This is a genomic window from Methanoculleus sp. DTU007 (assembly GCF_001512385.1).
GTDB lineage: Archaea > Halobacteriota > Methanomicrobia > Methanomicrobiales > Methanoculleaceae > Methanoculleus > Methanoculleus thermophilus.
This window is the reverse complement of the sequence record NZ_LFRO01000095.1, coordinates 1-48,481: the sequence shown is the minus strand read 5'-3', so window position 1 is coordinate 48,481 and position 48,481 is coordinate 1. Positions and strand designations below refer to the sequence as shown.

Genomic DNA, 48,481 nt, shown 5'->3' with positions numbered 1-48,481 from the left:
TCCTGGGTATCGTGGGAGTCGTTCTCTACCGTAGGAAGACCCGCTGGGATGAACTTGGATAATCATCGGTAAACTCTCATTTTTTAACCCATTGAAACGCCGTTGTTTCGATTCTGGTGTTCATCCCTATCTTAAAAGGTCGGAACTCTTTAAACTCCTGTCTTCGCGCTTTCTATACTCAATTTCCTGCTAATCTTTGCGCTCATAAGCATGCTATTGGCGAGTCCGGTACAGTGAACTGTGGCAACTCGCGTACTGAGGTATTCGGGGGTATATTTCAACAATAGATGGACTGCAGTCCGAAGCGCGATGGCTCGTTGGAGCGGGTGGGGTCTCGATAGGTAATAAGGTGATACTCTGACTGCAGGTTCCAGGTGCTTCCCGCCCTTCGGACAGTCGTTGAGCACGGGCCTTGTATGGGTCTGCGCAAGTCCAGCTGTTGTCATACCTAAAAATGGGGGCCTACCACCGTCAAACGGTGACGGGGCGGCGGGTCCCGGTTACTGAATCCGCAGTCCCAGACCGATGGCTCAAAAGGTATTCAGGCCGTCGTTCCGGCCGGAGCTTTCGTGAATACTTCTATAATCCGGTTACCCACGTTTCCGTTCCGCAGGAAGTAATACTCAAGCAGCCTGTCTTTGTTCTCCTCGTAGGAGAACCAGTAGTTCAACCGGTAGGCCTCTTTTGTGTAGCCCTCGAGAGCCGGGTAGGTGTCGTCGTCGCGGGTGATCACCACGTCGAAGTCTCCACTATATATCGTCGGTTCGCTCACCTTCTGGCTATAGTAACTGAGCTTCGAGGCATTCTCGCCCCGATAGTACCAGGGCAGCGGCCAATAGTTGTCGGTCGCGATCGCTACCCGGTCTGCAGCATCGATCTTGGCAAAGACCTCCCGCAGCTCTTCGGAGTTCTGCACCTGCACGATGGGTTCGTTGATGTCTGCCGGGGTGAATGCCACATGGAGCGTCATGCCGATCAGGAAGATGCTGGCGACGGCGGCGATGACTGCCTTCCTTGTGGTCATCGCATAGACCGCAACGAAGATCATGGGCAGGAGCTGGTGGAGGATCAGCCACGGCACCTTCTCGCCGATGTAGGCATAGGCCGCAAGTGAGAGGAACATCCAGAATATAGCAAAACGTGCGAACTCCCTCTGTCGGTCGACGGGCTGAATCTTCCCGGTACCTGAGAGTATCTCGCGGAGGTGATCTTTGAAGCCCAATCTTTGCTCGACAGGGAGAGGTTCTACCGTTGGGGGCACTTCCTCACGGTCCTCCGCACCATCTCCTATCTCCGGGGTTCCCGCACGGCCCATCCTTTGCTCTCTCCATCGGAAGATGATGCCGCGAATATCGATGAACTGCAGGATCCCTACTACGGCAAGGATCAGGATCGGTATCTCATAGAGTACAAAGAGCAGGATATAGAAGTACGGTGGTCCTCCGAGGCGCTGCATCTGGTGCATTGCCATCCAGTGATCGATAGCCTGGATCCACCAGGTCAGAGCCAGCTCCGGGTGGGCGCCGAACGATGAATAGAAGGCCACCATGATCCCGAACGCAACGAGGACGCCGAGCACGAGATCCCTGATCCAGTGGGTAGGGAGCTGTACCTTTCTTGTCCAGATCAGATAGAGGAGGTACACCCCAAAGATCAGGATGATGATCGGCATGTTCTCCTTTGCGGACATCCCAAAACCAATCGCCGCTCCGGCAATCAGCGCATATCGCATCTGTCGCCGCTCAAAGTAGTAGAGAAGGGCGACGAGGAGCACCATCGTGAAGAATGCGATGAAGATGTCGTTTCGGAGAAATCGTGAGAAATAGACCATATTTGGTGATACGGCAAGGAAGAGCGCCGCTACCAGGGTCTGTTTCTTATCGAGATACCCAAGTTTATAGATCGGGTAGACCAGCAGGACAAGCAACGTACCGAGCAGTGCCGGGAAGAACCGGCCCACAATGTCGGAGTCCCCGAGGAGTGAGAAGAACCCGGCCGTCACATAGTAAAGGAACGGCCCGTGATACATGGGGTCGTACATGTAGACCCCTTCGGTCAGGAGCCGATATGAGAACCACGCGTGGATAGCCTCGTCGTGGTGGAAGAGTTTTAGATCTAAAAATAAAAAGCGCAGGGCAATTGTGGCCAGAAGTATGAGGAGAAAAACCCCCTCGAATGAGAGTCGTTCACGGAACCGTGTCGTGAACACGGCGGCCTTCACGCCGCTCCCACCTCAACTCTCCAGCACAATTTCGATGCCGATATCTTTTGGAACCTGAATACGCATCAACTGACGGAGTGCGCGTTCATCTGCATCGATATCGATGAGCCTCTTGTGCACCCGCATCTGCCAGCGGTCCCAGGTTGCAGTACCTTCGCCATCAGGGCTTTTCCTGGTGGGCACCACGAGTTTCTTCGTGGGCAGCGGAATCGGACCAGCCAGATTGACGCCGGTACGCTCTGCTATCTCTTTGATCCTATCGCAGACCATCTCAATTTCTTTGAAATCAGTTCCGGAAAGACGTATTCTGGCCTTCTGCATCTTCACCACCAAAAAAATTGTAGGTACTTTCTTATCTCATCTGCTTGGGCGTGATGTTGATACACATGCCTGCTGCAATGGTTGAGCCCATATCCCGGATAGCGAACCGCCCAAGCTGCGGGATCTCCTTGACCTTCTCGATGACCATGGGCTGGGTTGGCCGAATCTTGACGATAGCCGCATCGCCGGTCTTGAGGAACGTTGGGTTCTCCTCCTTGGTCTGGCCGGTGCGCGGGTCAAGTTTCTTCTGGAGCTCGACGAAGGAGCATGCGATCTGGGCGGTGTGGCAGTGGAAGACCGGGGTGTAGCCGGCGGTTATTGCGCTGGGGTGGTGGAGCACAACAATCTGTGCGACGAATTCCTCTGCAACGGTTGGAGGCACGTCGGCAGGACCACAGACGTCACCACGGCGGATATCGCCCTTGCCGATACCCCTGACGTTGAACCCGACGTTGTCGCCTGGAAGCGCCTGCGGGATCTCCTCGTGGTGCATCTCGATGGACTTAACCTCACCCTCCTTGTTTGCGGGCATGAAGCTGACCTTCATTCCCTTCTTCATGACACCGGTCTCGACACGGCCGACGGGCACAGTCCCGATACCGGAGATCGAGTAGACGTCCTGAATGGGAAGCCGCAGGGGCAGATTAACGGGTTTCTCCGGCTCCTTGAGTGCATTCAGCGCATCGAGGACCGTCGGGCCCTTGTACCAGGGGGTGTTCCCGCTGAGTTTTGCGATGTTGTCGCCGACAAACGAGCTCATCGGGATGAAGCTGATCTCATCAGGCTTGTATCCGACTACCTTGAGCAACTGGGAGAGCTGCTCCTTGACCTCGTTGTAGCGCTTCTCGTCGTACTTGACGACATCCATCTTGTTGATACCGACGATCAGCTGGGTGATGCCGAGGGTACGAGAGAGGAAGACGTGCTCCTTGGTCTGCTCCATCACACCGTCTGGTGCGGCGACGACCAGCAGCGCGGCATCTGCCTGGGATGCACCCGTGATCATGTTCTTGACGAAGTCCCGGTGGCCGGGACAGTCCACGACGGTGAAGTAGAACTTGTCGGTATCGAACCGCTTGTGCGCGATATCGATGGTGATACCACGTTCACGCTCTTCCTTGAGGCTGTCCATAACCCAGGCGAACTCAAACGAGCCCTTACCCTTGGCTTCGGCCTCCTTCCTGTACGACTCGATGATATGGGTCGGTACGGCTCCAGTCTCAAAGAGCAACCGACCGACGGTAGTAGACTTTCCGTGGTCGATGTGTCCAATTACTGCTAAATTCATGTGGGGCTTTTCAGCTGCCATAAATTGTTTCCTCCACTCAGATAGGCCTGTCAGCACGAACAGCCTGCTTATGCGAGTAACTTATACGTAGGACGTTCTCAATATAAAGCATTTCTATGTGCTTGGTGAATATGCACTCCCCCAAAACTCCAGTTAATCGACAGAATCTTATCCTCCTGGAATCTACGTTCTTCATATCATGAAGACACTTGAATTTCACCGTGACGATGCGAAGGACCGGGTGACGGTCGCGTGCGCAGATCGTGAAGTTTCAGTTTACTCTTACTGCGGTTACTGTCGACACTGTGCAGGTGTCCGGGTCGGCAAGCGGGTGATCCCGACGCCGCAGCGCCAGGCGCTCTTTGGTGTCCGGCAGGGTGGAAGCCTGGACGAAAATCTGTTAAACGCTGCGGTCATGTTTAATACCCTCGTCCGTGACGGCAGCGCAATCGAGTGTGAGGATGACGCTGGTGAGGGGTTCCGCTCGATGTACCGCTTTTAGATTGGGGATGTGTGTCGCCGGGCCGGGTCGACTGATATCCGCCAGGATCCACCTGCCCGGTCCGGCTGAATGTTTTGGGCTATTGAGCTCCTCTTAATCCTCAGTTTTCTCTTCCTTTGGCCCGAACTCTCTCCTGATCTCCTCTGCAAACTTCTCAAACCCTATCTCATCCATCTGATCCGCGAGGAACCGGTCACTCCATGCGCTGCGGTAGACCCAGTAGACGATCTTATCAACCACCTCGACGACCTCATCCTCGGTCTCAACTGTGACGAGTTCCTGCCCAGCGCGCGGGGATGCTCCACGCCGTCCGCCGACTGTGATCTGATAGTGATCATACTCCGACTTCAGAAGGTGGTAGGGACAGGAGTGGATGCAGATGCCGCACTGAACGCATTTGTTCTCGTCAAGGACGGAGATGCCATTCTTCAGGGATATAGCGCATTCTTTGCAGTACTCTACGCAGGTTCCGCATCCTGTGCAGAGTCCGGGTATGCGCAATGGCCGGATCCGGCCGATGATCCCGATATCGTTCAGGAGCGGGCTGTTGCACATACGGGTACAGCCGGATATGGCGATGCGAAGCCGTATGGGGAGTTCTTTCCCAAAGACCCGCTGATCAATCTTCCGCGCGAGATCTATCGTCTCGCAGTTGGCGTACTTGCACCGCTCCGTCCCCGGGCACGCCATGATATTCACCACCTCGTTATACTCCGCCCCGATGGGTGTCCCATTCTTCTCGAGTGCTTTGGCGACCTTTGGAAGGTTCTCGGGGTTTATATGCGGGATCTCCACTGTCTGGCGCATGGTCAGATGGAGTGAGCCGTCCCCGAACTTCTCACTGATCTTTGCTAACTGCTTGATCTGGGTTGCAGAGAGAACGCCTGCCGGGATCCGTACCCGTACCGTCGCATAGTCTGCGTTCCGTTCAGTGATGACTCCTCCCCGGGAGTAGAGGGCCTGATCTTGCATCATCCTAAAGTAGTAACGGTCGCCAGCATAAAAAAGGTGATTACATGAGAGCAAGGAGGAGGATTGTTCCCGCCCTGACAATCTCGTTTGTAGCCCCGACAACGTCGCCGTTGACACCGCCAAAGAGCCGGCGGGAGAGGGCAAGCATGAGTGCGGCGATGATACCCGTGCCTGCGAGAGCAAGTGCGATCCCTAGCCGGGGCAATGGCAACAGGAAGAGCGGTAGCGCAAGAACGGTTGCCGGGATCAGGAACCAGGGTTTTGCATATCCATGGAGGTAGGAGTGGATCCCCTCCCGGAACGGCACGCCGAGGGTGGTCAGGTACGACATTGCGACCTTCGCGCAGACCTCAGCGACGAGGATGGCTGCCGGGAGATTCGCCACGCTCTGGAGCCCTGAGTACGCAAGAAGCGTGACGATGATCCCCGCCGCAACGGCGCCGGCCCCCGTGGTCCGGTCGGTCATGGCCGCGACCCTTTTCTCCCGGCTCCCGTGTGCCATAAGTCCGTCACCAAAGTCCAGCAGGCCGTCGAAGTGGTTGCACCCGGAGAGTATGAGTACTGCCGCGAGAGCTACGGTGGCAGCCACCGTAGGAGATGCTATCCAGTATACGATGCCGGCCGCAATCCCACCGATGACATAGCCCGCGAGCGGGTAGAGGTAAGAGCGGCGGGCGAAGTGCTCAAACTCGACTGGTCTCCCGAGGGGGAGCGATGTGCAGAACTGCAGGAGGGCTAGAACGGATTTCACATTGACTCACTGTAGAGACGCGATGTGCAGCCTGCGATCAGTCCGGCTATGGCGTCGTCGAGGAAGGGCCCGAGTTCCTTTAAGATGCCCGGTTTCTTCTGATCGTAACGGGTGAACTCGAATCGTGCGTAGGTCCCCCCGATCACCTCGGCGATGGCCATGCCGATGATCTCGTCCGAGAGCAAAAAGACCGGATCGTCGGCGATCTCTGAGTTCTTCCGCTTTACGTAGAGTTCGTCCTCAAGCAGTATGGCGCCGAGGAGGAGGGATGAAATGTTCGGGTCGTCCAGAGCCTTTCGGATCTTTTCATCGAGCCTGCGCACGGCCTCATCTGCTCCAACCCCGTGGGGAACGTAGAGTTCCATCGCCGTGGCGACGATATCATCTCTTTTGATGCCTCTCTCTTCCAGCCTGCGCTCTATTTCAAACATTGCTCAAGTATTGGCGATGTGAGGTATTTTGGCGTTTGTATTGGCGAGGCCCAAGAGATGGCCGAAGATCGTCGACGCGCGGGCGGGGCAAGCGTGTGGCACTGGCGATGCGAAGAGCAGAGTTTGGAGATCCCTTATGGTTTTTAGAGTAACTCCAGCCAAAAAGGGAGGTGTATGAGCACCGCAAGGTGCGGGTACCGGTGTTCACCAATGAATTGAAGCACCGAGTATCGAGTTCGGGATAACAGGCGAGACCTGAAGCCGAAAGATGCTGCAGCTGCCCGGGAAAGCCCTGTGACAAACCTCGTGGTCGATGCGCGCCCCGGACCTGTAACACCCGCCCCCGTATCTTCCAGTATCTTCCTGACAGCAACCTCTACTACCCCGCCCCCCTCACATTGTACTGATGTCTCGTCCATTTCTCTCAAATGATCCACAGTTCAGGCCCAAGCGCCCGATGATGGCGCTTATCCTCGGCAATACTCTGCTCTCCACCATCCCCGGCATATCCGGTGCCGGGCCGACCCCCGAAAAGACCCTGCTCACACCGAACCTGGACGCGGAACTCGTCACGACCGGCGCGATCACGAGCGTCTCGGCCAGGCCGAACACTCCTACCGGGTGCCCGACGCCGGCGAGCATCACCCGGTCAATGGTGGAGCTGACGGGCCTTGCTCCAATCTTCATCAATGCAGGGCTTGTCCATCCTCCAACCGTCCCCTGCCTGGACGTTTACGGGAGCCCGGGCGGCGACCCCCGGAAAGAGGATGCTGTGCCGCAGGCAGCGCAACTCTATGAGCGGGGTGAGATGATCGGGAGGCTCCTTTCGCAGTACAGCGACTTTTTGATGCTTGGCGAGTGTGTCCCCGGCGGCACCACCACTGCTCTCTGCGTCCTGCGGGCGCTCGGCTACAATGCCTCGGTCAGCAGCGCCTTTGCCGAGAACCCTCTCGGCCTGAAGGATTCTATCTGCAGGGAGGCGCTTGCCCGCATCGAGGCCGCCGGGGTCCACGAGCCGCTGGATATTCTCCGTGCTACGGGCGACCCCATGATGCCGGTGGCGGCGGGAATCGCAAGCACGTACACCGGAGAGATCTTCTTTGCCGGCGGGACCCAGATGCTTGCCGTCGCGGCTATCTTAAAAGGGCTCCATAAAAGGGTGCCGCGCCTTGCAACAACGGTCTATGTCAGGGACGACCCCTCCGCGGGATTTGTTCGTTCGGTCGCCGATGTCGGCGCTACCGCGTACTTCGTCGACCCGAACTTCGGCGATATTGGACATCCCGGGCTCGCTCGCTACTGCATCGGCGAGGTCAAAGAAGGTACGGGTGCTGGAGGTGCCCTGATGCTCGCCTATCTTATGGGTCACAAACCCGAGGAGATCACTCAAAAAGTCTATGATTTTGTCAGGCAGTATGCCTGAGGAAGGACTATACCTTTTTAAATCCACCTATAAACAATGCTTCCACTCTATGTGGTTAATAATTACGGACAGTTCAACCACCTGATCCTCCGAACGCTTCGTGACATGGGTATTGAGACCAAGATGATCTCGAACGAGACGCCCCCGACCGAGGTCGCCCGGGGGTGCCGGGGGGTCATCCTTGGCGGCGGTCCAACTCTTGAGCGCATCGGCGTCGCCCCTAAATACCTGGATCTCGGTATTCCGGTTCTTGGTATCTGTCTTGGGTTGCACATCATGGCGACGGCCCGGGGAGGCATGGTCCGCCGGGGTGCTAGAGGAGGGTTCGGTGCGGTCGAGGTCGATATTCTCGAGCGAAACCCTCTCCTGGAGGGTTACCCGGACAGGATGCAGGTATGGGCATCCCACGCAGATGAGGTCTCGGTCGTTCCGGAAGGGTTCGTCCGGCTTGCAGAATCGGAGATCTGCAGTGTGGAGGCGATGGCCTCTCCCAATGAGCGTCTCTATGGTGTCCAATGGCATCCGGAGGTCAGTCATACTGTCAATGGACGGCTTCTCTTTGAGAATTTCAACCGAATATGCTTGGAATAGATGATGTTGCGAACCGGATCAGGTCCGTCGGGTTTCGTTGCCTGGGGTGTGGTGCCTGCTGTCGGCGGGTCGCCGAGGACTCGAACCTCGTGCTGGTGAGCCCTGCTGAGGTTAGAAAGATCATGGCGGCAACGAAGATGTCCTGGGATGAGGTTGCCGAGCCCTATCCGGACTTTATCGAGTCTGAATCTGGCGGCCAATATACCCTTGCCTGGTGCATCCGGCGCAATGAGGATGCATGTATCTTTCTTCGGGACGGCAGATGCTCAATCTATCCTCACCGCCCCTGGATCTGCCGCACGTACCCTTTTATGCTGGTCGACGACGACCTTTTGGTCTCGGAATGCCCTGGCCTTGGCACACCACTCTCTCTCCACGATGCGCATGTTGCAGCGGCCGACCTCTGCAGGAGGCAGGCCGCTGAGACCGCAGAGGAGATCGGCCTGCGCGCTGCCTATCAGAGGGCAGTGGTACCGCCGGGAAAGCGCGCCGTGATCGATAGTGAAGGCATGAAGGTGCTCAATGGCTGAGATTCGCCTTGTCGGGACGGCGCACGTCTCACAGAAGAGCATTGATGAAGTCCGGTCGGCTATCGAGGAGTTCCAGCCCGACATCGTCGGCGTAGAACTCGACCGGGGCCGATACATAGCGCTCACTCAGGAGGTGGCCGAACCTTCGGTCACAGATATCCTAAAGGGCGGGAACTTCGGGCAGCTCCTCGTCCAGTGGGTGCTTACCTTCATCCAGCAACGGATCGGCGCCGAGACTGGTGTTAAACCCGGCTCTGAGATGCTGGCCGCTATCGAGGAGGCCCAGGCGCATCAGATATCTGTGGGACTTATAGACCGGGATATTCGGATCACGCTTGCCCGGTTCTGGGGAAAGATGGGGATCTGGGAGAAGACCAAACTCATCGGTGCTCTGCTCTACTCGCTGGTGGGGGTTGAGGGCCAGGAACTTGATGTGGATGAGCTCACGAACCAGGATGTGGTGAGTGCCGCGATGGAGGAGTTCCGGAAGTTCTCCCCAAAGGGTGCACAGGCTCTCATCGATGAGCGGGATGCCTATCTTGCTCACCAGATCTTGATGCTCGGGACCCAGTACGAGAGGGTGCTTGCAGTCGTCGGTGCCGGACACATCCAGGGGGTGCAGCGTTACCTTGACGCACCGGAGACGCTGCCGCCGCTCCAGTCCCTGACGGGTGAGGTGAAGGGTCTGCCGTGGGCGAAGATCTTTGGAGCGGGCGTCACAGTCCTCTTCCTCCTCCTGATCGCTGCGATAGCCTTCTCCGGTGTGGGGCTCGATGTTCTGCTGGCCGCTCTCGTCTACTGGGTTCTGATCAATGGTATCTTGAGCGCCGCGTTCACGCTGCTTGCCGGTGGACATCCTCTCTCGGCGGCTACGGCGTTCGCCGTCTCCTGGATGACGTCGCTCAACCCCCTGCTTGCGGCCGGGTGGTTTGCAGCCTATGTTGAGGCAAAGATGCGAAAGCCTGCCATCGGAGATTTGAAACGGATCATCGTGGCGGAGACCTTCTCCGAGATGCGGAGGATCCCGCTCTTTAGGGTGGTGCTGGTTGCAGCTCTTGCGAACGTCGGGAGCACACTCGGGACTGTTGCCTATTTCCTCTTCATCTTCCCGTTCCTAGGGGTCGATCCAACCGTGGTCGTCACCGACGGTTTTACGAACATGCTGCAGATGATACAGGACCTCTTTTAGGGTCGGGTCCCGATCTGGACTACCTCTGCTTCCCTTTCCCCAAGGTATTTAGGCCTGGAGGGCCCACCATCGTTTCATGAGTCCGATTGGTGGAACGGTTAATCTTGCTGTCACCGTGATACGGAGTCGGCACAGCGTGCGGAAGTACAAGGACACCCCTATCGAGGAGAAGATCCTCAAAGATGCGCTCGACTGTGCACGCCTTGCACCGACCGCAAGGAACGAGCAGCCCTGGCTCTTTGGGGCCATCCGGAATCGCGAGACCCTTCAGGCGATCGCGAATCTCGCCGAGAACGCAAGATTCATCGCCGATGCGCCTGTCTGCTTTGCCATCTTCGGGAAGAAGGATGCAAAATACTACCTTGAAGACTGCTGTGCGGCGACGATGCAGCTCATCCTCGCGCTCCAGTCATGGGGGGTTGGGTCCTGCTGGGTTGCGGGGGAGAAGAAAGAGTATGCTGAAGACGTCAGAACCCTTCTCAATGTCCCGGACGAATATACGCTTGTCTCTCTCGTGCCTGCAGGGTACCCCGAGGAAGTCCAGATCAAGCAGAAGAAGATCCTTGATGAGGTCACGTTCTTCGAGCGCTACGAGGAGGAAGAGTGACCGCGTATAAATCGCGGGATATTCAAAATCTCTTTTTATACCCTTAAAGATCACTCTGCTTCGCCGGACAGTACGGACAGAGGGCATTCCCGACATCGTTGGCCCTCTCTCGAACGGGACAGAGGTACTCCCCGTTCTTTACCTCTACCTTGAGTCCGCCGGGAAATGGGGTGCCCACCGGATGGGCGGGGCGGTCGAGGACGAAGAGGTTGAAGGCGGCAAGGAGGAAGTAGAGGAGTTCGAAGTGCTGCTCCTCCGTATTGCTGGCAAGGCACGTCTTCTCGACCATGTTGCAGAAGTCCTGAAACTCACTGGAGATTGGTCCGTCTGGTATGCCTCGCTTGCCCTGGCGGACTGTTGAGATGAGCCTGTGGTGCGTCGCAAAGATCTGCTCCATGATCCATGGGTAGAGGCGCTGCCGGTATCCTGCAGGGACGCCCTTAAGATCCCGCTCCACCCGTTTGCGCATCTCCTGGAGATCCAGAAGCGAGTACTGCGAGACTGCCTGGTAGAGGACTTCTGCGAGTTCCATCCGCGTCTTTGCCGACCGCAAGCTGGAACAGATTTGGCGGACGCCCGAGGGACCCTGGATTGTGCTCATCGTCAGTGTATGATCTTTGATCGCCGGGGGTATCAGTTCTCCCCTGGGGTGTCGCGTAACAGAAATATTTATAATACATGGAAGGAAACTTCCTTCTGATATGTGGCGAGAACACGTTATGGTGAGCTGGGGGTCGGGGTATGATTGACTCCGGCGATACGGCGTTTATTCTGATCTGTACGGCACTGGTCATGCTGATGACGCCAGGAGTGGGACTCTTCTATGGCGGGCTCGTGCGCCGGAAGAATTTCATCTCCATGCTCGCACTGGCATTCATCGCACTTGCCCTCGTCAGCATCCAGTGGGTCATCTGCGGCTACAGCCTCGCCTTCGGCACCGACGTTCATGGGGTGATCGGAGGCCTTGAGTACGTCTTCCTGCAGGGTGTCGGGATGGATGGCGATGGGATCCCGGACCTGCTCTTTATGGCCTTCCAGATGGTCTTTGCGGGCCTCACGCTTGCAATCGTGACATCCGGGGTTGCGGAGCGGATAAAGATGAGTTCGTTCGTCGTCTTCGGCCTGCTCTGGACGACGCTGGTCTACGACCCGCTCGCCCACTGGGCTTGGGGCGGTGGATGGGCTGCCGAGCTCGGTGCGCTCGACTTTGCTGGCGGCACGGTCGTTCATATCAGTTCGGGCTTTGCGGCGCTTGCGCTCGCCCTCGTCATCGGGAAGCGTCTCGGGTTCGGTTCGCATGGCATGGAGCCGAACAACATCCCGATGGTCCTCCTCGGCGGGGCCCTCCTCTGGTTTGGATGGTTCGGGTTCAACGCCGGAAGCGCTCTTGCTGCGGACGGCCTTGCGGCGAACGCGTTTGTCGTAACAAACATCGCTGCCTCTGCCGGAGCGCTCGCCTGGCTCTGCGCCGCCTGGGTCCGCGGGAGACCTGGATCGGTTGGGATGATCAGCGGCGCAATTGCGGGCCTCGTCGCCATCACCCCGGCGGCCGGATTCGTCAGCCCCATGGCTGCCATTCCGATCGGTGCCCTCGCCGGCCTTGTCTGTTACGGAGCCCTGCTCCTCCGGATCAGATTGGGTCTTGACGAGAGCCTGGATGCCTGGGCGATCCACGGCATGGGGGGCATCTTTGGCGCTCTCGCGACCGGGATATTTGCTGTCGCCGCGGTTGGGGGCGTGGATGGCCTGTTCTACGGAAACCCAGGTCAGTTCCTCATCCAGTTCGTGGATGTTGCTGTGGTCGTAGCTTACTCATTCGGCGTGACCTATATCATTGCAAGGGCTGTGGATGCGGTGATGGGCCTGCGCGTTAGCGAGGAAGAGGAGTACGTCGGGCTGGACATCGCCCAGCACGGCGAGTCTGTCCGTGTATGATGGAGTGGTGCAGATGAAGATGGTAACTGCGGTTATCAGGCCCGAGATGTTTGATGCCGTGAAAACGGCACTCGAAACGAGCGGGATCTATGGAATGACCGTGAGCGAGGTGATGGGGCGAGGAGCCCAGAAGGGCATCGCCCTCCGGTTCCGGGGAAAGACGGTGCCGGTCGAACTCATCCCGAAGGTGAAGATCGAGATGGTGGTCCGGGATGCCGACGTCGATACGGTCCTCGGGATCGTCCGGGCAAACGGCCGGACCGGAAAGCCCGGAGATGGTCGGGTCTTTGTCTCATCGGTCGAGAGGATCTGCAAGGTGCGGACGGATGAGGAGGAGCCGGCCGACCAGTAGTCCTTCTTTTTGAGGCCGTCCGGGAACGCCTTTGCGCAGGGACAGCCTACATCTAGCAGCGTTCACGCGTTGACATGCTCTCTTTTGCAGTTTTGGCCGGTTGCTGTTTTCCCGGTCGGTGCTCAAACTCCATTCCTGGAGGAGCGTCGATCACCGATACATGGGATCGTATAATCGTATCTCATGGCACGGTATCCACGAGAGTATCGCCACGGTCCACTACTTCGGATTTTTATCGGTTGAAGGTGCTGGTTGTCACGATGGGGCAGTTTTCTGTACTGGTTCCCTCGCTCCTCACCTTCGCTATAGCGCTCCGGTGCGTGGAAGAATGGTTGGGCGTGGGGTGAAATGAGTTGTTTCTACTCCTGGAAATGCGGCAGAACCTCGTTTCTGTAGAACTCCATGAACTCCCGCTGCTGGTGCCCGATCTGGTGGATGCAGACGTGGTCGAACCCCATCCGGATCTTCTCCTCGATCTTTTTGATGTGCGCCTCCGCATCGGGACCGCAGACCACATGCTTTGCGACATCCTCCGGTGTCGCCATCTTTGCCAGCTGCTCGTAATGGGCCGGTGTGGGGAGGAGCCTGTTGAGTTCTCCGGTGTTTGCAGGGATCGGCCACTGCTCGTAGGCTGTTGTCTGCCCTTCCTCCTCGGTCTCCGCCCAGCAGACCGAGACCTCGATATACGCCGGTTTGTCTGCGCCCCCGGAATCCCGAAAGACAATGAGGGTTTCTTCGGCATTTGTCCCTGGGTTGATGAACCCGTCCCCTACCCGGGCGGCCATGGATGCGCTGATCGGGCCTTCGGATGCGATGTAGATCGGGGGGAGTTGTTCGGGAAGGGTGAAGATTTGCGCATTCTCCAGGGTGTAGAAGGTGCCGTAGTAACTCTGCATGCCCCCTTTCCAGAGCGTCCTGATCACTTCTACCGCCTCCTCGAGCATCTCAATCCGGACCCGCGCCGGAGGCCAGTAACTGTTGAAGATGTGTTCGTTGAGGTTCTCGCCCGATCCAAGCCCGAGAATGAACCGTCCCGGCATCATGGTCCCGGCAGTAGCTGCAGCCTGCGCAATGATGCCGGGGTGTATTCGCATCGTCGGGCAGGTGACTCCCGTTATCAGCTGCAGGTCTGCCGTCACCTGGGAGATGCCGCCGAGGACTCCCCAGACGAACGGACTCTCACCCTGCCGGTTTGTCCAGGGGTGGTAGTGATCTGATATCATGGCAAATGTAAACCCGGACTCTTCCGCCATTCGGGCGTTGCAGACGAGATCCTGGGGACCATGCTCCTCGCATGCCAGTTTATAACCGATTTCAACCATCCGTCATCACATCCGCACCATCGATACAGCCATTCCGGTTCTCAACTCTTTGAGACATGAGGTGTCATTGGCGCCGGCTACCTCAAGCATCCCGATGCATATATGTTTCCCCCGGGCCGGCACCAGATAAATACAATCTTTATCATACAGGTATTGTATGGCAACGCCAACTCTCCAGGTGGCGCTCGATCTCCTCGAGCTCGATCGTGCGGTAGAGATCGCAGAAGAAGCGGTTCGTGGCGGTGCGGATTGGATTGAAGCAGGCACACCCCTGATCAAGAGCGAGGGCATGCAGGCCGTGCGAGTGCTCCGGGAACGCTTCCCCGAGCATGAAATTGTGGCTGATATGAAGATCGCCGATACCGGGGCAGTTGAAGTGGAGATGGCGGCGAAGTCCGGTGCCGATATCATCTGCATCCTCGCCGACGCCGATGACACCGTGATCGCCGAAGCGGTCCGTTCGGCCCGCAAGTATGGCGTCCGGATCATGGCGGACCTCATCAATGTCGACGACCCGGTCACCCGGTCCCACGAACTGGCTAAACTCGGTGTCGATTACATCAACGCTCATGTTGGCATCGATCAGCAGATGATCGGCAGGTCGTCACTCGCCCTTCTCCGCCGCCTTGCCGGGGAGGTGAGCATCCCGATCGCCGTCGCCGGGGGGCTCGATGCAGAGACCGCATCCGAAGCGGTCGCTGCCGGGGCATCGATCGTGATCGTAGGCGGGAATATTACCAAGGCCGCCGACGTCACCGGGGCGGCGCAACGCATCCGAAACGCGATCGATCGGCCCGAGATCCGGCCGCGTGAAGAAGAGAGTCAGGAAGCCGTCATCCGTCGCCTCTTAGAGGGGGTTTCCGCACCGAACGTCACCGACGCCATGCACCGGAAAGGAGCCATGGCGGATCTCATCTCGATCTGCGGGAGGGTAAAAGCGGTCGGTCAGGCGGTGACGGTTCGGACTCTTGCTGGAGACTGGGCAAAACCCGTTGAGGCGATAGATGTTGCCGGGCCCGGTGATGTCCTCGTTATCAGCAACGAAGGACGGACGGATGTTGCGCCCTGGGGAGAACTGGCTACTCACTCGGCCCGGAACCGGGGTATCGCGGGCATCGTGATCGACGGGGCGGTCCGGGACGTCGATGATATCCGCGAGATGAAGTTCCCGGTCTTTGCCAAGGCGACCGTCCCGAACGCCGGCGAGCCCAAAGGTCTTGGAGAGATCAACACCGAGATCGTCTGCTGCGGCCAGGTAGTGCGGCCGGGCGACTGGATCGTCGCCGACGAGAGCGGTGTCGTGGTCGTTCCCCGGGAGCGGGCCTACGAGGTCGCTCGCCGGGCGATGGAGGTGAAGAAGACCGAAGAACGGATCCGCGAGGAGATCCGGCGTGGTCGGACGCTCTCGGAGGTGGCGGAACTCCTGAAGTGGGAGAAACGGCGCTGACCGACGACGATCCCTCTGTCTTTATCTGAACGCAAGACATAGTTATCGATCACTCGAAACCCTGGCGGTTTTCCGGGAGGAGCGGCGGCATGTTGCAGGGCATCAGGGAGGCGATCGTTGAGGTTGTCCAGGCGGTTCTTCCCATCATCCTGATCATCGTCGTCCTTGAGATTGTGGTGCTCCGTGCGACGCCGCCAGATCTCCTTCTGTTTCTGCTAGGGAGCGTCATGGTCGTCCTCGGGATCGCCCTCTTTCTCTCCGGTGTGAAGGCGGGCCTTCTTCCCATAGGTGAGGCGATCGGCTCCGAGTTTTCTGTCCGGGGTTCACTCGCGCTGATCATCGCTGGAACGTTCCTGTTTGGGTTTCTCACGACCGTCGCCGAGCCGAACATCCGTGTCCTTGGGGAGATGCTTGATACCGTCACGGGGGGTGGCATACCGTCCGGACCCCTGACCCTTGTGATCGCAGTCAGTGTTGGCTTCATAGTCACTGCAGGTGTCCTCAGAATCATCTTCGGAGTTCCTCTTGCTTACCTTTATGCCGTCAGTTATGCTGCCGTCATCGTCCTTGCACCATTTACATCTCCAGACTTCCTGGCTGTTGCGGTTGATGCAGGCGGCATAACGACCGGACTTTTGACGATCCCGATCATCCTGGCGCTCGGGACCGGCATCACTTCGGTTCTCGCCGGCCGTTCGGCTCTCACGGACGGTTTTGGGCTGGTCGGGCTTGCTTCCCTTGGTCCGATCCTCGGCGTCATGCTGATGGGGATGGTTTATTCATGATTCTGGAACTCTTCGAGGGGATGGATCAGGTCTTTCTTGAGGTTGCTCAGGCACTCCTTCCGCTGCTCATCTTCTTTGGGGTATTTCAGGTGGTCCTCCTGAAACTACCACGGGTTTATGTCATGAACCTCGGGCGGGGGATCCTGGTTGCATTTCTTGGAATGGTCCTCTTCCTTCAGGGTGTCAATGTCGCATTCCTTCCGGCAGGCCGCGAGATTGGGGAGGCCATCACTGCGTTCGGCCACCTGTGGCTTCTGATCCCGCTCGGGTTCCTTCTGGGGTTTGTTGCTACCTACGCAGAGCCTGCTGTCCGGGTCCTCGGCTACCAGGTTGCAGAGTCATCGAGCGGCTATATCAAAGAGTCCCTGATCGTCTATACCCTCTCGTTCGCGGTTGCGATCTCCGTCTCACTCGGTATGGCCCGTCTCGTCTACGGCATCCCGCTACTCTACATTCTCATTCCCGGCTATTCCCTCGTCATTATCCTTCTCTTTCTCACAGATCCGGAGTTTGCCGGGATTGCATTTGACTCCGGGGGTGTCGCCACCGGCCCGATGGCCGTCACCTTCCTCCTCTCCCTTGCTGTTGGGGTTGCTGCAGGGATCGAGGGACGCAACCCCGTCATCGACGGTTTCGGGCTGATCGCGCTGATAGCGCTTGCACCCATTCTCTCCGTGCTGGCGCTTGGTATCCTCTACCGGGGAACGCGAGGTGAAGAGTAATATGTCCGATAACGAACTGATTATCACGATTGTAAAACGGGGCTGGTCCGAGCCGGTGCTTGCGGCGGCCCGTGGCGCCGGGGCTGAGGGAGCGACCATTCTCCTCGGCCGTGGGACCGGTATTCATGAGGTTAGGTCACTTCTTGGGATTCCCATCGAGCCTGAGAAGGAGATCGTTCTGACGGTTGTCGCCGCCGACCGAACGGATGCGGTACTCGATGCGATCGTGGCCGCTGCCGAGCTGGACCGGCCTGGAATGGGCCTTGCATTTGTCATCCCTATCCGGCGGGTTGCGGGAAGGGTCCATATGTTCCTCAAAGGTGAAGATGGGTGACGAAGGGGTTTAGGTGGCCTGAACCCGGGATTATGGTGAAAGGGATGCTTTGAGGAGTTCTCCACCGTGGTCGAGGATCTGGCGAACGGCATCCTCAATCTGGTCCACCCGCAGGATCAGGACCGCTCCATCTTTTCCTGAGTATGCATAGGCATACTCGATGTTTATCCCTGCATCCCCGAGGATTGACGCGATATCTGAGAGACCACCCGGCTCGTCACGCATCTTCACACCGATGACATCGGTGAACGTGACCCGGAACCCGAGATCGGTCAGCCTCCTGTAGGCGTCATCCGGCCGATCAACGAGTGCGCGGACGACCCCGAATCCATTCGCTTCAGCGATGCTGAATGCGAAGATGTTTATTTCCGCATCCCGCAGCGCACTGGCGATCGCCGCGAGGCGCCCCGGGCGGTTCTCAGAAAAGATTGAGATCTGTTTGACAATATACGACTCTTCCATTACAAAGACCTCCTGTCAATGACCTTCTTAGACTTGCCTTCAAACCGCGGAAGGGTTCCCGGTTCGACCAGTTCCACATCCACACTCACGTTCAGGGAGCTCCGCAAGCGGTGCTCCACGTTCCGCTTGATCACCATAAGATCGGTGATCTTATCAGAGAATGCCTCCTCGCTCACCTCAACCCGCACGAGCATGGTATCGAGCGCACCCTTCCGGTCGACGACGATCTGGAAGTGTTTGCCGACGTCGGGAATCTCAAGCAGCGTATGCTCCACCTGCGATGGGAAGACGTTGATGCCGCGGACGATCAGCATATCATCCACCCGTCCCCGTATCCGGCCGATGCGGGGATGCGTCCGGCCGCAGGGGCAGATCCCGTCCTCAATGGCGGCAAGATCCCCGATCCGATATCGGACCATGGGAAGGGCCTCTTTCTGCAGCATGGTGATGGTCACCTCGCCCTGTTCTCCGGGTTCAAGCACCTCGTTGGTCTTGGGGTCCACAATCTCCACGAACGCTAGGTCGCCCCATATATGGATTCCTTGTTGCTCTGCACACTCGGTGAACAACGGGCCGGAGAGTTCGCTTGTCCCGTAGATATCGTAGGCGCGGATCCCGAGCCAGTCCTCTATCCGGACTCGCATCTGCTCCGACCAGGGTTCAGCGCCGAGGAAACCAAGGCGAAGGTCGGTGTCGTTCTTGATCGAGACCCCCATCTTCTCTGCCACCTCCCCGATGTGAAGGAGATACGATGGAGTGCAGGCGATGGCGGTGACGTGGAGGTCCTGCATCAGCTCAATCTGCCGTTCGGTGTTCCCGACGCTTGTGGGGAGGACGGTTGCACCAACGCGCTCAGCGCCGTAGTGGGCGCCGAGCCCGCCGGTAAAGAGGCCGTAGCCGTAACTCACCTGGATCACATCACCCCGCCCAAGACCGCAGGAGGAGAATGCGCGCGCCAGAGACTCACTCCAGTTCTCGATGTCGCGTGCCGTATAGCCGACGACTGTGGGTTTGCCTGTCGTTCCGGAGGAGACGTGGTAGCGGACGAGTTCGTTTCGGTCGGCGGAGAAGATTCCGTCCGGATAGTTATCCCGCAGATCCTGTTTGTACATGAACGGGAGTTTCGTGATATCCTCAAGCGTCCTGATATCGTCGGGGTGGACCTGCTGCTCCTTCATCCGGCGTCGGTAGAACTCGTTGAAACTGTAGAGCCGGTACACGAGGGTTTTTAGGAGTTTGAACTGGAGCCGCCGCAACTCATCGGGCGGCATCGTCTCCATTCGTGGGTTCCAGAGTACCATCAGAGTGCCCCCCGCCGGTCAATGACCCGCTTTGCCTTCCCTTCGAACCGGGGTAGCGATCCTGGCTCAACCAGTTTCACCGCGGTCCGAAGCCCGAGCGCGTTGTGGAGTTCGCTGGCGATCTTTTTCTGTATACGTGCGAGGTCCTGCAGTTCCCCGGAGAAAGATGCTCTGCTCATCTCGACTTCGATCGTCATCTCATCAAGATGTTTGACACGGTCGATATATACCATGTACTGTTCCCCAACCTCGGGAAGGGCTCGCAGAACGTGCTCGATCTGAGAGGGGAAGACATTGATTCCCCGGATGACCAGCATATCGTCGCTGCGTCCGGTGAGCCGGGCGATCTTCTGCCCGCGCCCGCAGGAGCACTCCTCGTCCATCAGCTGGGTCACGTCGCCGGTCCGGTAACGGACGAGCGGCATGGCCTCCTTGACGAGCGGGGTGATGACAAGTTCACCCCGTTCACCGGGTGCGAGCCTCTCACCAGTCTTGGGATCGATGATCTCTGCAAGGTAGCAGTCATGCCAGAGATGGAGCCCGTTGTGCTCCGGACACTCGAATGCCACTCCCGGCCCGTACATCTCCGAGAGCCCATAACTGTCATAGGCCTTCACACCGAGCCGCCGCTCGAGTTCTGCGCGCATGCTCTCCGACCAGGGTTCGGCCCCGAATATCCCTACCCTGAGAGTATCCAGTGTCTTTCCCATCGACTCGGCAACCTCGGCGAGGTGGAGGGCGTAACTTGGCGTACAGTGGATCGCGGTCACCCCGAAGTCCTCAATCATCTCGATCTGGCGCCGGGTGTTGCCTGTTGCGCTTGGGACCACCGTCGCCCCGATCTTCTCGGCTCCGTAATGGAACCCGAGTCCCCCGGTGAAGAGACCGTAGTTGACCGCGTTCTGAAAGACATCGTCTTCTCCAAGACCGATCATCGTCATGTTTCGCGCAATCAACTCCGACCAGTTCTCCAGATCCTGTCGGGTGTAACCGACGACGGTCGGTTTTCCGGTGGTGCCGGAGGTGGTGTGAATTCGTATGATCTCCCTCATCGGGACTGCAAAGAGGCCAAACGGGTATCCGGCCTGGAGCTCTTTTTTGTAGGTGAAGGGAAGTTTCTCCACGTCGTCGAGTGTCCTGATATCGTCCGGAGAGACGCCCGCTTCTTTGAATTTTCTCTGGTATAACCCAACCTTTTCTGCCTGATGAAGCGTCCATTTCAGCCGCTTGAGTTGAAGGTCTGCAAGTTCATCAGGCCGGATTGTCTCCATTGCTCTGTTCCAGAACATAGTATCCCATCGATCTTTCGCTGATTTGAGAGATGTGAGAGAAATACCTCTATCTCTCGTTTATTGCCCGGCATCCGGCATCCAGTACTCCCGGCGGCTGTCTGATAACGTATTGTAGCAGCTCCGCCGGGCATACTCTACCTCTACATAGGTGGGCGATGCGGAAAAGGTTTGTCAGTCTGTAGCATGGTACACCGTAGCAGTCTTCGGTTTCGCGCTCACCGGCTCGGGCCATCCGGCCTTTTTTTCACCGAATGCGTCCAGAACGAAGTCCACAAACATCTGCGCTTCATCTGGGTGGGGTGCGTTGCGGGGCACGGTGATGGCGTAGACGATTGGTTGGCCGATGCGTTCCCTCCCGATGGAACGGAACCGCTCAAACCCGAGAGTCACATGCACCCTCTGGTAGTCGTCGGCGTGTTCTGCAGAGCCCAGGTTGATCTCGGGAGGGAGGTTGATCCATTGCAGACCATGCTCTTCGGCTACGCTCCGATACTCGAAGGCATAGTCAATCCCGCCAGCATCAAGAAGCGAGAGAAGGTAGATACTCCCGTCCCGGATGGCGAGTTTCTCATCTGCCGGCCTCATCCGCTCCGGCAGGGTGATCATCGTTACGCCGTCTGTGTGGGTTGGCCTGAGCGGCGGGTCAAAAGATCCACCGATGATTGCCTCAAAGAGGCCCGGCTCACCGTAATGCTCCTCGGCAAGCGCTGTCACCATAAGCGCCCGGTAGCCGCAGGCGTCGAGCATGGGATTTGAGAACCCGACCCGCACATCCGGGCGGGCCAGGACCTGGTACCAGTTACCAGCCGTGATCTCATCCGCACCCGTGCTCCGGTCGGTATAGGCGATCACGATCTCGTTCTTTGCGAAGGGGATGTACCAGTCCGTGTAATTCTCACCCCCCTCTCTCATCGGGATGTACATCATATCCGGGATGAGCGAGGCATCCGCGACCGCGACGACATCGATACTCCGCCCGAGATCCGTTACCTGCCGAATCGCCTGGATACTCCCGTGACCTTCGAGCTGGACATCGATCTCCGGATGCTGACTCTCGAAAGCAGCCTCAATCTCCTCGAGCGGAACAAGAAGGCTTCCGGCCGGGACCACCGTGAGGACGGTACGTCCCGGGTCGGTCCCGGTGCAGCCCGCCGATACTGCAAGCACGACGAGCGCGATCATCACAAGTGTCGCGGGACGGCTCATTTCCTGTGAACCTCGATCCGGTCGACCCACTTCACCCAGGGGCTTCCTTCGGTAATGACGTCGTGTGTCTCGGTGATGACGACGAGGCGGAGCGGTCCACCGTCCTCATAGGCCAGAGGCTTCCCATCTTGCTCGTAAGCCAGGATGACCTGGAGCGGTGGTGACGGAATCTCCCGGAGTTCTTCACTGAAGGTGAAGAACTCCTTGCCCTGTAACTGAGCGGTATCAAAGACCCAGAGGTAACCGTCTTCTGCGGAGACGTAGATCAGGTCGTCTGCACCCACGCCTCCTACCATCTCAACGAGATCGGCGAGGAGCACGCCACGATACCTGTTTGGGCCGTACTTGATCCCGACCGTTGAGACCGAGTAACCATACCCCTCAACAGCAGGCATCTGCCGGAGTTCGGTGAGCGTAAGCACACTCTCTGTCTCTCCGGCAAGTGTCAGGTTCCAGGCCACATCATCGGGGCCGCTCGTTGCACCGATGCATCCCGAGGCAAGGACCACGATACCGATCAGCATCGCGACGACCGGGTAGATCCGGCACACCGGGATCACGCTCCTCTTCGGGCATGGAGCGCTGCCGCCCCTATGGCTGCAATGAGGGTTATCATGAGGGAAATCGGGGTTTTCAGCGGCTCCGTAGTCGCCTCCGTTGCAGGTCCGTCGAGAGAGCCAGCAAGTGCTCCTCGCTCGCCATGGTATCCGCCGGTGTAGATCCGGATCTCATCGATCCATTTCACGGTGAGACCTCCAGTGGAGGGGTAGAGGTCGCCGTAGAAGTGCTGTGTTGACTCTGGGAGTGTTTCATGCATGTCCCAGTTCCCATAGACATGGAGACCTTCCGAGTTGGTCGAGTTGTCGGCGAAGAAGACGAGGCGCATCCCCATATAGTATTCGGGGACGTAACCACGCCCCTGCCGCTCGCCTGCCTCTGTCTCATCACCGTTATACCAGCAGATCCCTATAGGGCCCTGGCGGGGGTCGGGCTCGTAGACGTTCTGGTAGGCAAACTCAACATGGTAGCCGTCGGCCGCCCGGATCATGATCTCATCCCCGGGCTCGGCGCCGCCGACCAGTTCAGCGAGGTCGCGGACATCCGTTCCTTTTACGGCCCCCCTGTCCTTGAAATTCGTCGTCTCTTCGGGGTCCCATTTGTCCCCCTCAAAGACCGGTCCTTGGTGGTAGTAGTGGGTCACCCCATCCCCGAGAACCGGGAGGTTTGCCTCCATCCACCGATAGTCAACTGTCTTCTCCGCAAGGATTGTCTCTCCATCTGCTGCGATCTTTACAATACGTAACTCTGTAGTCGGCGCCGCCGAGACGGCAGATGCCAGTATGCTCACGCAGAGAAGCGCAAGCAGGATTTGTGTCACTTTTGTATGCATAGTTATCATCTCCATAATTCTGAGAATTCGGATAAACCAGGGAGGGATATCAGCACCTCCCACCACTCGTCGGATGCAGGTGCCGAAAGGCGGACGGTGTCGATGACGGTTTCTCTTGGGTACATCGTCACCTCGCCGTTCTCTGCGAACTCCGCAACCGGCACCATCTCCATAATAACCGATTCCGGATTCACGGTGACCCGGATATATCCGAGGGTCTCTTCACGGCTCATCTGGTACCCTTTTGGTTTATCATCGGCGAGCGGGTAGAACGGTGCACCGCCGCACCCAATAACGATGTATTCCGTCCCTTCAATCCGGTAACGCTCGTAAGCATGGGTGTGTGCGTTATATACGGCGTTCACGCCGTTTTCAGAGAGGATGTCGCACCATTCGTCCCGGATCGCCAGGTTTCCTCCGGGTGATTTCCGGTCAGCGGTGAACGGTGGGTGGTGGAACGCTGCGAACTTCCAGGGTGAGGAGGATGCAAGGTCTCTCCTGAGCCATGCGGTCTGCGAGCCCATATCCGTCCATGCCCAGTCGTTGCTGTCAAGGACTGTCACATGGAGGCTGCCGGCATCGAAGGAGTAGTATGTCGGGAGAGAGAAGATGGCGGTGAAGACCTCTGCCGATCCTTCGTGGTTGCCCGCCACCGGGACCAGGGTTGTGTTCCCAAGCATCGGCCCCGCGGCTGCGAAGAACTCATCCCACTCGTCCTCCTCGCAGACGAAATCACCGGTATGAATGACGAAAAGGACATCCTCCTCTGCGGCTATCCTCTCCGCCACCAGACCGTGCCGCTCGGCCTGAGTGAAGAAGGGTTTTTGAGCCCGGGTGTCACCGTATACGATGCAGACGAACGATTGATCCCCGAATGTCCGAAACCTGCAGTCCTCTGTTGTTTCGTTCCCGATGCCGACACGGTAGCGGTAGGTGGTCGCCGGGGTAAGATTGGTGAGAAGCACATGGTGCATGCTCTCCTTCTCTGGAGAGGCTATGCGCTGGTAAGTCCCGCCACCCTCGGCTACGTACTCCACCCACCCCTCATCGGCAGAGGTCGTCTTCCAGCTGACCACCGCTGATTTATCCATGGTGTTTGTGACATACGGCCCCCAGATGATGGCGGCAGATGCCACCGGGAGGATGAGTGCGAGCAGCATGACCGTTACCACTACCAGACGGACACTCCGCCACCGGCTCATGGATTACCCTCCTTCAGGACCACCATGCACCGGGCTGTCTCCCCTGGTGTCACCAATACATCCATGACGGTCTTTGAGGCGTTCTCAGTGACGACCCGGACTTCATAGGTTCCGATGCTCATCCCCGTGAAGGTATGGGGCGTCTTTTCTCCGGTGTATCGGCCGTAGAGGTAGATCCGCCCATCCCGGACCGTGCTCTCGACGTGGAGATTCCCATTGGTGTACTCTCTGAGCGTGCATGTGACAGCCCCTCCGGTCTCGGCTCCCTCCGGGATCGTGATTGTATCTTCAGCGGGAATATACCCTGGTTTTGACACAAGGATGCGGTGCTGGCCGGGGGAGAGGCCTTCCACTCTGCACGGGGTAACCTCCCCTGTGGGGAACCCATCGATGAAGACTGCGGCGCCTCTGGGGCTTGAGTCGATCCTGAGCGGGACGGTGCTGCCGCTCCAGGGTTTTACTATGAACGTCTGACCGCTCTCAAGGGAGTTGGGAATCCTGTACGAGAGGTAGGTGCCATTCTGGGACACGGTGATCCAGGACTTCGGTCCATCGACCACGGCCTCCCCCGGGATGGTGCCTGGAGGGTAGCGTCCGTTCACTGTGAACTTTGCACCGCGATAATCCTCTGAATCTATCTTGACTGTCTTTTTGGTGATGATGGCTACGCCGTCAAGGCGGACAGGCGTGATCGCGTCCGGATAAACCCAGGCCTGAACGGTCTCGAAGTGGAAGTCGGAATCTTTGCCGCTCCGGCCGGGTTCAGTCTCTTCAACCCCGATGCTGTGCAGGCCTTCACGGAGGCCGTAGACGACATGTGGCGTCTGCCAGACCTGTCTTTTGTTGTCTATGACGATCGTCATACCCGGGGGATACGATTCGATGTAGAGCCCACCTGAGTGGTTTTTCGTGTTCAGGACGTCACCTGGTGTCGGTTTAGGAGGTGCAGGGGTGCCTGTCGGCGAGGAGGTTGCGATGTATTCGTCCGGGGTGGGAGTGCTCTCCGGCCCCTGCGTGGTCGGCAGGTCTTCCTCTGCCTCGAAGAACGGGAACACCGTGGCCAGGAGGTTGAGAACTGCGGCGATGAATGCCTCCAGGGGATTCTGTGTGGGGTGTGTGGTTGAGGTTCCATCCCGGCCTGCGGAGGCGTTCGCTCCTGTTTTACCGTCTACAGGGGAGAGGATCATCTCGAGGGTGCTGGATTCCCCTGACTTCACAATGACGGTTCTGGTGACATTTCTGTAACCCGGCATCACGAGCTCGATCGTATGCTCTCCGGCAGGAACCGCATCCAGGGTTGCGTTGGTTCGGGTTCCCGTCTCCTTACCATCAATGAGGATGCTTGCGTTCGTTGGGACCGATGAGATGAATATACTCCCTGTTCCAGGGGTGACTTCGGTCGGGGTGGTGTTTTCAGAGAAGAGAACCAGGTCGATGGTGGTACACTCATCCTTCTCGACGACGACTTTCTGGGTGGCGTTTCGATATCCTGGCAGCACGAGCTCGACCATATGCTCACCGACAGGGACTTCTTCCAGGACCGCGTCAGTAAAGAGTCCTGTAACGTTGCCATCGAGGAGGATGCTCGCGTTGGTCGGGATCGTGGAGACGGCAATGCTTCCCGTCTCCGGGGTGAGGTTGAACGCGGCTTCCACGACCGTGTTTGCAACGACGTTGATCCAAACCTCGTCCGGTTGGATATATCCCTCTTTCTCGACCCTGACAGAATGTGTCCCGACCTCGATACCGGAGAGGGTGCAGGGAGTCGTATAACCGGTCTCTTCGTCGTCGATATAGACGACGGCCCCGGTGGGAGTTGAGTTTACGCGGATACTCCCGGTGGCCTCTTCTTCGCTGTAGATAATGACTTCACTCACAGACTGTACGGAGAGGCCTGTGGTTGTTGGATACTTCCCGTTGTAGAAATACCAGTACTCTGGATCGAAACATTCGCGCATATCCGTGACACCGAATGCATGGATCCCGTAGGGATTGGTCGATGTATCCGCGAAGAAGACAAGACGCATGCCGGTGTAGTAATCGGGGACGTAACCCTCATCGGCCTTATACCAGGTGATGACCATCGGCCCCTGCCGGGACTCCGGCTCGTAGACGTTCCGGTATGGGAACTCTCTTGACATCCCGTCTATCGCCTTGACTCTGACTATCTCACCTTCCTTCATCCCGCCTACGAGATCGCAGATGTCGGCGAGATTGGTTCCCTTCACCGCGCCCATATCCTTCTCTTCGACATTGGTATCCTCTTCAGGATTCCAGGGATCCCCCACAAAGACAGGCCCCTGGTGGTAGTAATGGGTCTCGCCGTCGCCCTGGACCGGGAGGTTCGCCTCAAGCCAGCGGTAATCGACTGTCTTCTCCCCGAGAACAGTAACGCCATCGGCTGCATACCTGACGACGTGAAGTTCGGTAGTGGCTGCAGTTACCGGGGCTACCAGTGCGAGGAGGATGCAGAGCGCAAAGAGGATTGTGTGCGGGGCCGTACCCCGCCGGTGCGTAATTACCATGCGTTGCTCCTTCTTGTCGCGAAAAAAGTGGGGTTACTTTCTCCTCATGAGGAGGGACGCTGCAAGTGCGATGACCAGCACGATGATGACGACCAGCGCCCAGGTCGGGAGTGCCGGGCCGGGTTCCCCGGCAGGTTCCCCGCCTGGAGTTACGGTGCCCTCAGCTCCTGCTGCCACCGTCTCCGGAGCGGTCCACACCAGGGCATAGATGCTGAAGTGTGAGACCTCTGCGGTGATCGTCCGCGTGGCGGGGTTCACCGTGGCGGCAATCTCCTGCCACTCGCCGCTCTCCGGGTTGTACCACATCACTTTCGGCGTGACACCTTCCTCGATCCGCGCCCACTCCTCGGCGGAGAGTGTGTAGGTGAGGAGTACCGGCGGGTCAAAGGTGGCGCCAGCAGGTCCGCACCTGAGCGCGACAGCGATGGTTGTTCCCGGCGGCGCCGGGGGAACTTCCGCGGGGGCGACCTTCGTGCAGGTCACTTCGGTAAGTGGGTTGCCTGCGCTGTCACGGGCGATGGTGCCCTCCTGTATCGTTACGGCGCCGACTTTGTCGTCGGTCCTGACCATCACTGACTCAAGCACCACCCCGGTCGATGACGTTGTGAGGGACGCGCTCTCGGTGAATACTTCCGGAGCGAGAGGAGCGTTCGGGTCGTAGGTTACCTCCGACCCGGGGTTTTTGGAGGAGGACCCTCCGCTGCCGGGACCGCTACCCCCTCCGCCCCCTCCTCCGCCGCCAGTGCTGGAAGTGGGGGTCGGCGTGGGCGTGATGGCGACTGCGCTCAGATCGAGGGCGGTCACCGCTCCGGATCTGAAGGTCGCTGTCTCCTGTGCGGCAACGCCGTTGACGTAGAACGTTATAATCGCCCCCTCCTGATCCGCGGTTCCCGTGACGATCAGACGGTTTCCGAGGCTTTCGTCGGGACTACCGTACTTTCCGGCATCCGTCGTTTGGATCGAGCCGCATTCGGTTCCGCCGATTTTTGCGGTGATCACGGTGCCGGCCGGTGCGGGAGATCCGCCGATCGTCACGTCTCCGTAAAACGCATGAGGCAGGACGGGGGGGGTGCCCCCGGCCGCCGCAGCCGCACCGGCCACGAGGCCGAGGAGGAGAATCAACGCGATGCCGTCTCGTATTTTCACCCTAGATCCCCCTCAGGCACTGATGCCCGCGAGCGTATCTGCTTCGGTCATGTAGATCCAGTAGCCCTGCATGGGCTGCATCATGCGCTCATCGCCGTGCCGGCCGTCGGCACCGCGGATGATCGATACCCCGTATTGCTGGACCTTCGCATCGTAGCCGATCAGGGTCGTCCAGTGGTCCCCGAGGGAGAGCAGGGTGTTTGCCGCTGACTCGGGGACGGTATCCGTGAAACCGATCGCATTCCAGCCTTTGCTGAGGGCCTTTGTCGGCGGGAGACCCGGCTCCCCGGAAGCGAAGATCAGGGGGACGGTGCAGGCCTCATTTGAGTAGACCCAGACGCCATCGAGCGGCCGGAATACGTCGGTCGAGGCTACGTCGTCCCACTTCTGCTCCAGGGCGTCATAGATCAGGATCGAGTTGCCCGCGGTATCGACAGTGTCAAAGAAGATCGCGAACGTGTTACTACCGTCGGCGAGCCGCTTGGGTGTCGAGACGAAGTTCCAGCCCGGTTCAAGCGAGATCACCGCGTCGGCCGTAGGCGGCTCTGCAATAATCGGCACACCCTCCAGGACGATCTCGTCGATGCTTCCGACCTTCTGCTTGTTGGAGGTCAGGGCGGAACCGACGAGTTTCAAGGGCCAGGGCGGTTTATCGCCGTCTTTGGGCAGCGGAGCGCCGTTGAGCTCGTCCGCTACGATGATGTTGTTGTTCCGTTTGACGAACGAACTGTGGAAGGTGGCGGAGAAGTCGTCATCGGTGCCTTTGATGCCATCCGGACCGTAATCGATGACGGTCACGTTGTAGCCTGCGTCTGCGAGGGTCTCATTGAAGCTTCTGTCCCGTAGTCATGGCTGTTCGCGTCGTCGACATAGCCGCAGAGGAGCCAGAGCGGCATTCCGGACCAGACGTCGTCGCCGTCGATCCATGTCGCGCCGTGTCCGGCCATGGCGCAGGCTTTGCCCTGTTCAAAGTAGGATCGGGTGATGGTCACGTTGATGGCGCCCGTCAGGATGAGGTTCCAGTCCTCCCGTGGTGCCTCATGGATCTCGATGGTTGCGACCTTCTGGTTGGAGCATCCGGCCGCTGAGGGGTAGTGGACACCGGCGTGATCGTAGTAGTGCCAGTATGGCTCGGCGAGGCATGCCCGCATGTCGTCGGCGCCAAAGACACCATCAGGGGAGTTGAAGAAGAGGCGCATACCCTCTTTGTATTCCGGCACGTACTTGCCGTTAGCCCACCAGGCGACGATAGGCTCGCCCTGCCGGTCGAGCGGCTCGTAGAGGTTGGTGTAGTTCATCTTTACCTCGTAGCCGTCGGATGCTATGAGGCAGACCTCACCACCCTCTGGAACCCCGCCAACGAGGTCACAGAGGTACCTGATTGCGGTCCCCCTTACAACATTATCGACCTTGCCGGGGTTTTTGTCTTCATCGGGGTTCCAGAGATCGTTCGGGTCGAATGTCGGGCCCTGGAACCGGAGCCGGACGCCGTCGTCACCGCCGATGATTGGGAACCGCTCCATCATCTCCTGGTAGGTGATCGTCGTCTCGTTCACAATGGTCACGCCGTCGGAGGCATACTTCACAACGCGTATCTCGGTTGTCCCACCATTTGGGGGCGGCGGGGTTGACCCTGCCTCTACACCGATCCGGATCGCCACGACGCCTTTTGCGCTGAGGTCACTGTTGACACCCGATCCGACCAGCCGCAGCGGCCATTGAGCATCGCTTGGGTCCAGCACAGCGCCGTTGACCTTGTAGCCAAGGATGAAATTGTTGTTGTCGATCCCGATCGAACTGTTGAAGGTCGTTTCACGTCCATCGATACTGATCAGGGTGATGTCATACCCTGCTGCTGTAAGTGCACTGTTGAACGCAGCGGAGGACATTCCGTAATTCCAGTCGTCGATCGCACCGATGATGTAGCGAAGCGGCATCCCTTCCCAGGTGTTGCTCTTGTGATCGGGGCCGGTTGCCCTATGGGACGACATGCTTGAGATCGTCTCCTCATAGTCGCTCCTGGGCAGGACAACGTTTCGGACACCGATGAGCGCGAGCGTCCAGTCGTCCTCGTCGATCTCGACGGTTGCGTTGATGATGGCGGTTGCAGTATCGGGGTTCGAACCGCTGCCGTAGTAGAAGGTGACTACGTCGCCGTCACTCAATTCCACGACGTTTAAGGCGCTTGTGTTGTCTGCGATTCCGTCATTGAGAACACCATTGACGTAACAGAACCACTCCTCGCTGCCTTTCTGATAACTCTCGATACCGTCGAGAAGGAAGATTCTCATTTCGGCGTATTTTTTGTCGGTCACGTTGTAGACCCAGCCTTCAGACTCCGCAATCGCATGCAAAACGCCGAGCGGGGTTGGGTTCATGACCGCATAACTCTTCCCGGAGTTGTATGCCGTCAGGACAAATGCCCCCCTTGGAAGCGTCACAGTTCCGTCAAAGAGGACTTCGGTCAAAGAGGACTTCGGGTTCAGTTCCCGTTGTCGAAAATAGCGTTGGTGCCGCACTCAGGGACTCCGTCGGTGCGTCAACAGGCTCTTCCGTTGGTGTTCCTGTTGGCTCTTCCACCGGTGGATCAACAGACTCTTCCGTCGGTGTTGCCTGAGGCGTCTCCATCGCCGTCACCTCAGGAGTCACCGTATCATTCACAGTGCTCTCCCCGGGAGCCACGTTCCCGGGTGGGAACGCCTCCCCGGCTGCCGGCAGAACCAGCAGCGAACATATCACCAGTACAAATAAAATGTACTGCACTGATTTCCCGGTTCGTTTCATGAGATCAACCCGTTTTTGTTCATGTCTTTTCCCAGACCCCTGCCTGAGGAAATAACACTTTAAACCGGGAGTTGAGATGTAAAAACGTTACAGTTAATTAACTTACTTAAGTTAACTATATTACATTTATTCGATTCGGTCAAACCCCTTCAACTCAAGCCCCGGTAAGATCTCGCCAGATCCGGCATATCGATGCATTAATCACCAGAAACTGCCCAACACTCATTTCTAGAGTGATCGGATGACGGCGGCGGTACCCTGGCTCCCCGTCCTCGGCAACGGAGGGCACATCAAAGCGACGACACACGAACTGGTCATTGCATACGGGAATAAGACCCAGCGGTATCCCATCCAGGAGGTGAAGCACCTCCTGGTCGTCGGCGGCCATACCCTGCACACCTCAGCGGTGACGAACCTTCTCAAAGCCGGCGCTGTCATCACCTTCTTTGATGTCGACGGCACGCCCGTAGGACACCTCTCCCCCTACGGCTATCAGCCGGATGAGAGGGTGCGCCGCGCTCAGGAGCAGGCTTCGCCCCACCGGTTTGCGCAGTCTCTTGCAACGGCCAGCCTCCAGTCCCGGCTCCTCCTCCTTGAGGAACTCTACGGCCTCACCGGGCAGGATATCTTCTATGCAGGCGAACTCGACTTCCTCTACCAGGCCCGGGAGGAGCTTGCAGCCTCGGTCACCATGGATGAACTGCGGAGGCTCTCCCGCCTGACCAGCGATATGTACTATGAGATCCTCTCCCGCACGCTTCCGCCGGAGCTCGGGTTCCGGCGCAGGGCAGGCCGACCATACCAGGACCCAGTCAATGCCATGTTTTCACTGGGGTATGCAATGCTTTACGGCAACTGTTCTGTCTCTCTGATCGGGGCCCATCTCAATCTCGATCATGGCATGCTCCATGTGGGTCCAGGAAGCCTCGTCTACGATCTCATGGAACCGCTCAAAGCCACGATGGTGGACCGTACCGTCCTCCGATTTGTCCGAAGCGAGATCACGGATAAAGATTACGAGCGCAGTGAAAAACGATGTTACCTTGATGCGAACTTCTCATCCCGACTGGTTGCAGCGCTCCGTGAGTCTATCGACCAATCTCGAATCGATGCGCAGGTGCGTATCCTGCTGGATGCGCTTCTTACGAACGCGGAGTTTCATGTACTGTACTGGTAACCGCCCCGCTGAATAATGAACCCCGGGTATGGGGCTGCAGGGGAGATCTCCTGCTGCGAGAGGTCTCTGATGACGACCCGGGGGCACCCATACAGCATGGAGACGAACTTGTCGAGGATGACGGGTTCGCCGGTCGCAGTGATCAATACCGTCCCGTCAGGGAGGTTCATCACCTCCCCGCCGACGCCGAGATTGGTCGCAATCTTCTTGATGCACGCACGAAACCCAACGCCCTGGACTCGTCCCGATATCCGGATCTCGATCGTCTTCACAGCCAGTGCTCCTGGATGATCCTCATCGACATATCAAGTTCGTCGTAGACCTCGTCGCGGATTGTCGAGTCGCGAATATTGAGCGCCTCGCCCACAGCCATATCGAGGAGCTCCCTGGATCGGTCCTCGTAGCGCTCTGCATAAAGCCGGCATGCCATATCCCCGAGGACAAAGGCGCGTCGTGAGAGCGGTCTGATAATCCGTGCCTCTTCAAGCGCGCAAAGCAGCATTCTATCTGCAACCTCATGCTGCATTGCGCTCCTGGCGATGAGGTAGAGTTCCGTGTAGTATGTCGCTCGTTTTGCTCGATCCGGTACCGCGCGTATTGCCCGATCAAGCGCGACCATATCCTTCGTGGTGTAATTGCCGTTCCGGATCTTGTCTCGACAATCCAGGATCCTGCCATAAACCGTGTTCTTCCACGATTGGGGCATCTCCTGTTCGAGCTGAACCATCAGGTTGTATCGGATCCTGTCGTCGTCAATTGCGGAGACGATATCGACAGCCCGTTGTTGAATGATTGGTTTTCCGCTCTTCCGGTAGAACGAGAAGAGCATCTGGGCCATTCGTTGGCGGGTCATGGAGACGATGAATGGTATCTGTACGTATCCCGCAGTTTTCTCCATGCCGTCCAGCAGTTCGTCGATCTCTTCTTCATCTCCGTAGGTTTCAGCGAACTGCGCCACATCGTAGAGCATCGAGAGCCGGATATACGGGGAAGGGATGCTCACCACGGTGTGGCACATGGCCGAGAGGATCTCTTTTCGCTGTGTTGGTTCGCTGACCATATCAAAGACTGCAGCAAGGGCGTCCACATACTCGACCGGATCCTCGATCCCGCTGACCAGCTCAATTGCCCAGTCTATGTCCTGCTCCTGCCGGTTGATGGCGTTGATGCTTCTTGCAGCATAAATCAGGTTCTTCCTGATGAATGCCTCCTGTTCCGGTCCGACCAACTCGAGCATACCCTGTGCCTCGGTGAGGTAACCTCTTGCCGCATCGTGATCGATCCCGGCCATAAGCCCAGCAAGGTCGGAGAGCATGATTGCACTGATGGACGGCTCGGTGATGGTGCCGATGGTCTCATGCAGTCTTTTGATGATCTTTTCAGCCCGCTCGGCATTATCGAGGGCCGAGTAGGCGCTTACAATCCGGTACATCCCGGAGTATCGCGCATAGACATCGCCGGTGTGCTCGAGGAGACGGTACATCAACTCTAGGACCTGCGATGATGCAGTAGCTCCTTCGATCCCCTCGAGTAGATATGCAGTCACCTCGTAGGGGTCGGCCGAATCGAATTCTTTGACGTAATCGGTGAAGAACGTGAGGAGACGCTGGATCATGGCGGTCCGCTCATACTCTCCCTCTATCTCCAGGGAAAAGAGAGTCATAGGGACAGCAAAGATTGGATTCCTGTAGATCTGCGTATACTCGAGCATAATGTCGACGTAACTTGCTATCTTGATCGAGATCTCTTCACGCGGCGTATTGGTCTTGAGGAGATTGAGCGCAATTTCGAACGGCTCCATCATATTCTCAAAGATCTTGGCTTTCCCCTGGGAGAGCTGGTCTGCTGCCTGCAGGCTCCCAACGCGGACATAACCCTCGATGAGCGGATCAATCAACTGCCGCTGCAGGGAAGGATCGGTGATCTGTGAGAGTATCTGGGTTGCCTCATCGAGCGCCCGGAGCGAGAGCTGCTCGATTCCATACATGATCAGGCCGTGGATAACCTTGCCCATCGTGAAGAGACAGTAGTCCCGCTCCAGGAGTGATGAGGTAAGAACCCGCATCCCGTGGAGAAGGTCGAGGTCACTGTCCTCCACCGCGAGTATGGCTGCCTGGTCCACGATGCCGCCCAGCGCCTCTGCTCTGGCCCGCTGGTCCATGATCTCGCAGGTAAGCCCGGTTGAGCGCCGGAGAAGATCCCGGTCTTTCCGGGAGACCCCGGTCCGAGCCATCTCGACGACGATGGCCGAGATCGCCTGTTCACGCAGGGCCAGTTCCTCAATCTGGCTTACGAGATCCACAAGGGCGGATGGATCCTTCTGGCGAACGAACCCACGCTCGAGCAGGATGTTGTTGCACTCAAAGAGCAGATTGTCCTGCGCATGGTGCGGCCTGACAAGTTCTTTTATAGCCGGTATGTGCCTGACGACCTCGTCAAAGTCATACTCTTTGCAGAAGTCGGTCACCGCCTGGTGTACCAGCGAGTCGGCGATATCGATCTCCAGTGTGGCGAGGACATTCTCGCGAATGAGTTCGATCTCATCACGTCGGATCCCCTCTTTGATCAGGCGGACACTGGTATCGAAAAATTGGGCGTTGATCCTCTCTACCCTGGTGCTGGCTTTCCTCATGACCTCGATTGCATGATAGAAGTCACCCATCCGCGAGAGTGCGTCGGTGATCTGCCGATAGAGATGGGCAGCCTTTGCTGGGTCGCAGGACTCATCGATGAGCGGTATGATATCAAGGAGGATGGTCGGGTTCCCGCTCTTCTCGACGACCGCAATCCCGGAGAGCACGATCTCTTCAATGGGAAGTTGGGTCTCCACTCCGCCCCGGGCATTGAACTCGAACGCCTTCTCGAGGAACCAGCGCTCACCACTCCGCTCTGCCTTCTTTAAGAGCTCGATGACGAGGGTCTGACCTGCCCATGGCTTTTCGTCGTTGATCTTGAGCAGTTTGGTGTAGATCTGCTTCTTGTCCCGCTGGCGGTCGAGGAGATGTTCGGTCAGGATCGCGAGGACCTCTGTGCGCCGCTCATCCGTGATATCCGGGAGTGAGTCTATAATCCGCTCAATATCGGATATCTCTTTTTTAAGTGAGGATTTCCAGGCGGCATCCACAATATCTGCGATTGAATTGGTCCTCCGGATCTTTTGGTTGATCTCGGTGGCGCTTGCAAGACCCCGAATTACAAGGTCAATATTGCCGGACTCGATGCCGAAACCGGCGATCGCCCGGACGATATCGGCGTGGAGCTGTGATTGTTTAGATATATCGTTGATCTCAGAGAATAACTGGAGAGCGTGCTGCATGATCTCGATATTCTGGTATTTCTGTCCGTACTGAATGAGGAGCGGGATTATATCGGAGAGTATTGCAGAGCGGTATTTACGAATGCTGATATTGTCAAATGTTTCCCCCCCTTTCTCGATATAGTGGATGTCTCCAGTATCGACTGCTGTCTGTATAAAGTCACGGGAGATCTCGGCGAGGATGTCGGACTGATGGCTCTTACGGTCAAGTTTGTCGATCAGGGTGAAGATTGCATTAAACCATGCTTCATCCTTATTCTGGATGTAAAGCGTGGTAGCACGCCGGATCAGGGAAAATATTTCATCTTTGGTCGGCTCGACGAGTTGACTTAAGAATTCTGGCTGGTTTCCTTCGAATGCAGCCTCAGTCAGGGCTGCGTTCATCTGCTCGTAGAGTGATTTCCTCTCCTTTCGTGTCTGGGTCTCTGAGATATCTGAAACTACCTTTTCAAGTTCACGCAGATCACCGGAAGAGATAGCCGAACTAATCTTCTGTTTTATCTGCAGTTTTCCGTTCATTTCAATCAACGCTCCCCAATGGCTTCTGCATCATGCATATTCATCATCAGATATATAGGTTGCCCCCCTCCAGCAAGAAATTTTTTATGGAGAATTAGTGAGATCTTCCAAAATACTGGGGATATGTTAGATGATAAGAGTCTCTTGCTGCACCCTGAATGAAATGCTTATAGCAGGTTGGACTCATCTAACAAGACTCGATAAGGAAGTGATTATGCCTTCTTGATGGCCTGTATGACCTCCTGATACATGCTCTTTGCAACGTCTGGATCTTTTGATTCTATCATAATCCTGATCATCGGTTCCGTGCCTGACGCCCGCACCAGTGCCCAGACGCCGTCTCTGATGATCTTAATGCCATCAATCTTCTCGATGGTCTCCCCTGAAAATGCCTTTTCGATAGCGCGGACCAGCGTGGCAGGATCCTCTGTGTGATACTTCTCTTTGACCAGATGGTATGCTGGAAGTTCGTCGAGAATATCCGAGAGCCTTTTGCCGCGGTTATCCGCGAGAACTGCGACCATCATCGCGGCAGTCATGCCTCCGTCCCGGCAGAACTGGTGATCGGAATAGATCAGGCCGCCGTTTCCCTCACCCCCAAAGGAGACTTTCTTTCCCTTACCGATCAGTTCGATCATCCTGCGTGCGACATAGATGCTTCCCACGGGAGTATAATCAACACTGCACCCGTGTTTCTGCGCGATATCCTGGATAAGCCTGGAGGTGGCGACCGGGGTGACGATGAGTCCGCCGGGATTCCTGCGGCAGACGTAGTCCTCGATCAGGCCAAACTCGTAGTTCTCTTCTATATAGCGTCCTTTGTTATCGACAAAGACCGCCCGGTCGGCGTCACCGTCGTGCGCCACGCCAAAGTCGGCCCCCGTGGCGACAACCATCTCAGAGAGTGGTTTGAGCCCTTCGGGGGTCGGTTCGGGCAGCCGGCCCGGGAAGGTGCCATCGAGCTGGGCGTTGATGGTATGGACCCGGCAGCCCATCCTTGAGAGAATTATCGGTGTGGTTAACGCCGCAGGTCCGGAGCCCGGGTCGACGACGACGGTTATCCCCTCCCCGATCCCTGCCGGGAAGTGTTCCACAATGGCCTGGATGTACTCGTTGAGCCTCTCGGGGGCTGCGGTCTCTCTCCCCACGCTGTCCCAGGTGGCTGTCTCAAACAGATTGTTAAAGAACCGGTCCTCGAGCTGGATGATCTCATCATCGGACATCTCGGTACCGTCTGCCTCGATGATCTTGACACCGTTGTACTCTGGTGGGTTGTGGGATGCGGTTATCATCGCGCCGCCGGCAAACTCGTTGGTCTTTATGATATACTGCAGGGCCGGGGTGGGTAGAATGCCCATATCCACCACATCGCACCCGGTCATGAGGAGCCCGGCCTTGAGGGCGTGGACCAGGGCCTCGCCGGACGTCCGTGTATCTCTGCCGACTGCGATCGTTCCTTTTCTCATCGATCCGAGTGCGGCGCCGATCTTGAGGACAAGGGCCGGTGTCATCCTCTCACCGATCACGCCCCGCACCCCGTTCGTTCCAAACATTCGTTTTCCGTTTCGCATCAATCTCACTTCTCCACGTCGTGCAGTTCCCGTTTCAGTCGATCGATAGCGTTGCTGGCGGCAGCAAACGCTTCTGCTCTACGCTCTGAAAGTATAGCAATATATGCTATATCATCCCCTGCATAGAGCCGCCCTTTGCGGTGATAGGCCCGTGCGCCGATGATCCCGGGAGTGGACTCCATCTCCTGGCGGATATCCTCTATCAGGGCATCGACGGTCTCGTCGAACTCGAGGTCCTCGATATGCTCGGTGCCGATCCTCTCCCGGACGATCTCACTGAGCGTGAGGATGACCCCGGCATGCGAGACCCCATGCTCACGTCTCAGTTCTTTGACCAGTCCCTCGGTGGTATAGTAGTTCTCGAACCTCTCGAGTACGGCTATTACCTCATCGACGGTGGGGTTGCGGAGCACGACATTCTCGCTGGCGAGGTCGCCGATCACGATCCTTGGAAACTGCCGGGACTTGAACCCCTCAAGTATGGCGTAGTCAACCCCGGCATTGCAGAATACTTCCAGCGTGGAGTCCAGATCGTTCTCACGTCGGATGAGGACGGATTTGTCATCGTCAACACCGCAGGAGAGAGCAGCGTGTGAGTCATAATAGACGGTGGTGTCCTTCCCTGGTTCGAGCGCAAACCCGTGGTGTCCCAGGTGCTTGACCACCCCGACGACCCCGTGCGCGGAGAGCGCCGGGATCAGGCTCTTTATGAATGTGGTCTTTCCAGCATTCGATCGACCGACGATCTGAATGATCTTCATGAGTCCTCCTTCTCTATCTGCTCACCTTCTTCTTCTTCTTGGCCAGGCCTGGACTTCAGGATGACCGCCGCGGCTTCGGCCACGCCCCGCATCACCTCGGTGATCCTGTCCTCGATCTCAATCTCGTCATCGATATTCAGGCTCGTCCCTTCGACCTCGAGCAGGAACCGGGCGACTTCGCTTGCCTCAAAGAGGATCTCGTCGAGTTCTTCTGCAGTGAAAAAACCGCACATGGCCCCATAGAAGAATGTAGCACCTGCCTTCTTCACCTTCTTCTTAAACGAACTCCTTGCTTGGTTGACTGCCTGAGGGGTATATTTATCGAGCATAAACGGACAGAGATCCGGGAGGTTCTCGCCGATGAACGTCATCTCTGAGCCGCTGGTGGTCTTGAAGTCTGCACAGAGCCGTGCGATCGCCCATTCCCGGGCTGTGATGTGGGTATGTTTGCGTAAGAACTGGTTGACTCGCTGATAGGTGGCGCCGTCCACTTTCTTGAATTTCTGGTATTTATTTAGGTCTTTAAAATCGGTAGAGTCTTCCATTTTTCATATCCTCTTGTCTGTTTAGGTATTTCAATGGTGTTGGTCGAGTGAATGAGAATATCGGGTCATGCTAAGTTGAGGGCCTCGAAGTGTTCTGCAGGATCTGGTGGGAGATATCTCCCACTGGCTACATGACCGCCCATGTCCCTCTGATATGTATAGCATTATGCGGTTTATAGGTGCCCCTTCGATCTCGTGAATGGGGGAGCAGTTTAGGCTCCTTACACTGCAGCAAGGATCAATTACGGCCCTTCTCGGGCGATTGATCCCCTATACGCGGCTTGGGGATTGTCGGCCCTGTGTGGGTTTTCTCTGGGGTGCTTGGTGCCATCTTTTGGGGCGTTGTTCTGGATGGGTTTGCAGGTGATCTCTTCTTGGGGCATCTGCAAGTTCCAAATGGCTGGATAAATTGGCCTGGGCCGTAAGTGCTTGTGGGTGCGTACCTCCTCGGGGTGAAAGGGGCTTATGGTCGGCAAGCGGAACTCACGATAGGCGGATACGTGTCACTCGGCGTTAATTGGACGCTCCGCTCATTTGTATGCGATGTCCCGAAGGCCAGCAGGGGGTTCCGGGTGCCGTATTCTTGTGCTTGTGGGTGTTAACTGTCGGGCCGTCTTTGGTTCTCCACGTCTGTCCGGTTCGGGCGGCGCTATCTGCTTGTAATGGGGTAGCAACGTGGGCGGTATTTGGGATGCCTTAAGGTCCCTGATCGCCCTGGGTGTTGGTGGTTGTGATTGCGGGGCGATCTCGGGGGCTCGATGAGTTTTTTCGATCGCCGTATTGAGGTTGTGGCTCCCGATCGCGGACCTCGAGATGTAATGGATCATCTGAAACGACGATCGGGCGTAAAATCGCGTTTGTAACGATAATTTATATACCGGTCCGGGGGCTCCCTGTTGCTTGAGGTGTTCCGGCGTTCACTTTCTCCCCGCACGGTGGGGGCTTCATATGCTGGGGGAAGAATGTATTCATCAGGGTCTGTATCCCAATCCACCGGGATAGCAGCCCCCATACCTCCTAACACAGATACCTCCTGTATCCATCAGAAATACTTTTTTTTGTTCTCCATTCTCTTATGGAATGGGTTCTCTCTATGGGTTTCGCGGCTATATGTGGGCGGTGCTTTGCGTCCCCGGTCTCTGACTGGCTTCACGCCACCTTCTGGCGTTCTGGCCTCGCAACGGGGTGGGGTTTCCTCCTCATGTGGGGGTCCGGGGTGGTCGCGACCGATACTTGTTGCCGGGGCCGCTTGGTTTGTCCCGGGAAAATGTGATTGCGGGGAATAGTGATTTACCGCAATTTTGATATGCTCCGTTATTCCATCTATTCTACAATGGAGAGTGCGCTTTTCTCTGAATGGCTGGATCGCTTCAGCAACTATCTTCGGATGCGTAATTACTCGCCCCGGACCATCAGAAAGTACGAGCAGACCATCCAGCGCTTTGCCCGGTACGCCTGGCTCCGGCAGCACTCGTCCCCGGACCTGGTCAATTTCGATGAAGAGTCGCTCAATACTGCACCTCTTGATGCGGATGTCAACGTCTCTGCGGCGCTGATCACCGATTTCTTCTCCAGTCTCTCAGAAGGGCGTGACTATAAGCCCAAGACCTTTCACCGCATGATATCGACTCTTTCTTCGTTCTACCGCTTCCTTTACGCTCAGGGGGTCGTTGTTGCAAACCCTATGCTCGGGGTGGAACGGCCCCGGATCAAGAATCAGGAACTGAAATACCTCAAACACAGCCAGGTGATTCGTCTTATCAAGTCGATTCCTGATGAGCGGGACCGGTTGATTGTTCGCTTGATCTACGCTACCGGCGTTCGTGTTTCGGAGCTCTGCTCAATTAACATCGAGGATATCGATTTTGAAGAGCAGACAATCCGGGTGAAAGGAAAAGGCGATAAAATCCGGATGGTGTTCATCGATGCTGAGACGCTTGATCTGATTGATCAATTCATCGGCAACAAGATTGAAGGGCCGCTCTTCGTGGGTCAGCAGGGCAACCACCTCTCTCCTAGGACGGTCCAGCATCTCTTCAGGAAATACGCTCCTCCGGGGATTACTCCTCACAAAATCCGGCATTCCTACGCGAGTGAACTCTACCGGCGGTCGAAGAACCTCCGTGTCGTGCAGGAGAACCTGGGGCACTCCTCCATCAAGACGACCGAGATTTATCTCCACACTGATATTGAGGAGCGCAAACGCGTCTACCAGCAGTATTTCCCGCTCTCAAACGGGAAAGATGGTATGCTGGATCGGTCTGATCAGGAATGGCGATAAACCATATGATGCTATATGGATTGGGTGTGGTGTTGGGTCCTGGCTGGAGCGTGGAGCCGGGTCGCTGGTACGTGACCTCATGCCGCAAAACCTCTGAAACCGCGCTCCCTTCTTTTGTTTTGGGTTCCTGCCTCTCCCTTTTGGCAACGCTCAAATTGCTGGGATGCCTATCGTATCAATATGCGTTACATTGTCACAGGTGGGGCAGGGTTCATCGGTTCCAACCTTGCAGAACAGCTGGTGCGGGACGGGCATGAGGTTGTGATTGTCGATGACCTCTCCACCGGACGGAGCGAGAATATCAAGCATATCATCGATCACCCGAGGGTGACGTTCATCGAAGGGAGCGTCACTGACCTTGCTCTCCTTATCGATGCCTGTGGCGGGGCGGACGGCATCTTCCACCAGGCGGCCATTGCCTCAGTCCCCCGCTCCGTAAAAGACCCCCTTGAGACGAACGCAGTAAATATCGGAGGAACCGTGAACGTCCTCTGGGCCGCGAAGGAGTGCGGCGTTCCGGCCGTCGTGGCAGCCTCCACATCTGCGATCTACGGCGATGACCCGGTCTTCCCCAAACATGAAGAGATGAGGCCGACCCCCCTCTCGCCCTATGCGGTCTCGAAACTCGCGGGTGAGTACTACGGGAAGGTTTTCTCGGACCTCTACGGCATCCGGACGACGTTCCTCCGCTACTTCAATGTCTTTGGGCCCCGTCAGGACCCAAACTCGGAATATGCAGCAGTGATCCCGAAGTTCATCACCCGCCTGCTCGATGGAAAACCGCCGATCATCTACGGTGACGGGGAGCAGACCCGGGACTTTGTCTATGTTTTAGATGTGGTCCGGGCAAACATTCTCGCGATGGAGAGCGGTGCCACCGGTGTCTTCAATATCGCCGGGGGGCGCCGGATCAACCTTAACGAACTTGCCCGGAACCTTGGAGAGATCATGGGAGTGCACACGCCGCCTATATACGAACCTCCACGGTTGGGGGATGTGCGCGATTCTCTTGCCGATATATCCCGGGCTAGAGTTGCCTTTGGCTATTCCCCTCGTTACGCCCTCAAAGAGGGGCTCCGGGAGACGGTGATCTGGTTTAGGGACAGTGGCAGGTATCGATAGCTCTTCCCGGGTTTGGGGCCGTGTCTGGCGTCCTGCCCGAGAGATCCCTGCCCGCTCTATTTTCCGTGCGTTCTGCGGTAGGAACCTATATATTGTCTCCCCCCAGTATGGGGTGCGAGGTGCGAATGTATGCCCCGATTGATTTCACCAGAGGCTCCGCCTGCCGGAGATGACAGTAACGCGTTACGGGCGTACAGCAACGTAACAGCGGAGAATCCAAACGACTCTACAGCCTTAAACAACTGGGGTGTGGCGCTTGAACGGGAGGGCCGATACGAAGAAGCGCTCGCTGCATTCAATGCGGCGCTCCTATGCGACAACGAGGATGTCTACGCCTGGAACAACCGGGCTGTGATCCTCGCCCGGCTCGGTCGCCCCCGGGAAGCGGTGCTTGCATGCAGGCAGGCGCTCGCGATCGACCAGTCGTGCATCTTTGCCTGGGTTACCTACGGTATGGTGCTCGGCCGGCTTGGGAACTACCGGGAGGCTGAAGAGGCTCTTGCAATTGCAGAGGATCTTGATCCACAGGCCCGGGCGCTCTATCCCGGAAACTTGACGATGACCCGGGCATGAGCGGGTGTCTGCTCATCTTCTTGGCACAGCCGGTCCTGTGGGGGTAACTGCAGGCATTCCTTTGTCTCCCGGGTCGATACACCATATCATGCGATATGAGAGCACTGTTTGGCGGGTTGTCTCTCAGCGGCTCTGTTTCAGTATCACCCGCAGCCCGGACCCAATCCCTGCCCCCATCGAACTCGGCCCGGGTTTACTCAAACTCGGGTTGGGACCTTACGCTTTTATCTCCCTTATCACATATCACATAGTATAGTTGAGTGCCCCCCCGGCACGGAGTCGATCCCATGAAGACGCTCATACTTGCAGGCGGGAGCGGCACCCGTCTCTTCCCGCTCTCAAGGGAACACTACCCCAAACAGTTCATCCCGCTTATTGACGACGAATCCCTCTTTCAGAAGACTGTGAAGAGATCGCTCCTCTTCTCCTCTCCGCAGGAGATCGCGATTGTCACCAATACGGATCACCGGTTCCTGGTCCGGGACCAACTCGCTGCCATCGGGTGCGACTGCCAGGTCCTTGTGGAGCCGGTGGGCAAGAACACCCTGCCGGCAATCTACTACGGCGTCCATGAGGTCACCCGGGAGGACGGGCCGGACACGATCGCGGTTCTCCCCTCGGATCACCTGGTCACTGCGGACGAGAAGTTTCAAGAGGCCTTCCGTCGGGCAGGACAACTTGCAAAGGATTACCTGGTGGTCTTTGGAGTGCGGCCCACCTCGCCCCATACCGGCTACGGTTACATCCGCCCGGGTGAACCTCTCGCGGACGGTCTACTCGTGGATGCGTTCGTAGAAAAGCCCGATCTCGCGACCGCAGAGAAGTATGTTGCCAACGGCTACCTCTGGAACTCGGGGATGTTCTGCTTCGATGCCGACCTCTTCCTCGCCGAGTGCGAGCGATGCGCGCCGGAGGTGGCCCGGGCCTTCGAGCGCCCGGTCGATGAGGCATACGGGGTGGCCCCTGCCCTCTCCATCGACTATGGGATCATGGAAAAGACACGGCGGGCGGCTGTCGTCCCGCTTGAATGCGATTGGAACGACGTCGGGAACTTCGACGCGCTTTATGCCGCCCTGCCTAAGAACGAGAGTGGTAACGCCGTCAGAGGCGAGCATATTGGAATCGACTCCTCTGATAACCTGATCCTCTCCGACCGCCTGGTCGCCACTGTTGGGGTCCACGATCTCGCCATCGTTGAGACGAAGGATGCAATCCTCATCGCGAACCGTGACGAGGCTCAGCGGGTGGGTGAGATTGCAAAGGCCCTCCGGGAGAAGGGAGACTCCCGTGCCCTCTTCCACACACAGGTCCACCGGCCCTGGGGATCGTATACGAACCTCGAGGAGGGGCGGTCGTACAAGATCAAGCGCGTCACCGTCCCCCCGAAGCGGCGCCTCTCTCTGCAGATGCACCACCACCGGTCCGAGCACTGGGTGGTCGTCACCGGCTGCGCCGAGGTGACGATCGGGGGTGTGACCTCCCTCCTCCGGAACGGCGAATCCACGTTCGTTCCGGCGGGGACCGTTCACCGGCTCGCGAACCCCGGCCTCCTGCCGCTCGAACTGATTGAGGTTCAGATCGGCGAGTATACGGGCGAAGACGATATCGTCCGGTTTGAGGACGACTTCGAGCGGGCGTGAGCGGCGGCACCCCACCCCGCTCCCTGACCTCCTACGCGTGTCCTCTACCAAACCGATATAACCCCGAGACGCGTAGTACATAAGAGCTGGTACGGCAGGTATCGGTAGTTTCCTCTTCGCACCCCCGTGGTGTAGTGGTCAATCATGCAGGACTTTGGATCCGGCGACGGCGGTTCGAATCCGCCCGGGGGTACTCGTTTTAAACCGGGATGGTCGCCCCAAAAGGATCTCCCCTTCGATATTCTAATCGGAGTGCATACTCCCTAAGATCCGAACCATATTTCTGGTATCGAGGGTGAAACAGTTTCCCATTGGGTATCTCACCCCCAGTTCTCCAACTCTGGTACTCTGAACCATCGCATCTCGCCACTCTGAGGTTGGCCCGGGAGGAGGTATCTCCTCTGTATCTTTTCGGATCTCATACCTGGATCGGAGCAAGAGTTGAGGAAGAACGCTTGGTATACGCTTTTCTCCAATAATTCAAGATGATACCGGTGTAGCGGCGATTCAGCGCTGTAATTTTGCTGGATCGTCGTATCCGCTGCCGCCGGTATTTTGGATGTGCTGGTGCCGGTTTGCTCTCTACATCTGCACTTCGCTGTTATCTGAGTGGAATAAACCAGCGTACAGTCTCGACAGTGCTCTATCTGGATTCTCTGAGGTCAAGCGAAACGTATATTATCAGGCTAAGGAATGGACAGTTCCATGGTGAGCTTCCTCGGCAACGTCTTCAAACTTACGACAGGCACTACGCTCGCCCAAATAGCCGGTATCATTCTTATCCCAGTAATTACGCGGATCTACTCCCCAGAGTTCTTTGGAGTCAACCAACTCTTCATATCTATCGCAGCGTTGATCGTGGGCATCTCATCGCTCTCCTACGATTCAACCATCATGCTGCCGAAGCACGATGAAGACTCCATAAATATCTTCGCGCTATGTACACTCTGGATACTGGGCACATCTGCTGTAGTTGGCGTTATATTTATCGGATTTGGGGATTGGTTCGGAGACTTTTTCGGGGCTCCGGCGATCGTCGGTTATTTCATATGGCTGCCGTTTTTCGTCGTTCTCAGCAGTTTCTTCGAGCTCCTGAGGGAATGGCTCTCCCGGAGGGTGAAATTCGGTGCCCTTTCCAGGGGTATAGTTCTGAATACTGCATCAACAAAGCTCATACAAATCGGTGGCGGGTTGGTCGCAGCCTCTCCCCTTGGACTAATTCTGGGTAATGTGGGAGGCACGGGACTCGCTGTTCTCTTCATGCTTAGGGAGTTAAAGGATGATGTAGCACTCTTAAAGACTGTTACTCTGAAACGAATGAGAGAACTGGCTATACGCTACAAAGATTTCGCAATCTACGGTTCTGCAGGGGGCGTTGCAAACAGCATATCCTTGGAACTCCCTACCTTCATGCTCGCTTACTTCTTCAGCCCCGCTATTCTTGGGTACTATGCTCTTGCCACAATGGCGGTAAGGCTGCCAATGGGAATGGTAGGAACGGCAATCGCTCAGGTATTCTACCAGAAAGCGAGCGAGGAAAAGAATCGTACTGGGAGCGTTAAGGCTGTCATCCGGGAGGTCCACACCCGGCTCATCGCCATTGGTGTCTTTCCTTTCGTTGTCTTTGTCATTCTTGCTGAAGATCTCTTTACTTTCGTCTTCGGTATGAACTGGCTCACCGCCGGGACCTATGCACAGATCCTCGCCCCCTGGTTCTTTGCTGTCTTTATATTCACACCCATCTCGTCTCTGTTTGGAGTTCTTGAAAGGCAGAAGGGATATCTCTCTTTCGAGATCGTGACTCTCTGCACATGGGCACTCATCTTCTACGTTGGTGGTACTTTCGGTGACCCATTCTTTACACTTACCCTCTTCTCTCTCTGCGGCATGCTCATATGGGGGTCGAAGGCTGTATACCTCATAAGGGCGTCCGGCGCTGGATATCGAGATAGCGCCTTTAGCCTGTTCCGGCACCTTTTACTCAGCGTCATTGTCTCTCTTCCCCTCATGTTCGCGGTATACATGGGGCTTCCGCTTCTGATCCTGTTTGGGGTTGCAGGAATAACCACGGTTGTTTACTATCTTCTGCTCTTCTTCACGGATACACTGATCCGCAGGGAACTTATGGAGATGCTACAGGGAACGATTCCCATGAAATACATCGACTGGAGGGAGTAGTTAAGTATATTACGATGATGGGATCGATACCTCTCGGAAAGTCGGCTCGAAAGGATTATTCAGAAAAATCACAATAAATACCCGTACGTTGGCTCCTTCTTCGGAGGGGGCTCCTCCGCGGGCCCAGAGATGCCTGCACTCCATTTTTCTCCACCAGCTTCAATCATTTTGCCGCCTGCCATCCGGGCTCTCTCACTATTGGACTGAAGTTTCAGGACGACCTTAAAAGCGTTCTTCTCAGTCGGTATAATGTTGACATTGCTTTTGAAAATATGACTAACCTTGAATGGATTGGGATGTGTTCCGCCCCAAATTTTGCTTTGATTTGGAAACGAGGATTATCCGGATCCAGCCTCTGTCTTCCGAAAGAGACTTTCTCGTAGTCGTTATCCCATGCCCATTTGATCAGATCCCAGCTCAGATAATGATCTGGGGTATAATGCGGAAGATCACGGTTAAGAGCAAGGTACTCATAATAAACCGTTTTTCTGATTGGGTCCAGAAGTGCCAGCGCTCCGCCGGCGCAAAGAGCATCTTTTACTAAAATCGTGACTCTCAGTTCATTCGGCGAAAAAACATCCCAGATTCTCTCAAAAAAGGTTAATGGCAGGATTTCTCCTTTTATATGTGCTACATTCTTCGCATAATATCGATAAAATTGTTTAATGTCAGATCGCCTGGACAACTCATGAATCTCAAATCCCTCTTTGTCAAATCTCCGGATGCTTTTTGCTGTTTTCTTTGAGAGAGTGTCCCATATCTTCTCTGGAGGCTTTTGCTTCAGGTTTAACACCATGTTGCCTGAGTTTTCGCCAGGGAAATTGCTGTATGTTATGTTATTGAGGATATCAGGATTGTACGTATCTATGCAAAGGAATGAGCACTCTGTTGCGAAGAGCGACAGGAGATGATCGATCTGACCGGCGTCAAAAGAATCGTTCAGAATAACGTTAGTATATTCAGAGTAGGGTATGTTCTTTAGGCCTTGATAAAAGCCCACTGATTGACTGATAAATGGACATATTCCGACAACCTCCCGACCATCCCGGACAAGGTAGTACTTCGTCTTTAAATCAAATTCTTTCTCAAGAATCTCTTTCCATCTTAAATCATGGAACAGAGTCCCCTCATTGGAGTGGGTATTGTATTCCTGCCATTGGTGTGCGTTGCCCCCGGATAGCAACTCAATCGAATAAACCATTGAAGGCACTTTGCCGGACAACACCGATAATGTTTTCTCTTTATTTATCTTGCGGGGTTGAAGAATGGGGCAAAGCGAGATGATCTCGGTCAATAGGTACGGGGTAGATCACATATGGCAATCAGAACCCGTTTAATCTGGCAGTTCCTTTATGCTGGCTTTGAATGCCCGTGAAGATGAAGTATCTCCGTCATGGAAGTCGGGCGCAGATGCGGGAGGATGTCTCCATAATGTGATTAGTTGGGACTCCCGGAGCACCACACCGCTCTAGGATCATCTCTGCAGGTACCGTCGAACTCATTTCAAAACCCTCCAGACTGCCTGGCATTAACTGAATCTACCTGAAAAATGAGGCCTCATCGTGCTCGTATGGATCTGTCCCAGTATCCCGCGAGATCTGGAAATTGAACTCGTATCTTGGGAACAATAGGTAGATGGCCCATGTTGACGCCGCCCGGACGGACCCGACATCGTCCGATACTTTTTTTGCGCTCGATCCCCTCTCGCCTCCCGGGTGCCATCGAACATGACCGAGATTGATACGAGGATACGATCAATCCATGCCC

At 56.8% G+C, this 48,481-nt stretch carries 44 protein-coding genes and 1 tRNA gene; 19 read left to right on the top strand and 26 right to left on the bottom strand.

What is annotated here, in order from left to right:
* Positions 1-541: 541 nt before the first annotated feature.
* From ACI94_RS09850 to tuf, 3 genes are read right to left on the bottom strand one after another with little or no spacing between them, the layout of a single operon-like run.
* The gene (locus tag ACI94_RS09850; protein WP_066954800.1) at positions 542-2,221 is read right to left on the bottom strand and encodes a flippase activity-associated protein Agl23; all 1,680 of its coding nucleotides are present in this window, start codon (positions 2,219-2,221) and stop codon (positions 542-544) included.
* A gap of 12 nt (positions 2,222-2,233) precedes the next feature.
* Positions 2,234-2,542, bottom strand: a complete 309-nt coding sequence (gene rpsJ / locus ACI94_RS09845; RefSeq protein ID WP_066954803.1) for a 30S ribosomal protein S10 — start codon at positions 2,540-2,542, stop codon at positions 2,234-2,236.
* Positions 2,543-2,573: 31 nt separating this feature from the next.
* Complete coding sequence (gene tuf / locus ACI94_RS09840; RefSeq protein WP_286681377.1) at positions 2,574-3,851, bottom strand: translation elongation factor EF-1 subunit alpha; 1,278 nt, start codon at positions 3,849-3,851, stop codon at positions 2,574-2,576.
* A gap of 178 nt (positions 3,852-4,029) precedes the next feature.
* Between tuf and ACI94_RS09835 the strand changes: the two genes are divergently transcribed.
* Positions 4,030-4,332: a hypothetical protein gene (locus ACI94_RS09835; protein ID WP_066954809.1), complete on the top strand. Its 303-nt coding sequence runs from the start codon at positions 4,030-4,032 to the stop codon at positions 4,330-4,332.
* A gap of 93 nt (positions 4,333-4,425) precedes the next feature.
* Here the strand turns inward: ACI94_RS09835 and ACI94_RS09830 are convergent, their stop codons facing one another.
* From ACI94_RS09830 to ACI94_RS09820, 3 genes are read right to left on the bottom strand one after another with little or no spacing between them, the layout of a single operon-like run.
* The gene (locus ACI94_RS09830; protein WP_083524739.1) at positions 4,426-5,304 is read right to left on the bottom strand and encodes a 4Fe-4S binding protein; all 879 of its coding nucleotides are present in this window, start codon (positions 5,302-5,304) and stop codon (positions 4,426-4,428) included.
* 40 nt (positions 5,305-5,344) lie between these two features.
* A complete protein-coding gene (gene cobS, locus ACI94_RS09825; protein ID WP_066954815.1) occupies positions 5,345-6,055 on the bottom strand; it encodes an adenosylcobinamide-GDP ribazoletransferase in 711 nt (236 codons plus the stop codon).
* Positions 6,052-6,486, bottom strand: a complete 435-nt coding sequence (locus tag ACI94_RS09820) for a phosphatidylglycerophosphatase A (protein WP_066954817.1) — start codon at positions 6,484-6,486, stop codon at positions 6,052-6,054. Before ACI94_RS09820 ends, cobS begins: the two co-directional genes overlap by 4 nt.
* Positions 6,487-6,892: 406 nt before the next feature.
* Between ACI94_RS09820 and cobT the strand changes: the two genes are divergently transcribed.
* From cobT to ACI94_RS09795, 5 genes are all read left to right on the top strand, one after another.
* On the top strand, positions 6,893-7,909 hold the full coding sequence (cobT, locus tag ACI94_RS09815) for a nicotinate mononucleotide-dependent phosphoribosyltransferase CobT (RefSeq protein ID WP_066954821.1): 1,017 nt from the start codon (positions 6,893-6,895) through the stop codon (positions 7,907-7,909).
* Between the two features lie 36 nt (positions 7,910-7,945).
* Positions 7,946-8,500, top strand: coding sequence for a GMP synthase subunit A (locus ACI94_RS09810; protein WP_066954823.1), 555 nt, complete (start codon positions 7,946-7,948; stop codon positions 8,498-8,500).
* Positions 8,488-9,030: a YkgJ family cysteine cluster protein gene (locus ACI94_RS09805; protein ID WP_066954826.1), complete on the top strand. Its 543-nt coding sequence runs from the start codon at positions 8,488-8,490 to the stop codon at positions 9,028-9,030. The genes ACI94_RS09810 and ACI94_RS09805 overlap by 13 nt, the downstream gene beginning before the upstream one ends.
* Positions 9,023-10,219: a TraB/GumN family protein gene (locus ACI94_RS09800; RefSeq protein WP_066954829.1), complete on the top strand. Its 1,197-nt coding sequence runs from the start codon at positions 9,023-9,025 to the stop codon at positions 10,217-10,219. The genes ACI94_RS09805 and ACI94_RS09800 overlap by 8 nt, the downstream gene beginning before the upstream one ends.
* A 76-nt stretch (positions 10,220-10,295) precedes the next feature.
* Positions 10,296-10,826 carry a nitroreductase family protein gene (locus ACI94_RS09795; protein ID WP_066954832.1) on the top strand — a complete coding sequence of 177 codons (531 nt, stop codon included), beginning with the start codon at positions 10,296-10,298 and terminating at the stop codon, positions 10,824-10,826.
* Between the two features lie 43 nt (positions 10,827-10,869).
* Here the strand turns inward: ACI94_RS09795 and ACI94_RS09790 are convergent, their stop codons facing one another.
* The gene (locus ACI94_RS09790) at positions 10,870-11,358 is read right to left on the bottom strand and encodes a DUF2115 domain-containing protein (RefSeq protein ID WP_224732750.1); all 489 of its coding nucleotides are present in this window, start codon (positions 11,356-11,358) and stop codon (positions 10,870-10,872) included.
* Between the two features lie 209 nt (positions 11,359-11,567).
* Here ACI94_RS09790 and ACI94_RS09785 point away from each other — a divergent pair, with 209 nt between their 5' ends.
* Both ACI94_RS09785 and ACI94_RS09780 read left to right on the top strand, forming a co-directional pair.
* Positions 11,568-12,761, top strand: a complete 1,194-nt coding sequence (locus tag ACI94_RS09785; RefSeq protein WP_066954837.1) for an ammonium transporter — start codon at positions 11,568-11,570, stop codon at positions 12,759-12,761.
* A gap of 13 nt (positions 12,762-12,774) precedes the next feature.
* Positions 12,775-13,113 (top strand): P-II family nitrogen regulator, encoded by a 339-nt coding sequence (locus ACI94_RS09780; RefSeq protein ID WP_066954839.1) that lies wholly within the window; start codon positions 12,775-12,777, stop codon positions 13,111-13,113.
* 359 nt (positions 13,114-13,472) lie between these two features.
* Here the strand turns inward: ACI94_RS09780 and ACI94_RS09775 are convergent, their stop codons facing one another.
* On the bottom strand, positions 13,473-14,435 hold the full coding sequence (locus tag ACI94_RS09775; protein ID WP_066954842.1) for a TIGR03557 family F420-dependent LLM class oxidoreductase: 963 nt from the start codon (positions 14,433-14,435) through the stop codon (positions 13,473-13,475).
* Between the two features lie 157 nt (positions 14,436-14,592).
* Here ACI94_RS09775 and hxlA point away from each other — a divergent pair, with 157 nt between their 5' ends.
* The 4 genes from hxlA to ACI94_RS09755 all read left to right on the top strand — a co-directional run bounded on the left by hxlA (position 14,593) and on the right by ACI94_RS09755 (position 17,723).
* Positions 14,593-15,882 (top strand): 3-hexulose-6-phosphate synthase, encoded by a 1,290-nt coding sequence (gene hxlA, locus ACI94_RS09770; RefSeq protein ID WP_066954845.1) that lies wholly within the window; start codon positions 14,593-14,595, stop codon positions 15,880-15,882.
* 89 nt (positions 15,883-15,971) lie between these two features.
* Positions 15,972-16,667, top strand: coding sequence for a DUF1538 domain-containing protein (locus ACI94_RS09765; protein WP_273259029.1), 696 nt, complete (start codon positions 15,972-15,974; stop codon positions 16,665-16,667).
* The gene (locus tag ACI94_RS09760) at positions 16,664-17,389 is read left to right on the top strand and encodes a DUF1538 domain-containing protein (protein WP_286681376.1); all 726 of its coding nucleotides are present in this window, start codon (positions 16,664-16,666) and stop codon (positions 17,387-17,389) included. Before ACI94_RS09765 ends, ACI94_RS09760 begins: the two co-directional genes overlap by 4 nt.
* 1 nt (position 17,390) lies before the next feature.
* A complete protein-coding gene (locus ACI94_RS09755) occupies positions 17,391-17,723 on the top strand; it encodes a P-II family nitrogen regulator (protein ID WP_066954854.1) in 333 nt (110 codons plus the stop codon).
* Between the two features lie 30 nt (positions 17,724-17,753).
* Here ACI94_RS09755 and ACI94_RS09750 read toward each other — a convergent pair whose 3' ends face one another.
* The 12 genes from ACI94_RS09750 to ACI94_RS09695 all read right to left on the bottom strand — a co-directional run bounded on the left by ACI94_RS09750 (position 17,754) and on the right by ACI94_RS09695 (position 30,986).
* Entirely contained in the window at positions 17,754-18,185 is a 432-nt protein-coding gene (locus ACI94_RS09750; RefSeq protein WP_066954855.1) for an ACT domain-containing protein, read from the bottom strand.
* On the bottom strand, positions 18,185-19,486 hold the full coding sequence (locus tag ACI94_RS09745; RefSeq protein WP_066954858.1) for a phenylacetate--CoA ligase family protein: 1,302 nt from the start codon (positions 19,484-19,486) through the stop codon (positions 18,185-18,187). Before ACI94_RS09745 ends, ACI94_RS09750 begins: the two co-directional genes overlap by 1 nt.
* A complete protein-coding gene (locus tag ACI94_RS09740) occupies positions 19,486-20,775 on the bottom strand; it encodes a phenylacetate--CoA ligase family protein (protein ID WP_066954861.1) in 1,290 nt (429 codons plus the stop codon). The genes ACI94_RS09745 and ACI94_RS09740 overlap by 1 nt, the downstream gene beginning before the upstream one ends.
* Before the next feature lie 174 nt (positions 20,776-20,949).
* Positions 20,950-21,984, bottom strand: coding sequence for a tungstate ABC transporter substrate-binding protein WtpA (gene wtpA / locus ACI94_RS09735; RefSeq protein ID WP_066954864.1), 1,035 nt, complete (start codon positions 21,982-21,984; stop codon positions 20,950-20,952).
* Positions 21,981-22,544 carry a molybdopterin-dependent oxidoreductase gene (locus ACI94_RS09730; protein ID WP_066954867.1) on the bottom strand — a complete coding sequence of 188 codons (564 nt, stop codon included), beginning with the start codon at positions 22,542-22,544 and terminating at the stop codon, positions 21,981-21,983. Before ACI94_RS09730 ends, wtpA begins: the two co-directional genes overlap by 4 nt.
* Positions 22,541-23,374: an argininosuccinate synthase gene (locus ACI94_RS09725; protein ID WP_066955437.1), complete on the bottom strand. Its 834-nt coding sequence runs from the start codon at positions 23,372-23,374 to the stop codon at positions 22,541-22,543. Before ACI94_RS09725 ends, ACI94_RS09730 begins: the two co-directional genes overlap by 4 nt.
* 5 nt (positions 23,375-23,379) lie before the next feature.
* Positions 23,380-24,576, bottom strand: coding sequence for a metallophosphoesterase family protein (locus ACI94_RS09720; RefSeq protein WP_083524724.1), 1,197 nt, complete (start codon positions 24,574-24,576; stop codon positions 23,380-23,382).
* Entirely contained in the window at positions 24,573-27,101 is a 2,529-nt protein-coding gene (locus ACI94_RS09715) for a PEGA domain-containing protein (RefSeq protein ID WP_066954873.1), read from the bottom strand. Before ACI94_RS09715 ends, ACI94_RS09720 begins: the two co-directional genes overlap by 4 nt.
* Positions 27,102-27,134: 33 nt before the next feature.
* Positions 27,135-28,247: a hypothetical protein gene (locus tag ACI94_RS09710; protein WP_150468692.1), complete on the bottom strand. Its 1,113-nt coding sequence runs from the start codon at positions 28,245-28,247 to the stop codon at positions 27,135-27,137.
* A gap of 12 nt (positions 28,248-28,259) precedes the next feature.
* A complete protein-coding gene (locus ACI94_RS09705) occupies positions 28,260-29,045 on the bottom strand; it encodes a hypothetical protein (protein WP_286681375.1) in 786 nt (261 codons plus the stop codon).
* Positions 29,042-30,715 (bottom strand): hypothetical protein, encoded by a 1,674-nt coding sequence (locus tag ACI94_RS09700; protein ID WP_286681374.1) that lies wholly within the window; start codon positions 30,713-30,715, stop codon positions 29,042-29,044. Before ACI94_RS09700 ends, ACI94_RS09705 begins: the two co-directional genes overlap by 4 nt.
* The gene (locus ACI94_RS09695) at positions 30,696-30,986 is read right to left on the bottom strand and encodes a hypothetical protein (protein WP_286681373.1); all 291 of its coding nucleotides are present in this window, start codon (positions 30,984-30,986) and stop codon (positions 30,696-30,698) included. The genes ACI94_RS09700 and ACI94_RS09695 overlap by 20 nt, the downstream gene beginning before the upstream one ends.
* A gap of 286 nt (positions 30,987-31,272) precedes the next feature.
* Here ACI94_RS09695 and cas1 point away from each other — a divergent pair, with 286 nt between their 5' ends.
* On the top strand, positions 31,273-32,208 hold the full coding sequence (cas1, locus tag ACI94_RS09690; RefSeq protein ID WP_066954882.1) for a CRISPR-associated endonuclease Cas1: 936 nt from the start codon (positions 31,273-31,275) through the stop codon (positions 32,206-32,208).
* Here the strand turns inward: cas1 and ACI94_RS09685 are convergent.
* From ACI94_RS09685 to ACI94_RS09665, 5 genes are all read right to left on the bottom strand, one after another.
* Positions 32,190-32,480 carry an acylphosphatase gene (locus ACI94_RS09685; RefSeq protein WP_066954885.1) on the bottom strand — a complete coding sequence of 97 codons (291 nt, stop codon included), beginning with the start codon at positions 32,478-32,480 and terminating at the stop codon, positions 32,190-32,192. The two genes, cas1 and ACI94_RS09685, sit on opposite strands and share 19 nt — an antisense overlap.
* The gene (locus ACI94_RS09680) at positions 32,477-36,043 is read right to left on the bottom strand and encodes a hypothetical protein (RefSeq protein WP_286681372.1); all 3,567 of its coding nucleotides are present in this window, start codon (positions 36,041-36,043) and stop codon (positions 32,477-32,479) included. The genes ACI94_RS09685 and ACI94_RS09680 overlap by 4 nt, the downstream gene beginning before the upstream one ends.
* Before the next feature lie 212 nt (positions 36,044-36,255).
* On the bottom strand, positions 36,256-37,614 hold the full coding sequence (gene glmM, locus ACI94_RS09675; RefSeq protein ID WP_066954891.1) for a phosphoglucosamine mutase: 1,359 nt from the start codon (positions 37,612-37,614) through the stop codon (positions 36,256-36,258).
* A gap of 5 nt (positions 37,615-37,619) precedes the next feature.
* Positions 37,620-38,375, bottom strand: a complete 756-nt coding sequence (gene mobB, locus ACI94_RS09670) for a molybdopterin-guanine dinucleotide biosynthesis protein B (protein WP_066954894.1) — start codon at positions 38,373-38,375, stop codon at positions 37,620-37,622.
* Entirely contained in the window at positions 38,372-38,920 is a 549-nt protein-coding gene (locus ACI94_RS09665) for a DUF5806 family protein (protein WP_066954897.1), read from the bottom strand. Before ACI94_RS09665 ends, mobB begins: the two co-directional genes overlap by 4 nt.
* 1,333 nt (positions 38,921-40,253) lie before the next feature.
* On the opposite strand from ACI94_RS09665, the gene xerA reads away from it, so the two are divergent.
* From xerA to ACI94_RS09635, 6 genes are all read left to right on the top strand, one after another.
* Complete coding sequence (xerA, locus tag ACI94_RS09660; RefSeq protein WP_066954900.1) at positions 40,254-41,201, top strand: site-specific tyrosine recombinase/integron integrase; 948 nt, start codon at positions 40,254-40,256, stop codon at positions 41,199-41,201.
* Between the two features lie 180 nt (positions 41,202-41,381).
* Positions 41,382-42,323, top strand: coding sequence for an SDR family oxidoreductase (locus ACI94_RS09655; protein WP_066954903.1), 942 nt, complete (start codon positions 41,382-41,384; stop codon positions 42,321-42,323).
* 129 nt (positions 42,324-42,452) lie between these two features.
* Entirely contained in the window at positions 42,453-42,896 is a 444-nt protein-coding gene (locus tag ACI94_RS09650) for a tetratricopeptide repeat protein (protein WP_066954907.1), read from the top strand.
* A gap of 287 nt (positions 42,897-43,183) precedes the next feature.
* Positions 43,184-44,536 carry a mannose-1-phosphate guanylyltransferase/mannose-6-phosphate isomerase gene (locus ACI94_RS09645; protein WP_066954909.1) on the top strand — a complete coding sequence of 451 codons (1,353 nt, stop codon included), beginning with the start codon at positions 43,184-43,186 and terminating at the stop codon, positions 44,534-44,536.
* A 120-nt stretch (positions 44,537-44,656) separates the two neighbouring features.
* Positions 44,657-44,729, top strand: a tRNA-Gln gene (locus tag ACI94_RS09640).
* A gap of 512 nt (positions 44,730-45,241) precedes the next feature.
* On the top strand, positions 45,242-46,714 hold the full coding sequence (locus ACI94_RS09635) for a lipopolysaccharide biosynthesis protein (protein WP_161937562.1): 1,473 nt from the start codon (positions 45,242-45,244) through the stop codon (positions 46,712-46,714).
* 211 nt (positions 46,715-46,925) lie between these two features.
* Here ACI94_RS09635 and ACI94_RS09630 read toward each other — a convergent pair whose 3' ends face one another.
* Complete coding sequence (locus tag ACI94_RS09630; RefSeq protein WP_066954914.1) at positions 46,926-47,915, bottom strand: GNAT family N-acetyltransferase; 990 nt, start codon at positions 47,913-47,915, stop codon at positions 46,926-46,928.
* Between the last annotated feature and the right edge of the window lie 566 nt (positions 47,916-48,481).

What these genes read in the sequence shown, in the direction of transcription:
- cobT (WP_066954821.1), top strand. Translation starts at nt 6,893, where the DNA reads ATGTCTCGTCCATTTCTCTCAAATGATCCACAGTTCAGGCCCAAGCGC.
- ACI94_RS09665 (WP_066954897.1), bottom strand. Translation starts at nt 38,920, where the DNA reads ATGGAAGACTCTACCGATTTTAAAGACCTAAATAAATACCAGAAATTC.
- ACI94_RS09795 (WP_066954832.1), top strand. Translation starts at nt 10,296, where the DNA reads ATGAGTCCGATTGGTGGAACGGTTAATCTTGCTGTCACCGTGATACGG.
- glmM (WP_066954891.1), bottom strand. Translation starts at nt 37,614, where the DNA reads ATGCGAAACGGAAAACGAATGTTTGGAACGAACGGGGTGCGGGGCGTG.
- ACI94_RS09775 (WP_066954842.1), bottom strand. Translation starts at nt 14,435, where the DNA reads ATGGTTGAAATCGGTTATAAACTGGCATGCGAGGAGCATGGTCCCCAG.
- ACI94_RS09800 (WP_066954829.1), top strand. Translation starts at nt 9,023, where the DNA reads ATGGCTGAGATTCGCCTTGTCGGGACGGCGCACGTCTCACAGAAGAGC.
- ACI94_RS09680 (WP_286681372.1), bottom strand. Translation starts at nt 36,043, where the DNA reads ATGAACGGAAAACTGCAGATAAAACAGAAGATTAGTTCGGCTATCTCT.
- ACI94_RS09635 (WP_161937562.1), top strand. Translation starts at nt 45,242, where the DNA reads ATGGTGAGCTTCCTCGGCAACGTCTTCAAACTTACGACAGGCACTACG.
- ACI94_RS09820 (WP_066954817.1), bottom strand. Translation starts at nt 6,486, where the DNA reads ATGTTTGAAATAGAGCGCAGGCTGGAAGAGAGAGGCATCAAAAGAGAT.
- mobB (WP_066954894.1), bottom strand. Translation starts at nt 38,375, where the DNA reads ATGAAGATCATTCAGATCGTCGGTCGATCGAATGCTGGAAAGACCACA.
- rpsJ (WP_066954803.1), bottom strand. Translation starts at nt 2,542, where the DNA reads ATGCAGAAGGCCAGAATACGTCTTTCCGGAACTGATTTCAAAGAAATT.
- ACI94_RS09715 (WP_066954873.1), bottom strand. Translation starts at nt 27,101, where the DNA reads ATGGTAATTACGCACCGGCGGGGTACGGCCCCGCACACAATCCTCTTT.
- ACI94_RS09805 (WP_066954826.1), top strand. Translation starts at nt 8,488, where the DNA reads ATGCTTGGAATAGATGATGTTGCGAACCGGATCAGGTCCGTCGGGTTT.
- ACI94_RS09810 (WP_066954823.1), top strand. Translation starts at nt 7,946, where the DNA reads ATGCTTCCACTCTATGTGGTTAATAATTACGGACAGTTCAACCACCTG.
- ACI94_RS09755 (WP_066954854.1), top strand. Translation starts at nt 17,391, where the DNA reads ATGTCCGATAACGAACTGATTATCACGATTGTAAAACGGGGCTGGTCC.
- ACI94_RS09785 (WP_066954837.1), top strand. Translation starts at nt 11,568, where the DNA reads ATGATTGACTCCGGCGATACGGCGTTTATTCTGATCTGTACGGCACTG.
- ACI94_RS09645 (WP_066954909.1), top strand. Translation starts at nt 43,184, where the DNA reads ATGAAGACGCTCATACTTGCAGGCGGGAGCGGCACCCGTCTCTTCCCG.
- ACI94_RS09750 (WP_066954855.1), bottom strand. Translation starts at nt 18,185, where the DNA reads ATGGAAGAGTCGTATATTGTCAAACAGATCTCAATCTTTTCTGAGAAC.
- ACI94_RS09835 (WP_066954809.1), top strand. Translation starts at nt 4,030, where the DNA reads ATGAAGACACTTGAATTTCACCGTGACGATGCGAAGGACCGGGTGACG.
- ACI94_RS09790 (WP_224732750.1), bottom strand. Translation starts at nt 11,358, where the DNA reads ATGGAACTCGCAGAAGTCCTCTACCAGGCAGTCTCGCAGTACTCGCTT.
- ACI94_RS09765 (WP_273259029.1), top strand. Translation starts at nt 15,972, where the DNA reads ATGTTGCAGGGCATCAGGGAGGCGATCGTTGAGGTTGTCCAGGCGGTT.
- wtpA (WP_066954864.1), bottom strand. Translation starts at nt 21,984, where the DNA reads ATGAGCCGTCCCGCGACACTTGTGATGATCGCGCTCGTCGTGCTTGCA.
- ACI94_RS09725 (WP_066955437.1), bottom strand. Translation starts at nt 23,374, where the DNA reads ATGCATACAAAAGTGACACAAATCCTGCTTGCGCTTCTCTGCGTGAGC.
- ACI94_RS09655 (WP_066954903.1), top strand. Translation starts at nt 41,382, where the DNA reads ATGCGTTACATTGTCACAGGTGGGGCAGGGTTCATCGGTTCCAACCTT.
- hxlA (WP_066954845.1), top strand. Translation starts at nt 14,593, where the DNA reads ATGGCAACGCCAACTCTCCAGGTGGCGCTCGATCTCCTCGAGCTCGAT.
- ACI94_RS09760 (WP_286681376.1), top strand. Translation starts at nt 16,664, where the DNA reads ATGATTCTGGAACTCTTCGAGGGGATGGATCAGGTCTTTCTTGAGGTT.
- tuf (WP_286681377.1), bottom strand. Translation starts at nt 3,851, where the DNA reads ATGGCAGCTGAAAAGCCCCACATGAATTTAGCAGTAATTGGACACATC.
- ACI94_RS09650 (WP_066954907.1), top strand. Translation starts at nt 42,453, where the DNA reads ATGCCCCGATTGATTTCACCAGAGGCTCCGCCTGCCGGAGATGACAGT.
- cas1 (WP_066954882.1), top strand. Translation starts at nt 31,273, where the DNA reads ATGACGGCGGCGGTACCCTGGCTCCCCGTCCTCGGCAACGGAGGGCAC.
- xerA (WP_066954900.1), top strand. Translation starts at nt 40,254, where the DNA reads ATGGAGAGTGCGCTTTTCTCTGAATGGCTGGATCGCTTCAGCAACTAT.
- ACI94_RS09720 (WP_083524724.1), bottom strand. Translation starts at nt 24,576, where the DNA reads ATGAGCCGGTGGCGGAGTGTCCGTCTGGTAGTGGTAACGGTCATGCTG.
- ACI94_RS09780 (WP_066954839.1), top strand. Translation starts at nt 12,775, where the DNA reads ATGAAGATGGTAACTGCGGTTATCAGGCCCGAGATGTTTGATGCCGTG.
- ACI94_RS09630 (WP_066954914.1), bottom strand. Translation starts at nt 47,915, where the DNA reads ATGGTTTATTCGATTGAGTTGCTATCCGGGGGCAACGCACACCAATGG.
- ACI94_RS09745 (WP_066954858.1), bottom strand. Translation starts at nt 19,486, where the DNA reads ATGGTACTCTGGAACCCACGAATGGAGACGATGCCGCCCGATGAGTTG.
- ACI94_RS09830 (WP_083524739.1), bottom strand. Translation starts at nt 5,304, where the DNA reads ATGCAAGATCAGGCCCTCTACTCCCGGGGAGGAGTCATCACTGAACGG.
- ACI94_RS09740 (WP_066954861.1), bottom strand. Translation starts at nt 20,775, where the DNA reads ATGTTCTGGAACAGAGCAATGGAGACAATCCGGCCTGATGAACTTGCA.